Origin of the sequence: Halosolutus amylolyticus (assembly GCF_023566055.1) — an archaeon.
Lineage (GTDB): Archaea > Halobacteriota > Halobacteria > Halobacteriales > Natrialbaceae > Halosolutus > Halosolutus amylolyticus.
Window position 1 is genome coordinate 1,173,178 of record NZ_JALIQP010000002.1, and the last position, 54,328, is coordinate 1,227,505.

At 67.6% G+C, this 54,328-nt stretch carries 60 protein-coding genes, 2 tRNA genes and 1 rRNA gene (1 of these 63 cut by a window edge); 36 read left to right on the plus strand and 27 right to left on the minus strand.

The window, feature by feature from the left end; translation table 11 throughout:
- Together MUN73_RS12235 and MUN73_RS12240 are read right to left on the minus strand one after the other, a co-directional pair.
- Positions 1-153 carry the 5' portion of a DUF7556 family protein gene (locus tag MUN73_RS12235; protein WP_250140751.1) on the minus strand. 15 nt of this gene lie to the left of the window's left edge, so 153 of the gene's 168 nt are visible here — the first part of the coding sequence; it begins with the start codon at positions 151-153; its stop codon lies beyond the left edge, outside the window.
- Between the two features lie 215 nt (positions 154-368).
- Complete coding sequence (locus tag MUN73_RS12240) at positions 369-638, minus strand: thioredoxin family protein (RefSeq protein ID WP_250140752.1); 270 nt, start codon at positions 636-638, stop codon at positions 369-371.
- 208 nt (positions 639-846) lie between these two features.
- Here MUN73_RS12240 and MUN73_RS12245 point away from each other — a divergent pair, with 208 nt between their 5' ends.
- Positions 847-1,491, plus strand: coding sequence for a universal stress protein (locus tag MUN73_RS12245; RefSeq protein WP_250140753.1), 645 nt, complete (start codon positions 847-849; stop codon positions 1,489-1,491).
- A gap of 143 nt (positions 1,492-1,634) precedes the next feature.
- On the opposite strand, the gene MUN73_RS12250 is transcribed toward MUN73_RS12245, so the two are convergent.
- Positions 1,635-2,600: a CARDB domain-containing protein gene (locus tag MUN73_RS12250; RefSeq protein ID WP_250140754.1), complete on the minus strand. Its 966-nt coding sequence runs from the start codon at positions 2,598-2,600 to the stop codon at positions 1,635-1,637.
- Between the two features lie 375 nt (positions 2,601-2,975).
- Positions 2,976-3,845: a formyltransferase family protein gene (locus MUN73_RS12255; protein WP_250140755.1), complete on the minus strand. Its 870-nt coding sequence runs from the start codon at positions 3,843-3,845 to the stop codon at positions 2,976-2,978.
- Between the two features lie 216 nt (positions 3,846-4,061).
- Between MUN73_RS12255 and MUN73_RS12260 the strand changes: the two genes are divergently transcribed.
- Entirely contained in the window at positions 4,062-4,223 is a 162-nt protein-coding gene (locus tag MUN73_RS12260) for a preprotein translocase subunit Sec61beta (RefSeq protein ID WP_250140756.1), read from the plus strand.
- 74 nt (positions 4,224-4,297) lie between these two features.
- Here the strand turns inward: MUN73_RS12260 and MUN73_RS12265 are convergent, their stop codons facing one another.
- Positions 4,298-4,879, minus strand: a complete 582-nt coding sequence (locus MUN73_RS12265; RefSeq protein WP_250140757.1) for an ArsR family transcriptional regulator — start codon at positions 4,877-4,879, stop codon at positions 4,298-4,300.
- Positions 4,867-5,187, minus strand: coding sequence for a hypothetical protein (locus tag MUN73_RS12270; protein WP_250140758.1), 321 nt, complete (start codon positions 5,185-5,187; stop codon positions 4,867-4,869). The genes MUN73_RS12265 and MUN73_RS12270 overlap by 13 nt, the downstream gene beginning before the upstream one ends.
- Positions 5,188-5,481: 294 nt before the next feature.
- Here MUN73_RS12270 and MUN73_RS12275 point away from each other — a divergent pair, with 294 nt between their 5' ends.
- From MUN73_RS12275 to MUN73_RS12295, 5 genes are all read left to right on the plus strand, one after another.
- Positions 5,482-5,835, plus strand: a complete 354-nt coding sequence (locus tag MUN73_RS12275) for a four-helix bundle copper-binding protein (RefSeq protein WP_250140759.1) — start codon at positions 5,482-5,484, stop codon at positions 5,833-5,835.
- Between the two features lie 72 nt (positions 5,836-5,907).
- A complete protein-coding gene (locus MUN73_RS12280) occupies positions 5,908-6,291 on the plus strand; it encodes an SPW repeat domain-containing protein (RefSeq protein ID WP_250140760.1) in 384 nt (127 codons plus the stop codon).
- Positions 6,292-6,367: 76 nt separating this feature from the next.
- Positions 6,368-8,290: a glycoside hydrolase family 15 protein gene (locus MUN73_RS12285; protein WP_250140761.1), complete on the plus strand. Its 1,923-nt coding sequence runs from the start codon at positions 6,368-6,370 to the stop codon at positions 8,288-8,290.
- Positions 8,287-9,798 carry a vitamin K epoxide reductase family protein gene (locus tag MUN73_RS12290; protein ID WP_250140762.1) on the plus strand — a complete coding sequence of 504 codons (1,512 nt, stop codon included), beginning with the start codon at positions 8,287-8,289 and terminating at the stop codon, positions 9,796-9,798. Before MUN73_RS12285 ends, MUN73_RS12290 begins: the two co-directional genes overlap by 4 nt.
- A 2-nt stretch (positions 9,799-9,800) precedes the next feature.
- The gene (locus MUN73_RS12295) at positions 9,801-10,841 is read left to right on the plus strand and encodes an SDR family oxidoreductase (protein WP_250140763.1); all 1,041 of its coding nucleotides are present in this window, start codon (positions 9,801-9,803) and stop codon (positions 10,839-10,841) included.
- 96 nt (positions 10,842-10,937) lie between these two features.
- Here MUN73_RS12295 and MUN73_RS12300 read toward each other — a convergent pair whose 3' ends face one another.
- Positions 10,938-12,200, minus strand: coding sequence for a transposase (locus tag MUN73_RS12300; protein ID WP_250140764.1), 1,263 nt, complete (start codon positions 12,198-12,200; stop codon positions 10,938-10,940).
- Positions 12,201-12,202: 2 nt separating this feature from the next.
- On the minus strand, positions 12,203-12,595 hold the full coding sequence (gene tnpA, locus MUN73_RS12305) for an IS200/IS605 family transposase (protein WP_250140765.1): 393 nt from the start codon (positions 12,593-12,595) through the stop codon (positions 12,203-12,205).
- 172 nt (positions 12,596-12,767) lie between these two features.
- Here tnpA and pdxT point away from each other — a divergent pair, with 172 nt between their 5' ends.
- From pdxT to MUN73_RS12355, 11 genes are all read left to right on the plus strand, one after another.
- Positions 12,768-13,385: a pyridoxal 5'-phosphate synthase glutaminase subunit PdxT gene (gene pdxT, locus MUN73_RS12310; RefSeq protein ID WP_250140766.1), complete on the plus strand. Its 618-nt coding sequence runs from the start codon at positions 12,768-12,770 to the stop codon at positions 13,383-13,385.
- A 167-nt stretch (positions 13,386-13,552) separates the two neighbouring features.
- The gene (locus tag MUN73_RS12315; RefSeq protein WP_250140767.1) at positions 13,553-14,020 is read left to right on the plus strand and encodes a bifunctional nuclease family protein; all 468 of its coding nucleotides are present in this window, start codon (positions 13,553-13,555) and stop codon (positions 14,018-14,020) included.
- Positions 14,021-14,305 carry a phosphoribosyl-ATP diphosphatase gene (gene hisE, locus MUN73_RS12320; RefSeq protein WP_250140768.1) on the plus strand — a complete coding sequence of 95 codons (285 nt, stop codon included), beginning with the start codon at positions 14,021-14,023 and terminating at the stop codon, positions 14,303-14,305.
- Positions 14,302-14,424: a hypothetical protein gene (locus MUN73_RS22595; protein ID WP_265339176.1), complete on the plus strand. Its 123-nt coding sequence runs from the start codon at positions 14,302-14,304 to the stop codon at positions 14,422-14,424. The genes hisE and MUN73_RS22595 overlap by 4 nt, the downstream gene beginning before the upstream one ends.
- A gap of 83 nt (positions 14,425-14,507) precedes the next feature.
- Positions 14,508-16,706, plus strand: coding sequence for a DUF4129 domain-containing protein (locus tag MUN73_RS12325; protein ID WP_250140769.1), 2,199 nt, complete (start codon positions 14,508-14,510; stop codon positions 16,704-16,706).
- The gene (locus tag MUN73_RS12330) at positions 16,703-17,542 is read left to right on the plus strand and encodes a DUF7269 family protein (protein WP_250140770.1); all 840 of its coding nucleotides are present in this window, start codon (positions 16,703-16,705) and stop codon (positions 17,540-17,542) included. The genes MUN73_RS12325 and MUN73_RS12330 overlap by 4 nt, the downstream gene beginning before the upstream one ends.
- On the plus strand, positions 17,535-18,974 hold the full coding sequence (locus tag MUN73_RS12335) for a DUF58 domain-containing protein (protein ID WP_250140771.1): 1,440 nt from the start codon (positions 17,535-17,537) through the stop codon (positions 18,972-18,974). Before MUN73_RS12330 ends, MUN73_RS12335 begins: the two co-directional genes overlap by 8 nt.
- Entirely contained in the window at positions 18,974-20,410 is a 1,437-nt protein-coding gene (locus MUN73_RS12340) for a hypothetical protein (RefSeq protein WP_250140772.1), read from the plus strand. The genes MUN73_RS12335 and MUN73_RS12340 overlap by 1 nt, the downstream gene beginning before the upstream one ends.
- Before the next feature lie 111 nt (positions 20,411-20,521).
- Entirely contained in the window at positions 20,522-21,721 is a 1,200-nt protein-coding gene (locus MUN73_RS12345; RefSeq protein WP_250140773.1) for an AAA family ATPase, read from the plus strand.
- Positions 21,722-21,813: 92 nt separating this feature from the next.
- A complete protein-coding gene (locus tag MUN73_RS12350; protein ID WP_250140774.1) occupies positions 21,814-22,161 on the plus strand; it encodes a four-helix bundle copper-binding protein in 348 nt (115 codons plus the stop codon).
- A gap of 326 nt (positions 22,162-22,487) precedes the next feature.
- The gene (locus MUN73_RS12355) at positions 22,488-23,339 is read left to right on the plus strand and encodes a hypothetical protein (protein ID WP_250140775.1); all 852 of its coding nucleotides are present in this window, start codon (positions 22,488-22,490) and stop codon (positions 23,337-23,339) included.
- 38 nt (positions 23,340-23,377) lie between these two features.
- Here the strand turns inward: MUN73_RS12355 and MUN73_RS12360 are convergent, their stop codons facing one another.
- Positions 23,378-23,779: a DUF5518 domain-containing protein gene (locus tag MUN73_RS12360; RefSeq protein ID WP_250140776.1), complete on the minus strand. Its 402-nt coding sequence runs from the start codon at positions 23,777-23,779 to the stop codon at positions 23,378-23,380.
- 1,044 nt (positions 23,780-24,823) lie between these two features.
- On the opposite strand from MUN73_RS12360, the gene MUN73_RS12365 reads away from it, so the two are divergent.
- Entirely contained in the window at positions 24,824-25,807 is a 984-nt protein-coding gene (locus tag MUN73_RS12365) for an NOG1 family protein (protein ID WP_250140777.1), read from the plus strand.
- 52 nt (positions 25,808-25,859) lie between these two features.
- Positions 25,860-26,168, plus strand: coding sequence for a hypothetical protein (locus MUN73_RS12370; RefSeq protein ID WP_250140778.1), 309 nt, complete (start codon positions 25,860-25,862; stop codon positions 26,166-26,168).
- An 87-nt stretch (positions 26,169-26,255) separates the two neighbouring features.
- Here MUN73_RS12370 and arlG read toward each other — a convergent pair whose 3' ends face one another.
- On the minus strand, positions 26,256-27,023 hold the full coding sequence (arlG, locus tag MUN73_RS12375; protein WP_250140779.1) for an archaellum stator protein ArlG: 768 nt from the start codon (positions 27,021-27,023) through the stop codon (positions 26,256-26,258).
- 129 nt (positions 27,024-27,152) lie between these two features.
- Positions 27,153-28,445, minus strand: a complete 1,293-nt coding sequence (locus MUN73_RS12380; RefSeq protein ID WP_250140780.1) for a TIGR00341 family protein — start codon at positions 28,443-28,445, stop codon at positions 27,153-27,155.
- 137 nt (positions 28,446-28,582) lie between these two features.
- Here MUN73_RS12380 and MUN73_RS12385 point away from each other — a divergent pair, with 137 nt between their 5' ends.
- Both MUN73_RS12385 and engB read left to right on the plus strand, forming a co-directional pair.
- A complete protein-coding gene (locus MUN73_RS12385) occupies positions 28,583-29,053 on the plus strand; it encodes a DUF7994 family protein (RefSeq protein WP_250140781.1) in 471 nt (156 codons plus the stop codon).
- A gap of 102 nt (positions 29,054-29,155) precedes the next feature.
- Positions 29,156-29,773 (plus strand): GTP-binding protein EngB, encoded by a 618-nt coding sequence (engB, locus tag MUN73_RS12390; protein WP_250140782.1) that lies wholly within the window; start codon positions 29,156-29,158, stop codon positions 29,771-29,773.
- A gap of 268 nt (positions 29,774-30,041) precedes the next feature.
- On the opposite strand, the gene ddh is transcribed toward engB, so the two are convergent.
- Complete coding sequence (ddh, locus tag MUN73_RS12395) at positions 30,042-30,971, minus strand: D-2-hydroxyacid dehydrogenase (RefSeq protein ID WP_250140783.1); 930 nt, start codon at positions 30,969-30,971, stop codon at positions 30,042-30,044.
- A gap of 132 nt (positions 30,972-31,103) precedes the next feature.
- Complete coding sequence (locus MUN73_RS12400; RefSeq protein WP_250140784.1) at positions 31,104-32,486, minus strand: eIF2B alpha/beta/delta subunit family protein; 1,383 nt, start codon at positions 32,484-32,486, stop codon at positions 31,104-31,106.
- Positions 32,487-32,547: 61 nt separating this feature from the next.
- On the opposite strand from MUN73_RS12400, the gene MUN73_RS12405 reads away from it, so the two are divergent.
- The 3 genes from MUN73_RS12405 to MUN73_RS12415 all read left to right on the plus strand — a co-directional run bounded on the left by MUN73_RS12405 (position 32,548) and on the right by MUN73_RS12415 (position 36,888).
- Positions 32,548-33,105: a metallophosphoesterase family protein gene (locus tag MUN73_RS12405; protein ID WP_250140785.1), complete on the plus strand. Its 558-nt coding sequence runs from the start codon at positions 32,548-32,550 to the stop codon at positions 33,103-33,105.
- 61 nt (positions 33,106-33,166) lie between these two features.
- Positions 33,167-35,200 (plus strand): hydantoinase/oxoprolinase family protein, encoded by a 2,034-nt coding sequence (locus MUN73_RS12410; protein WP_250140786.1) that lies wholly within the window; start codon positions 33,167-33,169, stop codon positions 35,198-35,200.
- Positions 35,197-36,888: a hydantoinase B/oxoprolinase family protein gene (locus tag MUN73_RS12415; protein ID WP_250140787.1), complete on the plus strand. Its 1,692-nt coding sequence runs from the start codon at positions 35,197-35,199 to the stop codon at positions 36,886-36,888. Before MUN73_RS12410 ends, MUN73_RS12415 begins: the two co-directional genes overlap by 4 nt.
- A 107-nt stretch (positions 36,889-36,995) precedes the next feature.
- Here MUN73_RS12415 and MUN73_RS12420 read toward each other — a convergent pair whose 3' ends face one another.
- Both MUN73_RS12420 and MUN73_RS12425 read right to left on the minus strand, forming a co-directional pair.
- Positions 36,996-37,328: a type II toxin-antitoxin system PemK/MazF family toxin gene (locus tag MUN73_RS12420; RefSeq protein ID WP_250140788.1), complete on the minus strand. Its 333-nt coding sequence runs from the start codon at positions 37,326-37,328 to the stop codon at positions 36,996-36,998.
- Positions 37,325-37,696, minus strand: coding sequence for a MarR family transcriptional regulator (locus tag MUN73_RS12425; RefSeq protein ID WP_250140789.1), 372 nt, complete (start codon positions 37,694-37,696; stop codon positions 37,325-37,327). The genes MUN73_RS12420 and MUN73_RS12425 overlap by 4 nt, the downstream gene beginning before the upstream one ends.
- A 120-nt stretch (positions 37,697-37,816) precedes the next feature.
- Between MUN73_RS12425 and MUN73_RS12430 the strand changes: the two genes are divergently transcribed.
- Together MUN73_RS12430 and MUN73_RS12435 are read left to right on the plus strand one after the other, a co-directional pair.
- Positions 37,817-38,587, plus strand: a complete 771-nt coding sequence (locus tag MUN73_RS12430; protein ID WP_250140790.1) for a coenzyme F420-0:L-glutamate ligase — start codon at positions 37,817-37,819, stop codon at positions 38,585-38,587.
- Positions 38,584-39,630, plus strand: coding sequence for a 5,10-methylenetetrahydromethanopterin reductase (locus MUN73_RS12435; protein ID WP_250140791.1), 1,047 nt, complete (start codon positions 38,584-38,586; stop codon positions 39,628-39,630). The genes MUN73_RS12430 and MUN73_RS12435 overlap by 4 nt, the downstream gene beginning before the upstream one ends.
- Positions 39,631-39,656: 26 nt before the next feature.
- On the opposite strand, the gene MUN73_RS12440 is transcribed toward MUN73_RS12435, so the two are convergent.
- The gene (locus tag MUN73_RS12440) at positions 39,657-39,851 is read right to left on the minus strand and encodes a DUF8024 family protein (protein WP_250140792.1); all 195 of its coding nucleotides are present in this window, start codon (positions 39,849-39,851) and stop codon (positions 39,657-39,659) included.
- 194 nt (positions 39,852-40,045) lie between these two features.
- Between MUN73_RS12440 and MUN73_RS12445 the strand changes: the two genes are divergently transcribed.
- From MUN73_RS12445 to yciH, 6 genes are all read left to right on the plus strand, one after another.
- Positions 40,046-40,333 carry a DUF7573 domain-containing protein gene (locus MUN73_RS12445; RefSeq protein ID WP_250140793.1) on the plus strand — a complete coding sequence of 96 codons (288 nt, stop codon included), beginning with the start codon at positions 40,046-40,048 and terminating at the stop codon, positions 40,331-40,333.
- Between the two features lie 125 nt (positions 40,334-40,458).
- Positions 40,459-40,653 carry a cold-shock protein gene (locus tag MUN73_RS12450; protein ID WP_250140794.1) on the plus strand — a complete coding sequence of 65 codons (195 nt, stop codon included), beginning with the start codon at positions 40,459-40,461 and terminating at the stop codon, positions 40,651-40,653.
- A 221-nt stretch (positions 40,654-40,874) separates the two neighbouring features.
- Complete coding sequence (locus MUN73_RS12455) at positions 40,875-41,855, plus strand: AAA family ATPase (RefSeq protein ID WP_250140795.1); 981 nt, start codon at positions 40,875-40,877, stop codon at positions 41,853-41,855.
- On the plus strand, positions 41,852-42,922 hold the full coding sequence (locus tag MUN73_RS12460; protein ID WP_250140796.1) for a DUF58 domain-containing protein: 1,071 nt from the start codon (positions 41,852-41,854) through the stop codon (positions 42,920-42,922). Before MUN73_RS12455 ends, MUN73_RS12460 begins: the two co-directional genes overlap by 4 nt.
- Positions 42,919-45,171, plus strand: coding sequence for a transglutaminaseTgpA domain-containing protein (locus MUN73_RS12465; protein WP_250140797.1), 2,253 nt, complete (start codon positions 42,919-42,921; stop codon positions 45,169-45,171). Before MUN73_RS12460 ends, MUN73_RS12465 begins: the two co-directional genes overlap by 4 nt.
- A 95-nt stretch (positions 45,172-45,266) precedes the next feature.
- Entirely contained in the window at positions 45,267-45,560 is a 294-nt protein-coding gene (gene yciH / locus MUN73_RS12470; protein ID WP_098725285.1) for a stress response translation initiation inhibitor YciH, read from the plus strand.
- Between the two features lie 129 nt (positions 45,561-45,689).
- Here the strand turns inward: yciH and MUN73_RS12475 are convergent, their stop codons facing one another.
- The 9 genes from MUN73_RS12475 to MUN73_RS12515 form a co-directional block, all read right to left on the minus strand.
- On the minus strand, positions 45,690-46,058 hold the full coding sequence (locus MUN73_RS12475) for a rhodanese-like domain-containing protein (RefSeq protein WP_250140798.1): 369 nt from the start codon (positions 46,056-46,058) through the stop codon (positions 45,690-45,692).
- An 87-nt stretch (positions 46,059-46,145) separates the two neighbouring features.
- The gene (locus tag MUN73_RS12480; RefSeq protein WP_250140799.1) at positions 46,146-46,766 is read right to left on the minus strand and encodes an NUDIX hydrolase; all 621 of its coding nucleotides are present in this window, start codon (positions 46,764-46,766) and stop codon (positions 46,146-46,148) included.
- A gap of 104 nt (positions 46,767-46,870) precedes the next feature.
- Complete coding sequence (locus tag MUN73_RS12485) at positions 46,871-48,127, minus strand: cation:proton antiporter (protein ID WP_250140800.1); 1,257 nt, start codon at positions 48,125-48,127, stop codon at positions 46,871-46,873.
- 63 nt (positions 48,128-48,190) lie between these two features.
- Positions 48,191-48,610, minus strand: coding sequence for a DUF5809 family protein (locus MUN73_RS12490; protein ID WP_250140801.1), 420 nt, complete (start codon positions 48,608-48,610; stop codon positions 48,191-48,193).
- Between the two features lie 25 nt (positions 48,611-48,635).
- Positions 48,636-49,055, minus strand: coding sequence for a DUF5810 domain-containing protein (locus MUN73_RS12495; RefSeq protein WP_250140802.1), 420 nt, complete (start codon positions 49,053-49,055; stop codon positions 48,636-48,638).
- A gap of 195 nt (positions 49,056-49,250) precedes the next feature.
- Positions 49,251-49,730: a ribosomal protein S18-alanine N-acetyltransferase gene (gene rimI / locus MUN73_RS12500; RefSeq protein ID WP_250140803.1), complete on the minus strand. Its 480-nt coding sequence runs from the start codon at positions 49,728-49,730 to the stop codon at positions 49,251-49,253.
- Positions 49,731-49,775: 45 nt separating this feature from the next.
- On the minus strand, positions 49,776-50,096 hold the full coding sequence (locus tag MUN73_RS12505; protein ID WP_250140804.1) for a DUF8026 family protein: 321 nt from the start codon (positions 50,094-50,096) through the stop codon (positions 49,776-49,778).
- On the minus strand, positions 50,096-51,556 hold the full coding sequence (locus tag MUN73_RS12510) for a sodium-dependent transporter (protein WP_265339177.1): 1,461 nt from the start codon (positions 51,554-51,556) through the stop codon (positions 50,096-50,098). The genes MUN73_RS12505 and MUN73_RS12510 overlap by 1 nt, the downstream gene beginning before the upstream one ends.
- 176 nt (positions 51,557-51,732) lie before the next feature.
- Positions 51,733-52,227 (minus strand): DUF892 family protein, encoded by a 495-nt coding sequence (locus MUN73_RS12515; RefSeq protein WP_250140805.1) that lies wholly within the window; start codon positions 52,225-52,227, stop codon positions 51,733-51,735.
- A 418-nt stretch (positions 52,228-52,645) separates the two neighbouring features.
- On the opposite strand from MUN73_RS12515, the gene MUN73_RS12520 reads away from it, so the two are divergent.
- From MUN73_RS12520 to MUN73_RS12530, 3 genes are all read left to right on the plus strand, one after another.
- On the plus strand, positions 52,646-52,786 hold the full coding sequence (locus MUN73_RS12520) for a hypothetical protein (RefSeq protein ID WP_250140806.1): 141 nt from the start codon (positions 52,646-52,648) through the stop codon (positions 52,784-52,786).
- A 58-nt stretch (positions 52,787-52,844) separates the two neighbouring features.
- The gene (locus MUN73_RS12525) at positions 52,845-53,540 is read left to right on the plus strand and encodes a DUF7119 family protein (RefSeq protein ID WP_250140807.1); all 696 of its coding nucleotides are present in this window, start codon (positions 52,845-52,847) and stop codon (positions 53,538-53,540) included.
- A 106-nt stretch (positions 53,541-53,646) separates the two neighbouring features.
- Positions 53,647-53,720, plus strand: a tRNA-Lys gene (locus tag MUN73_RS12530).
- A 126-nt stretch (positions 53,721-53,846) separates the two neighbouring features.
- On the opposite strand, the gene MUN73_RS12535 is transcribed toward MUN73_RS12530, so the two are convergent.
- Positions 53,847-53,922, minus strand: a tRNA-Cys gene (locus MUN73_RS12535).
- A 287-nt stretch (positions 53,923-54,209) separates the two neighbouring features.
- A 5S ribosomal RNA gene (gene rrf / locus MUN73_RS12540) occupies positions 54,210-54,328 on the minus strand; the annotation flags it as partial.

Below are 54,328 nucleotides of genomic sequence, written 5' to 3' on the forward strand. Positions count from 1 at the left end.
GGCCGAGAGCGCCTCGGCTTCCGGTACCGTCATCCAGACGTCGTCTCGCGTGATGTCTGCGATGACGAGGTGCTGGCGACCGTCGATCTCGTCGATCGCCGCGACGACGTCCGGATCGTCCTCCTCCCCGAACGACTCCAGGTCGGGCTTCATACGCGAGTGAACGGAGAGCCGCACTATGAATGTTCTGGAATGTCCGCAATTACTGGTTGAAGGTGCAAGGAAATACCCGCCAGTACTATAGATATCGGTAGATATCGGTAGTCAGTTGGACACGCCGTAGCCGGGCGCGTGGCGACCGCCGCGCGATCGCGACAGGAGCGGCTACGACGCGAGTTCGATCGCAAAACGAGCGAGACGGGTCGTCCTTACGCGCCGGCCGATTCGAGCGCGTCCTCGATGTCCTCGCGCTGGGTGACGCCGACGAAGCGCTCGACGATCCCGTCGTCGTTCTCGATGATGAGCGTCGGGAGCGAGCGTACCTGGTACTCGTTGGCCACGTCCTGCTGTTCGTCGACGTTGATCTTCTCGACCTCGAATCGCCCCTCCCAGTCGTCCTCGAGTTCCTCGAGGATCGGATCCTGGGTTTTGCAGGGGCCACACCAGTCCGCGTAGAAATCCTTGAGTGTGACAGTCATCGGTTCACCGCTAGTTCCGAGGCAGCGCGCATAAGGGTTTCCCAGTCGGCCGAAGGTGACACACACCCGATCGTCCGAGCGCACCACGACAGCGGTCCTCGACCCTGGTACCCGCGAATCGGCTCCGGAACTGGCGGTCCGGACCGTTCGTTCTCGGGATCCGGTCATTAGCCCCACGAATTTATGGGAGTCAGTCGAAGTCTAGACCATGTATCGAAACGTACTGGTTCCTACCGACGGGAGCGAACCCGCATCGCGAGCGGTCGAACAGGCCATCGAGATCGCCGACCAGTTCGACGCGACGCTGCACGTCCTGTTCGCCGTCGACGTCGACGAGAAGACGCCGTGGAGCCTCTCGGACAGCCAGGTCTCCGAATCGATGCGCGAACACGGCCGCGAACTGACCGACGCCGTCGCCGAACGCGCCCCCGACGACCTCGAGGTCGTCACGACCATCGAGGAGGGCGATCCCCGCGAACGGATCCTCACGTACGCCGACGTCAACGCGATCGACGTCGTCGTGATGGGAACCCACGGCCGCAAGGGAATCGATCGGCTCCTGCTGGGGAGCGTCACCGAACACGTGGTGCGCAACGCGGAGTGTTCCGTCCTGGTCACGCGCGCCGAGGAGGACGAAGAACCCGTCGGGAGCGCCGACGCGGCGATCGACGCCGCCCGGACGGCACTCGAGTCGGACGAGGGAATCGACGCCGCCGGGCTCGAGATCGGCGACGACCCCCACGAGATGGGCGGCTACTGGATCGTCCACGCCGAAACCGACGACCGGGCGTTCAACGTCCACATCTCGCGACCGACCGGGCGGACGCGGATCGCCGACGTCACCGAGTCCTGACGGGGCCCAATCGAGCCTCGTCGACGGCGAGTACCGGGTCGATCACGGCTCGTCGATGATCGTTCGACGGACTCGATACGGAAGGAGACGACGGCTCTCGTCTCGCCGATCGATCCCGGTCGCGGTCGAGCGCTGGAGACCGTTCAGCGCCGGCTGAGCGCGATGACAGCCACGAGCAGGCCGGCCACGACTACAGCGACGGTGCCGAAACCGGCCGCCGGTTCGCCGCCCTCGACGGTCACGTCGGTCTCCGCGTCGGCGATGCCGACGGTATGCGTTCCCGTCTCGTCGAATTCGACGGCCGTCTCTACGGTGGTGGACTCGCCGGGTGCCAGCGACACGTCGATCTGGTCGATCGGCTCACCGTCGACAGTCACCGGCACGGTCGACGTCGTTTCCTGGACGCCCTCGTTCGTGACCGTCGCCTCGATAGTCGTCGACTCGCCGGGTGACACCGTCCCGGAGGTGTCGAGTTCCATCACCGTCAGCGAGCCACAGCCGCCGGCGTGGATCGTGATCGGTCGGTCCAGATCCAGCGACGTCGCTTCGCTGTCGTGATCGGGGCCGGAGAGGACCTGCCAGTCGGTGATCTCTCCGTCGTAGACCTGTAGCTCCGCCTCGTCGTTGAAGGCGGGATCGATTTCGATCTCGAAAGCGTCGTCGAGGCCGCCGGTGAAAGCGGCACCGTCGGTTCGGCCTTCGGACCAGGCCCAGGAGAGGCGACTCGTCGATCCGCGACGATCGAACGTATCCTCCGTCCCGTCGTAGCTATCGTCCTCGACGACCCACTCGCCGTCTTCCGGCAGGCCCTCGACGTGCATCGTCGCCGAACCGCCGGACGTGTTTCCGTCGAGCCGGTCGTGAACTAGTACGAGGCTGAGCCCGTCGCGTCCCTCGTACAGGAAGAGGATACTCGTGTCGTCCTCCTGAAGGTCCCCCGTTCCGTAGGAGCTGTACGTGGGTGCGCTCGGAGACGTGTTCGGCGTCCGGTAGTCGTACAACTCTGCTGCCGACTGGTGGCCCTGTCCGAATGGTTCGATGGGAATGCACTCGTCCCCCTGTACGACAGCGTACTCGTCCGACCGATCGTTCTGTTGGGCGGCGGCCACGCCGACTATCCCGACCCCGGCTGTTGCGCCGATTAGGAGTACAGCGATTATTCCAACGGCGACAGCCGTCAACGGGACGGCTGGAGGAGTAAGAAGGGAATCCGTCATTGTTCGTCGTGACCGGTAGATTCAGCGCCCGTACATTGTTATATCCCGGTTTCAGCCAGCAGAGTTCCCCTACACGCCAACTCACGTTGTGATCGATTGCGGCGTCGTGGTCGTGCAGATCGCAGGTGCGGTGAGACGCGACTTCGGTGCTGGACGGTCGATCGAGAGCGGACACACGGCCGATCGTATGGCTCCTCGGTCGCTCCGGTGAGAACCGGCCGAAAACGTAGCGTCACTCTATCAGCGTTCCGTCCGGGACCGCCTGTTTCACCTTCTGAATCGGCGGCGAGCCCGGCCGGAGAGGTTCTTCAGCAGAATTTTTCCCGAGAAATCCAGATCGCGTCGTCGACTCAACGGATGATACTCGCCTAACTCCTCGTCGGGGACGGTTTTGGGTTCCTTCGTCGAATCGCGGAGCGTTTCGATTCCGTCGGTCAAGAGGCGAATCTGGAGCCGCACGATCCGATCGAAGACGTCCCACAACGTGTAACAATCACCGATATGCACCTCGTCGTACGCGACGATCCGTCCGCCGTCGATCGTCTCGTTCAACCGCTGTAACGTCGACCCGATCGTGGTTTGATCGTCGTAAAACGCGGGCGGCGGACCCATCCCGCGGTACGTTCGGATGTCGCTGGGGTGGAAGCTCAGAACGCCGTACTCCGGTGCGGTCAAGATACTGCCTCGGATGAGGCCGAAGCCGAAGCGGACGGCGACGTCGCAACTCTTCGCGACGTGCGTCACGATGTCGTCGGAGAATTCAGTCCAACCGTTCTCAGTTCGCGGGTCGCAGCGGACGTGCTCGGCGTCGTCGAAGCAGTCTACGTCCTCGACGCGGACCCGACGCCAGAGCCGCCGTTCGTCGCCGAGCATCTTGGCGATGGTTCGCTCTGCCATAACGAGCGCCCACGCGCTCTCGCGGCTCAAGGTGTCGTACCCCTTTTTCACCGCGTCCAGTCCGACGAGGTCCGTCGGATTCGTGAATTCGTTGACGGGACCGGTGTTACAGGAATCGCTCACGACGATCGAGATGTCGATATCGAGTTCGCGCCGTAATCGCTCGACAGCGCGCGCTTGCCAGTAGTAGAGGTGAGAATCAGTGAGAAATCCGACTCTCGTCGGTCCGGTATTCCGCATGAATGCTTCGTCTCGTACGTCCTTTCTTAGTTACTGCCACAATGTGACTCGTCTCGCTTCTTGTAGCACGGCGCTAAAAATGCACACCCCCTTCGATTTCGTGATAATGACGGGCGAATAACGGCGGTACACGCCCCGGTACTATTCGCTCGGCGCCGCGGACGAATGCCAGGGACACGACGAAAGACTTAGTTTCGGGGGGGCATACGAATGCGTATGGACAGAGGACAGAACACCGGTGGGCTGATGTCCAGTGCCGGACTCGTCCGGTACTTCGACTCCGAGGACTCGAACGCCATCCGTATCGATCCGAAGACGGTCATCGCGTTCGGCGTGATGCTGGGCGTACTGATCCAGCTGTTGACTTTCGTCTCGTAACGTCGACAGCCCCCCTTCTCACCGATCGATCGCGACGCACGACAGCGGAGCGTCCGCCGCGTTCCGTAACTCGACTACCCGCGAACGCCAGAGGCGTCCGCCGTCCCCGGACCGGCCCGGAGGTGACCGCGAAGGTACCGCTCGCCGCGCCTCGTCAACCGATACTTCCCCCGCTCGACTTTCTCGAGGAGGTCGTGCGTCTCCAGTTCGATCAGGCGGCGATTCACCTCTTTTCGGCTGAATCCGGTATTGAAGGCCACGATCGACGGCGTCAGTGCGAGATCGGTGCCGTAAAACGCGCCGAGGATTTCGTCGTCCATCGGCGTCATCCAGTCGGCCGGCCGACGGATACTGGACGGTTCGGTCAGTAACGCTCGGTCCCACTCCGTCGTCCGCACCTCGTTCGCGACGGGATCGTAGAGGCCGAAGACGACCAGCAACGCGGCGGTCCCGTGGACCCAGTGGACCAGCGACGGCGCTACCAGTTCGGCGACCGGCCCGCCGATCACGGCCAGCACCAGCCCAGCGGCGGTGACGAGCACGAACCGGCGATACGCCGTCGTCGACGCCTCCAGCGAGAGGAAGTACAGGAGTTCGAGCGCGACGACGATCCCGATCGCCAGGTTGTAGCCGGCGAAGGGGGTCAGTCCGTCCACGTCGGTTCACCTCTCGATTGAGCCCGGTGGAGTTGACGATGTCGGAGGATCAGCAGGCCGAGGAAGACGGCGATAACCGTATTCACCGCACTCCGGATCACGTGGAGAGCCAGCGACTCCGGGCCCGCGACGAGCAACATGGTGTGATAGAGCGTCAGGGCGACCATCCCGATCGAGAGGAGCGCGATCGCAGTCCCGAACGGCGAGTTCCGGAAGATTCCCCAGGAGAGGAGCGCGAACACTCCGGCCCCGGTACTGGCGACGATCGCGAAGGACACGCCAATGAGGTGACCGACGGAGTTGGTCATAACGCGGGCTACAGGTCCGGGAGCCGTTAACCTGGGGCCTGTGATTGCACCGGTGCGTTGGCGAAGGGCGACTCTGTTGCGGGATTCTGGGGATCGACCGCGTCGAGTCGGTCGCGGCCCAGCCGATCGCTCGCCGGCGAACCGGACGCGTCGACCGGCGGTAATCCGTCGTAACTCCGTCCTCACCGATCGGCCGCGCCGCCGCGCCCGCCACGAGTATCGCCCCTCACCGATCGGTCGGCGCGTCGTGGGGAGCGGCTAACAAAACGGATCGGGGCCCACCGTTCGACCGCAATGGCACTGACCCAGATCGACCACGTCAGCGGAGACGAGGAGATGCAGGAGTGCATCGACAGCTGTTTCGAGTGTGTACAGGCCTGCGAGTGGTGTGCCGACGAGTGCGCCGACGAGGGCGAGGAGATGGCCGAGTGTCTGCGCCTCTGTCGCGACGTCGCCGACCTGGCCGAGATGCACGCGCGATTCATGGCCCGCAATTCCGGCTACAGTTCCGACCTGGCCGGGATCACCGCCGACGCCTGCGAGGAGTGCGCCGACGAGTGCGAGCAACACGATCACGAGCACTGTCAGGTCTGTGCGGACGTCCTCCGGGACTGTGCGGCGACCTGTCGCAACATGGCGTCGGCCTGAAACCATCAGGATCGCGATTCGTGATTCCGAGCGTCACCCGCTCGCGATCGGTGCGCGTGAAACCTCGATACCATGGATGCGATCACGAGAGCGGCCGCCGCCGGCAACGTCGCGATCGGTTGCTGGCTGGTCGTCGCACCGATCGTCGTCGACGCACCGGCGATCGGCTGGTGGAACGACGCGGTCGTCGGTACTGTAGTCGTCCTCGCGGCCGGCACCAACTACGCCAGAGCGGTCAGGCGGCGGCCCGCAAGCGCGATCGGGTCGGGGCTCGCCGCGATCCTGGGGCTCTGGCTCGTCGTCGCACCGTTCGCGCTCGGCATCAAGGGGGTGGCGCTGTGGAACGACGTCGTCGCGGGGACCCTCGTCGCGAGCTTCGCCGGCTACAACGCTTACGTGGCGACGCTCGCCGCCACCGATCCAGCCCTTCGTACGACTGCCGAAGAGAGACCGTGATGGAGCATGTTGGGGGGACTCGTCCGACGATGGGAAAGCGAGCGGCGGCCGAACCGATCCGGGACCAACCGTGACCATGGACTACACCAGACTCGAGGAGTACGGCGCAATCGGCGACGGAAACACGGTCGCGCTCGTCAGCCGGGACGGGTCGATCGACTGGTGTCCGCTCCCGCACGTCGAATCGCCGAGCGTCTTCGCCTCCGTGCTGGACGCCGATCGCGGCGGCCGGTTCGCCGTTCGGCCGACTCAGTCGTTCGAGGGCGTCCAGCGGTACCGCGACCGCACCAACGTCCTCGAGACGACATTCCAGACCGCGAGCGGCAGTGCGACGCTGACCGACTTCGTGCCCGTCGCCGAGGCAATCGGGGCGGACGATCCGCCCGCAATTTACCGGAAAGTGGACTGCAGGGCGGGGCCGATCGATCTCGACGTCCAGTTCGAGCCGCGATTCGACTATGCGCGGGACGTCCCCACCGTCGAACCGGCGGGCGACGACATCGTCGCGATCGGCGACGACGATCGGGTCGTCCTCTCGAGCGACATTCCGATCGAGCCCTCGGCCGACGGGACCGGGGCGAGCGCGACGGTGACGCTCGAAGCCGACGAAACGCGATGGCTCGTGCTGGGATACGACGAGGCGATTCCCCTCGAACCGTCGCGCCACCGGGAGACGCTCCGGGACACCGTCGACTACTGGCGCGAGTGGACCCACGACTGCGACGGAGAGCACTGCCCCGTCGGCGGTCCCTGGCACGACCTCGCGACGCGCTCGTCGCTCGTGCTCAAACTCCTCATCCACCGCGAGACCGGCGCGGTGTGTGCGGCCCCGACGACCTCGCTACCCGAAGACCTCGGCGGCGTCCGCAACTGGGACTACCGGTTCAACTGGATCCGCGACGCGGCCTTCACCGTTCGAGCGCTGGCCGAACTGGGCCACCTCGAAGAGGCCCGATCGTACTTCGAACTCTGCCTCGATCACTGTCGCAGCCACGAACCCGAGGCGGTGCCACCGGTCTACGGCCTCCACAGCGAGGAAGTCCCCGACGAACGGGTCCTCGATCATCTCAGCGGGTACGGCGGGTCTGCGCCCGTTCGGGTCGGGAACGCGGCGAAGAACCAGCACCAGCTCGACGTCTACGGCGAATTGATCCTCGCGATCTACGAGAGCATCCGCTACGGCGAACCGGTGACGGTCGACGACTGGGCGGTGATGCGGGATCTCATCGACTACGTCTGCGAGGGGTGGGACGAGCCCGACGCCGGCATCTGGGAGGTCCGCTCCGACTACGAGCAGTTCGTCTACTCGAAGGTACTGTGCTGGACGGCGCTGGATCGGGGAATCGAGATCGCCGAGGCCGCCGGCGACGACGCGTCGGCACCGCTCGATCGCTGGCGGACGTGCCGACGCGAGGTCCGGGACGCGATCCTCGGGCGGGGCTACAGCGAGCGCGCGGACAGCTTCGTGCGGGCGTTCGGCGACGAGGAGACGCTCGACGCGGCGAACCTGCTCGTTCCGGTCGTCGGCTTCCTTCCGCCCGAGGACGATCGCGTGCAGGGCACGATCGACGCGACGATCGATCGGCTGGAAGCCGACGACGGCCTCGTCCGACGGTACGAGGGCGACGACGGGCTCCCCGGCGAGGCGAGCCCGTTCGTCGTCTGCTCGTTCTGGCTCGTCTCCGCGCTCGCGCTCTCGGGGCGGACCGCCGAAGCGACCGAGCGGTTCGAACGCCTCCTCGAGGAGACCAGTTCGCTCGGACTGCTGGCCGAAGCGATCGATCCCGAGAGCGGCGACCAGCGGGGCAATTTCCCCCAGGCGTACAGTCACATCGGGCTCCTCAACAGCGCGCTCTACCTCGGCCACGCGGACGGCTCGAGCGCAGTATCGCCGGCCCCGCTCGGCCGCGACGAGTCGCTCGAAGAAGCGATCTCGAGCGGGACGATCGTCCGCCAGTCGAACGACAGCGACACTGACGGAGAGACACCGAGACAATGAGCGACGAACGACGCGACGACTCGACCGACGAACCCACCGCCGTCGCGACCGACGGGCGAATCCGAGATGCGAACGCGGAGTCCGGCGAGGAGAGCGACGATCGAGTCGAGACGTCGACCGACGGTGGAGACGGCGACGACGGAAATGGCGGCGACGGGTCGATGCGGCCGGGCGACATGATGCTCGCCCATCCGACGGAGGAGATCTGGCCCCAGTACGCGATCATCTCGCTGGGCCTCTGGCTGATTGCGAGTACGCCGACGCTGGGCTACGAGAGTGCGTTGATGCGGTGGAACGGCGTGATCAGCGGCGTCGTCCTGATCGCGCTGGCCGGCCTCACGATCTACCGGGAGAGCGGCTACGCCAACTACGCGAACGGCGTCGTCGGCCTGTGGCTGGTGTTCTCGCCGATCGCGTTCTGGGCGCCGACGGCGGCGGCCTACGCCAACAACACCCTCGTCGGTATCATGGTGATGACGTTCTCGATCATCATCGTGATGCGCTCGGAGATGGACGGCCCGGCCGTGCCCCCGGGCTGGTCGTACAACCCCTCGACGGGCGCACAGCGCGCCCCGCTGATCGCGCTCGGGATCTTGGGCTTCTTCGCCTCGTGGTACATGGCCGCGTTCCAACTCGAGTACATCAGTAGCGCGTGGGACCCGCTGTACGGCACGGGGACCGAGCAGATCCTCACCTCGAAGGTGTCGGAAGCCTTCCCCGTTTCTGACGCCGGCCTCGGCGCGGTCGCCTACTCCGTCGAGGCGCTGATGGGATTCATGGGCGATCGGCGGCGCTGGCGCACGATGCCGTGGATGGTCGCCTTCTTCGGCGTCGTCGTGATCCCGCTGGGGTTCGTCCAGGTCCTGCTGGTCATCATGCAGCCGATCATGGTCGGGACGTGGTGTACGCTCTGTCTCCTCTCGGCGTTCGGCATGCTGTGGATGATCTCGCTGACGGTCGACGAGGTCGTCGCGATGGGGCAGTACCTCGTCCGGCTGATGCGACAGGGCGACAGCCTCTGGACCGCCTTCTGGATGGGCGGGACGATCCCCGAAGACGAGGCCGGCGTCGACGGGAGCGCGACGCGGCCGATCGACGACTCGCCGGTCCGCGAACCGTTCTGGGGCGTCTCGATCCCGTGGACGCTACTGGCCGCGATGGCGCTCGGCGTCTGGCTCATGCTCTCCCCGACCGTCTTCGGGACGTCGGGGCTCATGGCCGACAGCAGCCACCTCGTCGGCTCGCTGATCGTCTCGTTTACCGTGATCGCGACCGCCGAACCCGCCCGCTCGATTCGGTTCCTGAACGTCCCGCTCGCGGCGTGGATCGTCGTCGCCCCGTGGCTGTTCGCCGGGGTTCCGATGATCGCCGCGATCAACGCCGTCGTCGCCGGGGTGCTCGTCCTGGTCCTCAGCGTTCCGCGCGGCCCGATCGCGGACCGCTACGGGGGCTGGGAGCGCTACGCCACCCTCGAGACGGTCGATCGACTGAACCCTCTCAGTAGCTAACGATGACCGAACCTACCGCTTCCGAAGCCGAATCCACCGACGCCGAAGTCGTCGTCGTCACAGGCGCATCGGCCGGCGTCGGTCGAGCCACCGCTCGCGCGTTCGCCGATCGCGGCGCGAAGATCGGCCTCCTCGCGCGGGGCGAGGAGGGTCTCGAGGCCGGCAAAGCGGACGTCGAGGCGGCCGGCGGCGAGGCGGTCACCGTCCCGACGGACGTCGCCGACCCCGAGCAAGTCGAGGCCGCGGCCGAGACCGTCGCGGACGCGTTCGGCCCGATCGACGTCTGGGTGAACAACGCGATGGTGTCGGTGTTCTCGCCGGCCGCGGAGATGACGGACGAGGAGTACCGTCGCGTCACCGAGGTCACGTACCTGGGCTACGTCTACGGCACGCAGGCCGCGCTCGATCGGATGCGCCCGCGCGACGAGGGGACGATCATCCAGGTCGGCTCGGCACTGGCGTACCGCGGCATTCCGCTCCAGTCCGCCTACTGCGGGGCGAAACACGCGATCCAGGGGTACACCGAGTCCGTGCGGACGGAACTCATCCACGACGACTGCGACGTGCAACTTTCGATGGTGCAGATGCCCGCAATGAACACCCCGCAGTTCGAGTGGACGAAGAGCCGCCTGCCGCGCGAGCCACAGCCGGTGCCGCCGATCTACCAGCCCGAGGTCGCCGCCCGGGCGATCGTCTGGACCGTCGATCACGGCCGGGACGAACTGTGGGTCGGCTGGCCGACGCTGAAGGCGATCCTCGGCAACCGACTCGTTCCGCGGCGACTCGACGACTATCTCGCCCGTGGCGGGTACGACGCGCAGCAAACCGACGAGCCGGTCGATCCCGATCGGGAGCACAACCTGTACGAGCCGGTGGCCGGCGACTTTGGCGCTCGCGGCCCGTTCGACGAGCGAGCGCGCGATCGGAGTTACCAGCTCTGGGTGACTACCAACCGGCGGACGCTGGGGCTACTCGCCGGCTTCGCGGCCGCGATCGTCGGCGCGATTCTCGGCAGCCGGGCTACGTCCGCCGATCCCGGGTGAGGCCGACGGGACCGGCCGAGTCCTGCGCGACACCTCGTAACGTGACATCCTCCTCGCCGTAAACGGCGAGGCTTCCCCACGCATAGGGAATACCAGTCAGTCGTCGCTGGCAGAGGGTTCCGACTCTTGGAACGCCGTGAGCGTCATCTGCGAGGGAGTCTCGCTCGTCTCACGGTGAGTCGTGGCGGTGTCACTACCGCTCCCATCCCGAAGCGAGTCATCGCGTTCCGCCTTGTCAAGCGGGACGCTCTCTCCCCACGGGTCAACTCGCCGTGCGATATTCGCGGAAGCGTTGATGTCGGCCTGAAACGTCGAAACGTGGCAGTCGTCATGCGGACACCGGAACTTGCCCTGCAAGTCCCGCCGACCGATACGGTGGCACGAGTGGCACGTCTGCGAGGTGTACGCCGGATTCACGTACTCAACTGGGATGCCCGCCTCCGTCGCCTTGTCCTCGATGCGCCCTTGCAGTCGGGCGAACGCCCACGAGTGAAGGCGACGATTCATGTACTTCCCGTAGTCGAGTCGTTCGCGGATGTATGTCAGATTCTCCATCACCAACACCGGGTTCTCAAACTGCTTGGCGTACTCGACGGCTTCCCGAGACGCCTTCTCCACGATGTCGGTAAGCGCGTTCTGGTAGTGGTCGAACCTCTCGTCGGTACGCCACTCCGAGGCGTCACGCTCTTGGAGTCGTTTCAGGGTCGTGTGCATCTCTTTGCGGAGATGCTTCGCTCTGCTTCCGCTACGCACGAACGGGTCAGTCGGAGAACCGTCCTTGAGGGCACAGCCCGTGATGAGGGCGGTTTCTCCGATGTCTAAGCCGATGTGCGTGGCGTCACCGTCTGTCGCTGGTTCTTCGACCGGGTACTCGACGGTGACGTGCAGTACCCAGTTCTGCCGGTGCTGTTGAAGTCGTATCTCGCCTGCCTTCGTGTCCTCTGATACGAGGTCGTGCCAGAGGTCTTTCTGTTCGGGGTTGATGCGGAGCGGTATCCAGAAGTTCGTCCCCCGACCGGGGCGAGGAACCCACCACGTAAACTCATGCTCGCGCTCGTCGGAGTGGTCGAACTTCGCGGCTTGGTTGGTGAGCCGTATCGGGTGGCCGTCGTCCAACTCCTGAGCGTTGTACGTCTTGCGGAGTTTCGGAACGTAGTTGCAGAGGGCGGCTTTGGCCTGATACGGGAGGTCGTAGGGCGTCACGATGTCGCTCACCGACGACATGGTACTCGCCCCGGAGTCGAACGCCTCTTGTAGACCGTCACGGTAGGTTTCGAGCAGGTCGTTCAGTTTCTCCTGTTTGTGTGCGGTGGGGGGCGCGAACGTCGCCTGCAACGTTTTCGTGACGGTCGTGGACATCGCTACTGTTCCTCTACGTACTCCATCAGCACGTCGATGCTCACCTGTCCGGTGGTGGCGAGGAAGTACCCCGGTTGCCAGAACGCGCTGTCGAGCACCTGCCGAGTCTGGGGGTACTCGTCCCGAATCTTGCGCGACGAAACGCCTTTGAGCGAGTTGATGAACTTGGTGAGGTTCGTGGTGGGCTTCGCCGTGAACAGAATGTGAACGTGGTCGGAACCGCCGTTAACGTTCTGGATGCTCACGCCAAAGTCCTCGGAGATGTCGCTGGCAATCTCACCGATGCGTTCTGCGATTTCGTCGGTGAGGATGTCCGTGCGGTACTTTGTGACGGTCACAAAGTGATATTGGAGCGCGTAGACGGTGTGCGACCCTTTTTCGAGGTTGTACTTCATTTGGCCGTACTGATTTCTATACACCCAATTCTAATAAATATTTGCCGTCGTGGGGTATTCGGCCTGCAACCGACGCGGAACGTGAGGCAGTTGTCGGCTTCACGTCCGCCGTAAACGGCGGGATTCTCGCCTTGAAGAAAGATAGTTGAACGGCCCGTCCATAGCAGAGCGCATGACACTGGTTGCGGGCGTCGTCGCCGTCCAGGGCGACGTGACGGAACACGCGGACGCCATCGAACGGGCGGGGCGGGCACACGGCCGCGAGGTCACAGTTCACGAAATCCGCGAATCGGGTATCGTCCCCGACTGCGACCTGCTCGCGATGCCCGGCGGCGAATCGACGACCATCTCGCGGCTGGTTCACAGCGAGGGAATCGCCGCCGAGATCCGGGACCACGTCGCCGCCGGGAAGCCGCTTCTCGCGACGTGTGCCGGCCTGATCGTCGCCTCGAGCGACGCGAACGACGACCGGGTCGACGAACTCGGCTTGCTCGACGCGAGCGTCGAGCGCAACGCCTTCGGTCGCCAGAAGGACAGCTTCGAGGCTCCCCTTTCCGTCACGGGTCTCGACGAACCGTATCCGGCGGTGTTCATCCGCGCTCCGGCGATCGACGCGGTCGGCGAGTGCGAGGTCCTCGCGACGTGGGACGATCGGCCGGTCGCCGTCCGGGACGGGCCGATCATCGGGACCGCCTTCCATCCCGAACTCACGCCCGACAGCCGGATCCACGGCCTCGCCTTCTTCGAGAACGACGACGCGGCGGTGCCGGCGGACGCGGAGTCGCGCTGACCGCCCGACGGACGGTCTGTGATCGATCGCGGCGGCGCGTCCGTCCAGAATCGATCGCGGCGGCGGTCCGTTCGGCGATCGAAGCGGGCGATCGATCGACCGCGGACCGCCGGTGCATGCACTCGCTGTCGGGCAGGTTTTTCATCCTCGCCAACATCCGTGGGGGTATGAAGGCATCCATCGACGCGGTCCGCGTCGCGGGGACGCCCCAGGGACCGGTGCCAGTGGTCGTCCTCGCCGTCGAGGGCGAGGAAGACGTCGTGCCGATCTTCATCGGGTTCGACGAGGCGACCAGCATCGCGCGGGGCCTCGAGGCCGACGACATCGGTCGCCCGCTGACCCACGACCTCCTGCTCGACGTGATGGAGGAACTCGGGAGCCGCATCGATCGGGTCGTCGTCAGCGAGATCGAGCGACGCGACGACGGCCAGGGCGGCACCTACATCGCCGACCTCCACGTCGAGACGCCGCGGGGCGAGACCGTCATCGACGCCCGGCCCAGCGACTCGCTGGCGCTCGCCGCCCGGACGAACGCGTCGATCGAGGTGACCGAAGACGTCTTCGAGGACGGCCGAGACGATAGCGAAAAGTTCGAGCAACTCGAAGACATCCGCAACGTATCCGGTGACATGTAGATGGAGGACATATTCGAGGAGTTGTTTGCCGTCATCGAGGATCGCAAGGAGACGCTGCCCGAGGACTCCTACACCGCGTCGCTGTTCACCCACGAGAAAGGGGAGAACGCGGTGCTCGAGAAACTCGGCGAGGAGACGACCGAACTCGTCCTTGCCGCGAAAGACGACGACCGCGAGGAGGTTGCCTACGAGGCCGCCGACATCGTCTATCACCTGCTCGTCGTGCTCTCGATGAAGGACATGGATCTCGACGACCTCGAGGCGGAACTCAGGGCCCGCCGGTGAGCGGATCGGGACAAACCGTCGAGGGTGCGTGGCGGGTCCCCGTCGCCGCCCCCTCGACGGGGGAGAGCGAGGGACCGACGCGTGCCGTCCTCGTCCCGGCGGCCGGATCGACGGGGTAGTTTCTTGGTCGGGGAGCGGTGATACATACCCGTTGAACGAACGACAGGTCGTGGGGCCGATTCGAACGACGAGGTGAACGCACGTGTCAGCCGATTCCACGGACGAGTCGAGCGGCGATCGATTCGACTACCGCCAGGTCTCGTTCGTCGTGCTCGCGGCGCTCGCACTCGTCTTCGCGTCGTTTTTCGCGCCGGGCTTCGGCGCCGACGGCGCGTCCCCGCCGGAGCCGGAGGGAGAGGCCGATCCCGACGCCAAACTCGATCCCGACACGGATTCCGGGTCGGGTGACGGCGACGGCCCGGACATCTCCTTCGACTGGACCGAACTGCTCGAGTGGCTCGACCTCGAACCCGACGACGGCGATACGACGGTCGAGCCGGAGGGCGATCGACCCGTCGACGCGTGTACGGTCGCGCTCGACCGGGACCCGGTGCCGGGCCGGGAGGTGACGGCGACGATCAGCTACCGGGGCGAACCGCTCACCGACGTCCCGGTCCGGTTCAACGACCGATCGATCGGCGAGACGGACGATCGAGGCCGGGTGAGTGGGGAAGTTCCCTACGTCGAGCAACTGGTCGTCCACGTCGGCGCGGAGGGCGATCCGAACTGCCGGGCCGTCGGCCCGGCGCTTTCGTCTGCGAGTGCGACGGCCGGCGCAGGTACCACGTCGGAGTCGACCCTGCTGGGAGCGACGGGAACCGCCCAGAGCGACGAGTCGAACAGCACCGTCGAGTACGAGATCGACGGCGACGTCGCGATCGCCGTCGCCGACGATCCCTACCCCGGCGACCCGATCGAGATCCGGGCCGCGATCGAGGGCGAACCGATGCGAGAGGCGAGCGTCGCCGTCGACGGCGAGCAGGTGACCGAGACGGCCGCGGACGGGACCGCCACGATCACCGTCCCCGACGACGGCACCGAGCAGGTCGACGTCCGGGTCGAACGCGGGGACTTCGCGGGAACGACGACGATCGACGTCCTGCTGCTGGAGGCGACACTGGTGCCCGGCGGCCTCGCACCGGTCCCGGGAAGCGACGGCTACGTCGCGGCCGAGATCGCCGGGGAGCCAGTGCCGAACGCCACCGTCTCGATCGACGGCGAGCGGCGCGGGACGACCGACGAGGACGGACTGCTGGCCGTCGAGTTGCCGCGAGATCCGACGGCGACGGTCGCGGTCAGCACGACGGACCAGACCGCGACCGCGACGCTGCTCGGGGCGTACGGCGGCGTCGCCCTCCTGCTGTCGCTCGCCGTCGCCGGCCTCGCCGCCGTCGCGTACAGATCCCGCGGCGTCCGCGGCCCGCTCGCCGTCGTCGGCCTCGCCGCCGGACTGACCGGCGTCCTCGTCGTCGAGGCGTTCTACGGTCCGATCGCGGGGCTCGTCGCGCTCGCGGTCGTCGCCGCGATCGGAGTCGGTGCCGTCGTGGCTCGGGACGGACGCCCCGACGTGGAATCCCCGGCGGTCCGCGACGGCGCGCGCGGCGTCAGCGCGTGGCTCGTCGATCGAGCGCTCGCGCTGGTCGCGCTCCTCGAGACGGCGGTCGATTGCCTCTGGAGCGCGGTCGATGCGGTGCGAACGTGGATCGGATCGCTGCCGCGATCGGCCGCCGCACTCGGTGCGAGGCTGGCCGACTGGCTCCGGTCGCTCCCGGCGCGCGGGGTCGCCGCGATCGGCCGCGTCACGGAGTGGATCCGGGAACACCCGACCGGCGCCCTCGTCGCCGTCGGAGCCGTACCGCTGCTGGTCGGCGGCTACGTCGTCGGCGACGAACCGGGCGCCCTCGTCGCGGCCGCGATACTCGCCGTGGCCGTCGTCGCCGTCGTCCGGCGGCGATCGAGTCGCGAGGACGAGCCGTCGCCGACCGGACCCGGGGACGCCGGCGGGGTGACGACGCCGACCGTCGAGTCGACCGGCGACGGGACCCAGCCCTCGTTCCGGGAGCTGTGGCGGACCTTCGCCCGACAGGTCGCTCCCGGGCAGTGGCAGACGCGGACCCCCGGCGAAATCGAACGCACGGCCGTCGAGGCCGGCTACCCGCGCGAGCCGGTTCGCGAACTGACGACGCTCTTCCGCGAGGTCGAGTACGGCGAGCGGCCGCTGTCGGAGCGGGTTCGCGAGCGCGCCGCCGAGGCCGCCGCGGTGCTGACGCAGAACACGGCGACCACGGATGGGGGCCGGGGTCGGCCCGACGAGCGATCGAAACCGGCGGAGGAGCCGAAACGCGAATCGAAACCGGACCGCGATCGCTCGTCCCCCGGAACGGACGGTGATCGCCCGTGAGCCGGCTTCGGGCGGTACTCGTCGCGATCGTCGGAGTGGCGTTCGTGGCCGTCGGCATCACAATCGGTCTCGCGACCCGGCCGACGGGATCGAACGGTGCCACGGGCGGCGTGATCCTGCTCGCGCTCGTCGCGCTCGTCGTCGGCCTCTGGAAGATCCGCGGGACGCCGGACGCGAGCGGGGCCGGCCCCGCCGTTCCGTGGGCCGACGACGATCGGTTCGCGACGCCGGCCCCCGAGCGGACCGACCGGGAGCCGCCGCTCTCGAGCGACGGCCTCGCGAGGGTCGTCGAGCGAGCGGGCAGGACCGCTCGCGAGGCAGAGACCGTCGACGACGGGCTCGCGGTCGTACGGCCCGTCCTCCGGGAGACGCTGTGTGACGCGCTCGTCCAGGGTGGCCGAACCCGGGCAGACGTTCGGGCGGCGATCGACGGGGGGAACTGGACCGACGATCGAGTCGCCGCGAGCGTGCTGTCGTCCGACGTGGAACCGCCGCCGCGACCGTTCCGCGATCGGCTCCGCGCGTGGCTGTTCCCGGAGCGCGTCGTCCGCCGCCGAACCAGGCGTGCGATGGGTGCCGTCGCCGAAGCCGCCGACGAGGCCCTGCCGTCGGTGCCGGGCCAGACCGCGCCGCGATCAGTCCCGGTCCTGCAGCCCCGTCTCGAGGAGTTACGACGCGGGGCCGGCGGCGAGTTACAGCGTGCCGTCGATCCGGACGCGATCGCGCGCGGACCGGGGCCATCCCGTCGGCATCGAGGGGATGGGACGACTGGCTCCCCCGGACGGGGAGACGGGACGGCCGATCGTCGAGACGACCAGGAGGTGAGCGATGCGTAGACAGCGACGGTGGCGAGGGGCCATCGCGGCCACGATCGTGCTCGTGATCGCCGGGCTGGCCGACGGGAACGGCGTCCTGCTGCTGGGCGGTGTCGTCCCGCTGGCCTACGTGGCCGCCGGTGCACTCTCGCGCGTTCGCCCGCCCGACGAGGACGACCTCGCACTCAGCCGATCAGTGACGCCGACGCCCGCCCCGCCCGGCCGACCGGTCACCGTGACGCTCACGGTGACGAACGAGAGCGATCGGACGCTCCCGGATCTCCGGATCGTCGACGGCGTCCCGCGGGACCTCGCAGTCCTCCAGGGGTCGCCGCGTGCGGGGACGACCCTCGAGCCGGGCGAGACGATCGAGATCGAGTACGTCGTGGTCGCCCGGCGCGGCGAGTACGCGTTCGAGCCCCCGCACGTCCGGGTTCGCGGGCTCGGCGCGAGCGCGGTCACGACGACGGCCCCCGAACCCGCTGGCGACAACTCGCTCGTCTGTCGACTCGACGCCGACGCGCCGCCGATCGAGGAGACGGGTCGAACGCGCATCGGCCAGTTGACGACCGATCGGCCCGGCGAGGGCATCGCGTTCCACTCCTCGCGGGAGCACCAGCCGGACGACCCCGCGAGCCGGATCAACTGGCGCCAGTACGCGAAACGGGGCGAACTCGCGACGGTCAACTACGAACAGCAGGTCGCCGCGACGGTGATCCTCGTCGTCGACGCCCGGAGTCCGAACCACGTCGTCGCCGGGCGCGGGCGGCCGACCGGCGTCGAACTCGCGGTGTACGCGGCGACGCGGGCGCTCTCCGACCTGCTCGCACACGGCCACGACGTCGGGGTCGCGATCGTCGGGCTCGAGGGAGACGGCCCCGCCGGACTCGTCTGGCTCGAGCCGCGGAGTGGACCCGAACAGCGATCGCGCGCGCTCGAGTCGTTTCGGCTGGCGACCGACGCGACGACGCCGAGCGAGATTCGCGACCGAAATCCGGGCGAGTCGATGACGGGGTCGGAGCGCTACGAGGCGGACCGGGCCGCCGAGCAACACCGCAAACTGATCGACCTCGCGCCGGCGAACGCACAGGTCGCGCTGTTCTCGCCGTTGCTGGACGACGTCCCGATCGGCGGCGTCGAGACCTGGCGGGGAGCGGGCCTGCCCACCGTCGTGCTCTCGCCCGACATCGTCCCCGAGAACACCGCCAGCGGCCAGCACGCCCAGATACGCCGACGAACGCGACTGGCCCGGTGTCAGGCGGCTGGCGCTCGCACGTTCGACTGGCGACGCGGGACCCCGTTGCCGCTGATCATCGAGCAGGCCTTCGCCGCCGATGCGAAACTCGCCGGTCGACTGGGCGCAGGGGCCGGCGGCAGTGGCGGTGGAAGTGGACGTGACAGCGGCCCCACGACCGGCCCGGTCGGCGACCCGAGCGCTGGAGGTGACGACTGATGTCGCTGGCCGGGCCCCGACTCGATCGGCCGTCGGCGATCGGCGACGAGGGCCGGGCGCGTGCGGCGAGCCTGTGGCTCGCGACCCTCGTGATCGTGGCGCTCGTCGGCGTCGCCGGCGTGGTACTCGACCAGCCATCGCTGGTGACCACGCTCGCGCTCGTCGTCGGGATGGCAGTCGCCGGGTTCGGCCTCCTCGAACGTGACGGGACGGGATTCGTCCAGCTATTCGTCGGCCACGCCCTGCTCGTGACGTTCGGCTCGGCGACGATACTGCTGCTCGTCGTCGCGCCGTTCGTGACCCGGGAGGGGCTCGCAGTGAGCGGATTCGCGCTCGCACTGCTCGGGATCGGGGCCGCCTGGGCGGACGTCGGCAGCGACGGGGTGAAACGAAGCGTCGAGGGGACGGCGCTTGCCTACGCGGCGATGCTGCTCGCGGCGATCGTCCTGATCGCGGTCGTCGCCGTCGGCGTCCTCGGCCGCTGGGCCCTGGAACTGCTGGTCGGCGAGACCGCACCCCTGCTGTCGATCGGCGGGTTCCTGCTCGTCCTCGGGGGGACGGCGGGTACCGTCCTGCTCGGGCTCCGGTGGCTCCCGATCCTGCAGTTGACCCGCCGCGATCGCCGGGACGCGATGGAACGCCGTCTCGCAGCGTTGCGGCGGACCCTGCTCGTCGTAGCCCTCGGAACGCCGGTCGTCCTCGTCGTCCTGATCGGCCTCGGCCTCGGCGGCACGCTCGCTGCGACCCCGTTGAGCGGGCCGCTCGTCGGCCCGGCGCTCGCTGCGCTCTCGTCGTGGTACGTGCTCGGTCCCGCCGTCGCGGTCGCCGTCGGGAGCCTGCTCGCGGGCCTGGGAGCCGTGTTGCTTCGGGGACTCACCCGCCGGTTCAGCGCCGACGCCACCCGACGAAGCGCCGCGATCACCGTCGGCGTCGCCATCGCGTTGCTGGCACCGATCGCGATCCTCCCGCTGATCTTCAGGCCGGTCGCGGCGGCGCTCGTCGCCCTGACCATCGGCGTCGGCCCGATCGTGTTCGTCGTCGTCGTGGGCGGTGGCGTGGTCGCCGTCTGGCTCGGCCTCCTCCCGGACCGCGCCGGCGGCCCGGCGATCGCGGCCGCTGGCCTGGTGATCGCCGCGATCGGGCTCGGCCGGGGCCACCCCGCGCTCGTGTTCGCTTGTATCGCCGGCGCGGCGATCGTCTGGGACGTCTCGACGTTCGGCCTCGGCGTGACCGCGGAACTCGGTCACGTCCCCGAGACGCGCCGGCTCGAACTGTTCCACGGGGTGCTCGCGATCGGCGTCGGGGTCGTCGCCGGACTCGTCGCGATCGGCCTCGAGACACTTCGCAGTGGCGCGTTCGCCGGGGTCGGGAGCACCGGTGCCGCCGCCGTGGTCGTCTTCGGCGCGATCGTCCTGTTGCTTCCAGTACGGGGATGAATCGGGAGAACGCCCTATCGGGATTCGCGATCGATCCGATTCCACGGCCCGACACCCAACCTGCATCGCAGCAGACAGGACCTTCTTAAACGTATAGCGTGACTGTCGAGTATGGACGAGACGCCGTCGAACGTCACGGCCGACGAGGCCGCCGATGCGGTCCGGGCCGTCGTCGAACGGATCGAGGAGGCGGCCGTCGTCGATCGGTCCGTGCTCCACGCACTGCTGTCCGCCGTCCTGGCCCGCGGTCACGTCCTGCTGGAGGACGTTCCAGGTACGGGCAAGACGGTGACGGCCAGGGTCGTCGCCGAGTCGATGGGGCTCGAGTTTACGCGCATCCAGTTCACGCCGGACCTGCTCCCGGCGGACGTGACCGGGTCGACGATCTACGACGAACACGCCGGCGAGTTCGAGTTCGCCAGGGGACCGGTGTTCGCGAACGTCGTCCTGGCCGACGAGATCAACCGCGCACCGCCCAAGACGCAGGCCGCGTTGCTCGAGGCGATGGAGGAGCGCCAGGTCAGCGTCGACGGGACGACCTACGACCTGCCGACGCCGTTCGTCGTCATCGCGACACAGAACCCGATCGAGCAGGAGGGGACGTTCCGACTGCCGGAGGCCCAGCGCGATCGCTTCAGCGTCAAGACCTCGCTTGGCTATCCCGACGTCGAGGGCGAGATGGGGCTGCTGGAGCGCCGCGCCAACCGCCGATCGCTCGCACCCAGCGTCGATCCGATCGTGACGCCGGGGACGGTCCGCGTCCTGCAGGACCTGACCGAGGACGTCACCGTCGATCGGAAACTGCGCCGGTACATCATCGACCTCGCGCGGGCAACCCGGGAGGATCAGCGCACGGAAACCGGCGTCTCGCCGCGGGGCGTCCAGCGCGTCTTCGAGGCCGCCCGGGCGGCGGCCGTGATCGACGGCCGGACGTACGTCGTCCCGGACGACGTCAAGCGACTCGCGCTCCCGACGATGGCCCACCGGGTCGTGCTCTCGACCGAGGCTACCGTCGAGGGCGTCGAGGGTCGCGACGTCGTTCGCCGCGCGCTGAACGTCGTCGACGTCCCGGCGGTCTCGCCGGGAGCGAGCGACGACGGCGGGGCAACCGGGAGCGACGACGCTGGTGAGTCAACCACGCTCCACGACGACGGAGAGTCGGTCGCACCGACCCGATCGCCCGACGGGACCCCGGCGAATACGGGTGACGCGACCGCGAGCGGGTCGATCGACGGCGATCGATCGGATCGGCGTCCGGCCGATCGATCGAACCAGCAGCCGTCGAGCGGGGCCGACGAGCCGCCGCGGTGATCGATCGCGAACCCGATCGGGGCGGTCGGCACCGCGAGGGCTTGCAGTTTCTCGGCACAGGTTGATTCCGCTTTCGACTGTCAGTACACCCGATGGCACTACAACAGATCGAACACGCGGACGCGCAGATGCAGGAGTGTATCGACAACTGTCTCGAGGCCGCGCAGGTGTGTGAGTGGTGTGCGGACGCCTGCGTCGACGAGGGCGAGGAGATGGCGCGCTGTATTCGCCTCTGTCGGGACGTCGCAGACGTCGCCTCGATGCACGCGCGGTTCATGGCTCGCAACTCCGGCTACCACGACGAACTGGGCGAACTCTGTGCGGACCTCTGCGAGGAGTGCGCCGAGGAGTGCGAGCAACACGACCACGAGCACTGCCAGGCCTGCGCGGAGGTCCTCCCGGAGTGTGCCGAGAGCTGTCGGGAGATGGCCTCGGCCTGAGTCGAACGCGAACGTCGGCGTGATCGCGAGACGGACCGACCGATCGCAGGGGCCGCCAGTTCGCGGTCCGAAACGGAGGGCGTGACCCGCGGAAACCGGAGGACGTGAATCGACCCGACCCCGTCAGTGGCGTTCACGCCCACCGCACGGGGCTCACGTCACGCGGACTGCATCCTCCCGTACTGTCGCACCGGTCCCCGGCCACGAGCGTCGGCCCGCGGGCCGGTATCGTCCGCAGTGGCGATACTGTTCGCATACCGATCGAGCACGGGCAGCCGATCGATTACCGAAACAGGTAACTGTAAATTACGCAGACATTCGTCTGAATGAACAGACGGGCGTTCGTAGCCGGAACCACGGCGGTACTGGGCGGGTTCACCGCGGGGTGCCTCGACGATCCGGAGACCAGCGACTCCGACGGCGGTACTGGGACCGAGGACGAAAACGCAGACGAGAGCGAAAGCGAAAGCGAGGCCGATCGGGGGACGACTGAACCGGCGTCCGTCTGCGAGACGTTCGAGGCGATTCTCGATGCGATCGTCGCCGAAGAGTACGACGAAGCAGCTTCGTTCGCACCGACGGAATACGTCTCGGAACTCAGCGACGAAAACGTTCGACAGCAGTACGAGACGCTGGTCGTCCCGGCGGAGCGTCCCGAGTACTCGTGTGACGAGATCGGGACCGACGAGGAATTCACCCAGTCGATCGCGTCGGCGATCGACGAGGACGTTACGATCGGTGCGGGGAGCGAGTTCGCGGTCGACGTCGAGGGGCCCGAGGGCGAGACGACGATCGGGGGCTTCGCGATCGAACTCGACGGCACCTGGTACGGACTCCTCCGCGGCGACACGCGTTCGACCGAAGCACGGGCAGGGGTAGTGCTGGAATTCGACGAGGACGACGAGGAGTTTACGATCGAAGTCACGTCGATCGGAAACGCCGATTACGTGACCCTCGGCGGGGCGGCCGAGGAGTTCGACGCCGCCGACAACTACGGTCCCACCGACGCGGACGACCTGTCGCGGGTCGAACTCGGCGTCGGCGATCGGATCACCGTCGACGGGACCGACCTCACCGGCGGCGACCTAGAGGGGACGGTGACCGTGATCGCGGTCATCGAAGCCGACGATATCCGGACGCAGGTCGGACGGATCGACGTCGACATCACGAATCGCTAGCGGCTCGCCACGCCAGCTGGCGTCCCCGCGAACCGACGCTAGTACTGCCGCGGCGGGCGGTCCGGCGTTCCGGTGTTGAGTACGCCGCCGAGCGCACCCGCGAGGGCGCTCTCGAGGGCCATGACCAGCGAGATTACCACGGCCATCGCGAAGATGCCGAACCCGGCGAACCCGCCCATAATTCCGCCGGCGGGTCCGAATCCCCATCCCGCGAGCGCGACGACGAGGGCGACGAGGAGGCCGCCGAGGATGCCGCCGAGCGCTCCCGCGAGCAGGCCGTGCCAGAAGCCGCTCCCGAGGCCGCCGCCCGCCAGGTAGCCGGCGACGAACCCGCCGATCAGGCCCGCGCCGAGCTGGCCGATTCCCGGCGCTGCGAGGCCGACGATTCCGAGCACCGTCGCGACGAGGAAGCCGATGATGACGGCACGCCAGTTGGTCATACCCGTCTGTACGCGGGGAACGCAGATAAACTGCCGGCGGACAGGTGCCGGACGAGGTGGTGTCGGTCGTCTCGGGATAATAGTAGCCACTGAAACAGCGTGTCATAGAATGCTTCTCGTCCCCGTTGAAGTGATAGATACAGGTCAAGTAGTTACCGGAGCAGCAGTGAATTAGCTGGTTCGTCTCCCGTAGCTCCTTCGGAGCTTTGGATACATCAAAAACCAGAGGACTATCAGTAGCACACAGTTGAATAGCCAGATAGGGTCAGTGAATAAATCACGAAGAAACACGGAGGGAGTGCGTTCGAGCAAAACTGCTCCAAGAGCGCCGACAGCTATAATACCTGTTACATATGTAATGATAAAAATGAGCGAGTCGCGTCTAAATGACGGCTCCATATCGTCTAATTGACTTTGGTCGAAATAAATCCAGTCGGTACATCCGCAAGATCTATCCAACAGCTTGTTCGGCGAACTTTGTGTGAAAATAACCTCCTTGAAGACAGTTCTATGACATGCTCACTGAAAGTCAATACACACCCGATCGCAGGACAGCTATGCGAGCAGTGCGTAACTCGTTTCAGGTGCTACTATAGCGGCCGATCGCACCTGCGCGCCGAAGACGGCCGGGCGATCGGGTTGAGATCGACGCCGATCGCGATTACGGACATCACGAAAGCCCCTGACGCGCTCGACCCTCCGGGGCTTGCTGTGGTCCTCAGTCGTTCGCGATGCTCACTCCTTGCGGTCCTTACTGCGCCCGGGAGGGATCGACCGCGTCAGCCCCTTTCAGTCCCACCCACGGTAGCATCCCGGCCAGCAGATGTGGGTGGGACTGAACGGGGCTGGCGGTATCCGGGAAGGCGGGCGTAGCAAGCACGCGACGACGAGGAGCGCGCGCAACAAGCCCCTCGACCGGATACCGCCAGGGGCTTTCGTGGTGGTCTCCATACGATCGAGAGCGATCGCCGGTCCCCGGACACAATCGACACTGCTCGCCGCGTAACGAACGACCTTTTAAGAACGCACCGTCTAGGTCCGGGCATGATTTTCGAAGACCTTCCGACGACGCCCACGTCGGAAGAGTTGATCGACAAGGCGTTTTCGCGGGCGGCGCGGGCCGGCAGGGCCAAGGGCGGCCTCGAGGCCCAGCAGTCGATGCTCCAGACGGCGGCGAACATCATCTCGGACAACCTGGAGAACGTGGTCACCGCGTGGCCGGACTTCGAGTACGGCGACGACGTCCACCCGTTCTACTACGAACTCGCCGACGCGATCGTCGACGTCGACAAACTCCGCCAGAGCCTCTCGGAGGTGATGTGGGCCAGCCGGAAGGCCCGCGAGATTCACGAGGAGTACCAGCCCCGCCTGCGCAAAACCGACACCGAAACCGCACGAAAGCACCGCAAGCAGGCGTTCGCCCGCCTCGCGGACATCGTCGAGCAGATCGACGACGAACTGCTGTACATCAACGAATCGCGCAACGACCTGCGGGATCTGCCGGATATCAACCCGGACGAGCCCACGATCGTCGTCGCTGGCTACCCGAACGTCGGCAAGTCCTCGTTCGTCAACGACGTGACGAGCGCCCGCGGCGAGACCGCCTCCTACCCGTTCACGACGAAGGGGATCGGCGTCGGCCACTTCGAGCGCGATCACATCCGCTACCAGATCGTCGACACCCCCGGCCTGCTCGATCGTCCCCCGAAGGAACGCAACGAGATCGAAACCCAGGCGGTCAGCGCCATCGAGCACCTCGGCGACTGCATGCTCGTGATGCTCGATCCCAGCGGCGAGTGTGGCTACCCGCTCGAGTCGCAACTCGAATTGCGAGACTCGATCGCCGCCCAGTTCGCGGACGTCCCCGTGCTGACGGTGGCGAACAAGGTCGATCGACGCGACCGCTGGACCGACGATCCCGACGCCGACCACGCGATGAGCGTCGAGACCGGCGAGAACGTCACGGCCGTCCTCGACGCGGCCGTCGAGGCGGTCGACTACGAACCCGAGTTACCGTTCGAGGAGTGACGATGGAACCGCGACGAATCGCATCGCGATCGACCCCGGGGGTGCGATCGGGATGAGAGGGCCCGGCATCTTCTGGATGCTCCAGACGGCGGCGGGCTTTGCGATCTCCGGCCCGATCTTCGTCGTCGGCATCGGATTCCTTCGATCGGGGGACTACGTCGCCGGGATCGGCTTCCTCGCACTCGGCGTCGCCACGCTCTACTTCCCGACCTACCTCGTCAACCGGATCGGCGGCCCGCGAACGTGGATTCGCCGGCGACTCGGCGGCGACGATGAAGCGAGCGAGAACGCACCACCGGACGGCGAGTCCGACCACGAATCGGAACGCGTTCCGGTGCTCGATCGGCTCCGAGACCGGTGAGCGATTCTGGCCGGCTCCGGAGTCGGCGGGCGGCCGAAATCGAATTTCCCCGACCGCTCGCCGACGGAGCGAACCGACGGCTCACGATCAGTTCCGGGTCTCTTCGACCCCGATGTCGATCGCGTCGTCGTCCCAGCCGGCGTCCAGCGTGACCGTCGTCTCGCCGGTTTCGTCGAGAGAAAGCGTTATTTCGTCAGTTCCGTCCTGGGCCGTGACCCCGGTCTCGGGATCGACCGTCGCGACCGACTCGTTACTGCTGGCGTACGTGACTTCTTCGCCAGGCTGGGGCCCCTCGGTTTCCATCTCCAGCACCAGTTCGGTCGTCTCGTCCAGGTAGACCGTACACTGGTCTGCGGTACAGTCGTCGCTCGTTCCGTCCTGACCGGCGGGACTCAGCCACCGGGCGATCCGGTGTTCGAACGTGAGGTGGTCGCGAGCGCCGTCGATCGACACCAGCCCACGGTGCTCGCCGGGACCGAGAGTCGCTCCGGCCGTGACTTCGAGCAGGGAACCCACGCGCCAGCGATCGTGCTCGGCGTCGAGGACTCGCGTCGACGGGGCAGCGACGTACTCGCCGTCGACGAGTACCTCGGCGTCGCCTGGTTCCAGCGCGTCGCCGCCGACGTTCCTGACGTACAGCGTCACCGTCCCGTTCGCCTCGTCGTACGTGGCCCCCGCCGCCGGATCGGAGACGATCGCGATCTCGGCGTCGATCTCGGCGACGGTCCTGTCGGCCTCGCCGTCGACGGACTGGGCGTACTCCGAGGTTTCCGTGACGATCACTCCGGCCCCCAGCGTCGCCACGCTGACGGCCGCGATGAACAACAGGAGGTGCACGACGGCGGTTCGGACCATCGGATCGTGACGTCTCGGGGAAACAACGGCAGGGGAAGGCTATAGTCCTACCGGCCAGCGGGCCGTCGGTCACGATCGGGACGCCACCGGGACCGATCGACCGGCGAGAAACGAGCGATCGCCGTCTGATCAGCGCTCGACGACCTGGACGTACCGGACCTGAACGTCGACCGGGTCGTCGGCGTGGCGGTTGACCCGCTCGTGGATCGTGTCGGCGAGGTCCGGTGCCGACGCACCCGGCGGGCCGCCGATGGTGACGACGACTCGCTCCGGTCCGCGGAACGGATAGTTGTCGTCCATGACGACCTCGAGGTCGAGCAACTGGAACTGGTCGTACTCCTCGTCTTCGAGGGTTAGTTCGACCTCCTCGCGGGCGTCCTGCTCGAAGTTCCCGGCCTCCCAGGAGGTGTAGGTGATCGCCCCGAGAAACACCGCGAAGACCAGCACGATCACTGCGAGTCCGATCACCCGTCTGCGAACGCGCGATTCGGTCTCGTCGAGCGCGAACAGGTTGTCCGGCCGGTAGCCGACGTACCACAGCGTCAGGAGGCCGGCGAGGTTCACGGAGAGAACGTTGACCAGCACGAGCACCGTCGACCCGATCGCGGCCGAGGGCTGGCCCCAGGCGATGGCGACCCCCGCCGCGGCGGCGGGCGGAATCAGCGCCGCCGCGATCATGACGCCGACGAGCGCGACGGAAATTCCCGTCGCGATGCTCACGATCCCCGCGACGCCGGCCCCGAGCGCGATCGCGAGCGACAGCAGGTCCGGCGCGAGCCGTTCGGAGATCTCGTCGACGGCGGTGATGTCGAGTCCGGGCGGGACGACGTTCGTCGTCTTGACGATCCACGCGAAGATCGCCGCCGCCGCGATCGCGAGCACGACCCCGACGATCTGGTAGGTGACGCTCTCGAAGAACAGTTCCTCGTCGTCGATCACCGAGCCGACGCTCGCACCCAGTGCCGGCCCGATCAGCGGCGCGATCACCATCGAGCCGACGACGACCGCGGGCGAGTCGAGGAGGAGGCCCGCCGTCGCCACGACCGCACTGATGATCGTCATCGTCGCGAAGATCTCGAACGTCGGCGTCAACGAGTCCGCCTCCGCCTGTAGTTCCTGTCTCGAGATCCGTTCGGACTCGACGTCGCCGTCCTCGTACTCCGCTTTCAGTTCCGCGAACCGGCGGGAGACAACCGTCTCCGCGTCGACGACGACCGTGTACGCGTCCTCGTCGATCCCGGCCTCGTGAATCTCGTCGAGAATGGGTTCGACGGCCGCCGACGGTAAGGGAAAGTAGGCCACTGCCGTGTAATCCCGGCTGCTCTCCTCGTCAGTGACGACGTAGTCGATCCCCCGATCGTCGAGCGTCTCGAGGATCGTCTGGCGCTTCCCCGTCGGAATCGTCAACTGTACGAGCCGCACGTGGGACACTGACGCATCCCGGGGCTTTAACTTGGGGTACTTTCCCACGCAACGAGCCGATTCGAGGAGCCGTCCGTGATCACGTCCGGCGAATCGACGGTAGCTTCTTTGATCAAGTCGTGATACCACGTGCCACGATGAACCGTACCGGCCCGTGGTTCGGTGCGTTCCTGCTCGCCCTCGTCACCGCGTTCCTCGCCGCCTTCGGGCTCACCGCCCTCGCCGATCCGATCGTCCTCGTCCTCTGTTCGGGACTGTTCGTCGGCGCCGTCCTGTCGATCGCCAGCGGCCTCGCGAGCGAGGTGCCGATCGGGCCCGTGGCCGTCCCCTGGCACGTCCTGCTCGGGGCCGCCCACGTGACGGTCGCGAGCGCCGTCGCCGTGCTCGGGCTCTGGACCGCCGCCACCGCCGGCGCGACGAGTTCTCAGTTCCTCGCCGTCGCCATGACCGTCGGCGGCGCGTCGCTGGCCTGGCTCGGTCTCCAGACCGCCCGCGACGATCGGCACCTGGAACCGGATCGGACCCCCTCGCTGCAACGCCTCGTCGGCGTCGTCCTGCTCACTGTCGCGTCGATCGGGATCGGCGTCGTCGTCGCCGCCCTCGTCTGACCCTCTCGGCACCGATCGATCGCGATCGCAACCAGGGCCGACGACCGGCCCTGCCTCGTCGCGTCACGGAGCTTATAACCCGCCTCGAACCTATCCAGACGTATGTTCGACACCCGCCCCGATCGCGACGCCGAGGTGGTCCTCGTCGGCCGCTCGAACGTCGGCAAGTCCACGCTCATGCGCGAACTCACGGGCCACAGCTTCGACACCGGCGGGAAGCCGGGCGTCACCCGCCAGCCGAACCACTACGACTGGGCCCCCGAGGACTTCGTCATCACCGATCTCCCCGGCTTCGGGTTCATGAGCGGCGTCGACGAGGACCACCGCGAGGAGATCAAGACGAACATCGTCCGCTACCTCGAGGAGTACGCCGACGACGTTCTCGTCGGAATCCTCGTCGTCGACGGCAAGAGCGTGATCGACATCATCGATCGCCACTCCGGCCCCGACTCCATCCCCTACGACGTCGAGATGTTTCACTTCCTGCGGGAGCTCGAGATCCCGGTCGTCGTCGCGGTCAACAAGATGGACAAGGTCGACGACAGGGACGAGCGGCTGAACGAACTTTGCGATCGGCTCGGCCTCTACCCGCCGTGGAAACAGTGGCAGGAGACGATCGCGCCGATCACCGCCAAGAACGGCCGGATCGAACCGCTGAACGAGGCCGTCCGGAGCCACCTCCACGAGGAGAACCGGGACGACCTGTTCAAATTCTTCTGAACCAACCTTTTGCTCTGCGCTCTGAGGCGACTGCGCCGGCTAGCCGGCGCAGTCGCCTCGACGCTCGGCAAAAGGTTGATCAAAAGCGCTCCTCCCTCCGTTCCGGGCCGCAACGCGGCCCTTCACGTCGGTCGTCGGCCCGCTCGCGCCGCGGGACGGCGCTCACGGGAGGATCTCCCGTGTTCGGCCTGCCCTTCCCCGAATCGAGCGCCCCTCACGATCGTTCGGGCCGCGCTCCCGGCCGATCGATCGCGGGCTGCAAACGTCCTCACACGACCCGATTCCGGAGTTCGTCGCCGCTGTCGAATCGATCGACGTTCTCGCGCACGATATCGCCGACGTCGCGGAAGTAATCCCGCGTGTAGGCCGCACAGTGGGGCGTGACGATCACCTCGTCCATCCCCCACAGCGGGGAGTCCTCGGGGAGCGGTTCGGTCTCGAAAACGTCCAGTGCGGCCCCAGCGAGGGCGTCGTCTTCGAGCGCGTCGATCAGCGCCGGTTCGTCGACGACCGATCCGCGGGCGACGTTCACAAAGTAGGCGTCCTCGCGCATCGTCGCGAACTCCTCGGCCCCGAAGAGGTGGTAGGTATCCTCGGTCAGCGGGACGGTGACGATCACGAAGTCGGCGTCGGCGATCGCCTCGTGCAGGTCGTCGGTCGCGTAGATCTCCTCGAATCCCGGCACTGGTTCGGCCGAGCGGCGAACCCCCGTGATCCGGACGCCGAGCGCGCCGAGCACGTCCGCGACGCCCCCGCCGAGAGTGCCCGTCCCGACGACGCAGGCGGTCGTTCCGGGAAGGGTGAACGCTTCGTTCCACGCAGGTCGCTCCCAGCGGCGGTCCCCCTGGTCGGCGACGTGATCGTGGAGTCGGCGGGCGAACGCCAGCAGGTAGCCCGCGACCGTCTCGCCGATCGTCCGATCGTGGATCCCGGTGCTGTTGGTGAGCACCACGCCGCGCTCGTCGAACTCGTCGAACGGGAACCGGTCGACGCCCGCCTGGATCGAGTGAACCCAGTCCAGGTCGAGGAACGCGTCCCGGTGTTCGAGCGTGACGATCGCGTCGCAGGATTCGATGTCGTCGTCGCCGACGACGCCGACGTCGAACGGGAGATCGGCGAGGAAGTCGGCCAGTTCGGCGGGTGGGAACACTGCGTCGACGGAGTCGTGGATGCCCAGTCGATCGAGGTCGATCTGCATACCGGCCGGTACGGACGAGGTCAGGTTCAAAGTTTGCACGAACGGGCGCCAAGCGAAGGTGGCGGCTCGGGAAAAACCCTCGTCACACGGGGCTCGGTGGGGGTAACTCCTCGTCACTGCCGCCGCCAGACGTTAGCGCGTGGAGGGGTTTGCGTCTGTCGCTTCACCGTCCGATTGCCACGTCTCGAGTTCGCGCAACTCCTCGGCGATCGTCCCGATCTCGCCGGGATCGAGGATCCCGCGTTCGGTCACGAACTCGGTCACGCAGTCGGCCGGCGTCACGTCGAACGTCGGGTTCAGGACGTCGATCGCGGCTGGGCCGTCGTACACCGCCTGTCGATCGCCGGACTCCAGGTTCACCTCCTCGCGGGTCGAGACCTTGTCCGTGGCGGCGACGACGGAGACCGGGATTCCCGCCCGATCGGCCGCGATCGCGAGCGTCCGGGTCCCGGTCTTGTTCACCACGGAGCCGTCGGGGAGGATCGTGTCCGCACCGACGACGACCCGATCGGGCTCCTCGCGGTCGATGACGTGAGCGACGGCCGCGTCAGTGTGAAGAGTAACGGGACAGTCGTCGGCGAGCGCCTCGGCAACGTCGACGCCCTCCCCCGCGGGACGGGATTCGGCGACGAACACCCGTGACGGGGCGCCGTTCCGGAGCGCGTCGAGGACCGTCCCGGATCGCGAGAGGGTCGCGACGGATCCCTCGATGCGATCGGCCGCCGTCGCCGCGGCGTCGTCGTCGGCCGCGAGGGCGCGATCGATCCCCGCGAGCGTCGCGTCGAGCACGGCGGGCGCGCCTGCCGACTCTGCATCGTCCCCCGCCTCGGCCATCGCCCGGTTCACCCGGTTCCTGAGGACGGCCATCGACGGCCGGGCTTCGAGCAGTCGCCGGGCGAGTTCGGCGAGTTCGGCCCACTCGCCCTCGGGGTCCGCCCCGAACTCGGATCGCTCGCCGACGAGCAGTCCTGCCCGATCGCGAAGCACCTCGAGCGCCCGGATCGAGAGGAACGCGGCGCCGTGTTCGTCGTCGGCGGCGATCGACCGGACCGTCGGTGCCACCCGCTCGTAGGCCGTCCACAGTTTCGGTACCGTCTCCTGGTCGGCGTCGGGATCGACCATCGCGGTCGGCGAGACCCACTCGTACGCATCGTGTTCCTCGCTCAACTCGATCTCTCGTCGCTCGGAATCGAACAGGTACGGGTGGACGACCCAGGTTCGCCCGAGGTCCGAATCCTCGAACTCGACGGGCCGGCCCGATCGGACGATCGAGACCGCATCCGGGCCGAGACCCGTCTCTTCGCGGATCTCGAAGCGAACCTGTTCGTCGGGGTCGCCCTCCGCGAAGCCGGAGACGCCGCCCCACTGGCCCCGGTAGGTGCCGACGGCGTCGCTGCGGCGCAGGAGGAGCATCGCTCCGCGGTGCCGGAGGAACGCGGTGACGACGTGGGCCGCGTCGTCGGTCCCGTTCACGTCCGCTCCGTCGCCGGCGTCCGTTCCCGCTGGATCGCTCATACGCGTGGCCACGGGTGCGGGGAGGGAATCGCTTTCGGGACTGGGCGTCAAACGCCCGCATATGACTCGCATCGCTATCGTCGCCGACACCCACGTGCCGACGCGGGAACCGGCGATCCCGGACTGGGTCGCCGACGAGATTCGCCGCGCCGATCACACGATCCACGCGGGGGATTTCGACTCGACGGAGAGCTACGATCGAGTCGTCGACCTCGCGGACGGCAACCTGACGGCCGTCCGCGGGAACGTGGACCCCACGACCCTCGACCTCCCGAACACGGTGACGGTCGACGGCGTGACGTTCGTCGTCACCCACGGCACTGGCTCGCCGGCCGGGTGGCACGATCGGGTGGTCGACACGGCCCGCGCGGAGACGGGGCCGTCTACCGCGCCGGTCGCCGTCGCCGGACACACTCACGAGGTAGTCGACACGACGGTCGACGGCGACGAGCAGCGCTCGTCGGACAGCCGGACTGCGTCCGGCGACGCCGTTCGCGTGCTCAGCCCGGGCAGTGCGACCGGTGCGAGCCCGGCCGATCGGGCGACGATGCTCGTCGTGACCGTCGACGGGGGACGGCTCGACGTCGACCGGCGGACCGAGCGAGACGGGGCGACGTGAATGCCGACGAAGAGACGACACGAGTCCGCGACGAAGATCCGAAACGAACGGGAGGACATCGATGACCAGTGACCAACGCGACGCGGCCGGCGATCCGGTCCGGATCGGCGTCGACGTCGGGGGGACGTTCACCGACGTGGCCCTCTCGGTCGACGATCGGCTTCACACCGCGAAGGTGCCGACCACCGGCGACCAGCACGTCGGGGTGCTCGACGGGATCGAGAAGGCCTGTGACCGCGCCGGCATCGACCCGGCCGCGATCGACGACTTCGCCCACGCGATGACCGTCTCGGTCAACGCCCTGCTCGAGCGCGACGGCGCGCGAACGGCGCTCGTCACCACCGCAGGGTTCCGGGACGTCCTCGCGATCGGCCGCCAGGACCGGCCGTCCCTCTACGACCTGGACGTCGAAAAGCCCGACCCGCTGGTCCCTCGCGAACGGCGGTTCGAGATCGACGAACGGACGACGACCGACGGCGTCGAGCGACCGGTCGACCCGGAGGCGGTACGGGACCTCGCGGCGACCCTGCGCGAGCACGACGTCGAGGCCGTCGCCGTCTGCCTGCTCCACGCCTACGCCGACCCCGAGAACGAGGCGATCGTCGCCGAGACGCTCCGCGACGAACTCGACGGTCCCGTCTCGGTCTCGCACGAGGTGCTCGCGGAGTTTCGCGAGTTCGAGCGCACGTCGACGACGGCCGTCGACGCCTACGTCCGACCGACGATCGATCGCTACGTCGGGCGACTGGTCGACGAGGCCGCGGACGCGGGGATTCCGGCACCACGGATCATGCAGGCGAACGGCGGCATCGCCGACGCCGAGACGGTCCGCGAGCACGCCGTCACGACGGTGCTGTCCGGTCCCGCGGCGGGCGTCGTCGGCGCCGCGGCGACCGTCGACGTCGGCGTCGTCGACGGGCTGGTCACCTTCGACATGGGCGGCACCTCGAGCGACGTGAGCCTCGTCCGGGACGGGCGGGCCGAACGGACGACCGACGCCGAGATCGACGGCCTGCCGATCCGGACGCCGATGGTCGACGTCAACACCGTCGGCGCGGGCGGCGGCTCGATCGCGTGGGTCGACGCCGGCGGCGCACTCCGGGTCGGTCCACGATCGGCGGGTGCCGACCCCGGGCCGGCCTGTTACGGCCGCGGCGGGACCGAGCCCACCGTCACGGACGCCACCGTCGTGCTGGGATTCATCGGCCCCGAGACCGCGCTGGGCGGCGAACTGACCCTCGACGTCTCGGCGGCCCGCGACGCGCTCGATCGACTGGCCGACGAGGCCGGCCTCGGCGGCGCGCTCGAGGCGGCCCGCGGCGTCTACCGGGTGGCCAACGCGACGATGACCCGGACGATCCGATCGGTCACCGTCGAACGGGGCCACGACCCGCGGGAGTTCACGCTCGTGGCCTTCGGCGGCGCGGGACCGATGCACGCCGCCGCGCTCGCGGACGCACTCGAGGTCGATCGGGTCGTCGTCCCGCGGCCCGGCGGCGTCCTCTCCGCGTTCGGGTTGCTCGCGGCCGACGAGAGCCACGACGCCGCCCGAACCGTCGGCGAGGACCTCGAAACCGCGGACGTGGACTGGCTTGAGTCGGTCTCCGACGACCTCGTCGCCGACGTGCTCGCGGACGCCTCCGATCCCGATCGGGCGCGGGTCGAGCGCGCGGCCGACTGCCGGTACGCCGGACAGAGCTTCGAACTCACCGTTTCGGTCGCGGACGGGATCGATCGGGCGGCGATCGCGGATCGGTTCCACGACGCCCACGAGCGGGTCTACGGCTACGCGATGGACGAGGCGATCGAAGTCGTCACCCTGCGCGCGACGGCGACCGTCCCCGGTACCGAGCCGATCGTCCGCCACGACGGCGCGGGCGACGCGCGCCTCGGGAGCCGCGACGCGCACTTTTCCGGCACCGGACCGCAGGAGACGGCGGTCTACGATCGCGATCGGCTCGAAGCGGGCACGATGCTGTCCGGGCCGGCGATTCTCGAACAGGCGGAGAGCACGACCGTCGTCCCGCCGACCTGGGACGGCGAGATTCTCGCGGACGGAACGCTCGCGATGTCGCGAACGGAGGGCCGGCAATGAGCGGGCCGTCGACCGACGGGTCCGATTCCCGCATCGATCCGGTGACGCTGGAAGTGCTCCGCAACCAGCTAGAGAGCGTCGCCGAGGAGATGGGCCAGACCCTGATCCGCGGCGCGTACTCGCCGAACATCAAGGAGCGCCGGGACTGCTCGACGGCGCTATTCGATTCGACGGGACGGCTGATCGCCCAGGCCGAACACATCCCGGTCCACCTCGGCGCGATGCCCGCGGCCGTCGACGCCGTGCGGGAGTGCGATCCGAAACCGGGGGACGTCTTCGTGCTCAACGACCCCTTCACGGGCGGGACCCACCTGCCGGACGTGACGATGGTCTCGCCGATCGCGCCCGGACGCGACCACGGCGGCGGAACCGACGACCGGAACCGTGGCAACGGGAGCGGCGACGTCGCCGACCGTGAGATCGTCGGCTACGCCGTCTCCCGCGCCCACCACGCCGACGTCGGGGGAATGGCCCCCGGGAGCATGCCGGCCGGCGCACGGGAGATCTACCAGGAGGGACTGCGACTGCCGCCGATCCGACTCGTCGAGGACGGTGCGGTCCGGGACGACGTCCGATCGCTCGTGCTGGCGAACGTCCGGAACCCGCACGAGCGGCGAGCCGACCTCCGAGCACAGCAGGCGGCGAACGAGCGCGCCGAGGCCCGACTCGCCGCGCTGTTCGACGAACACGGCCGCGGGACCGTGCTCGCGGGCTTCGACGCCGTGATCGACTACTCCCGCGAGCGGATCGAGGACGAGATCGGTGCGCTCCCGGACGGCACCTACGAGGCGATCGACGTCCTCGAGGGCGACGGCGTCACGGACGAGGACGTCGAGGTTTCGGTCGCGGTGACGATCGACGGCGAGCGGATCGCGGTCGACTTTTCCGGGACCGACGACCAGCTTGCGGGCAACCTCAACGCCCCGCTCGCCGTAGCGAAGAGCGCGGTCTACTTCGTCGTGCGCTGTCTCACGGACCCCGAGATCCCGCCGAACCAGGGCTGTTACGACCCCGTGAGCGTCTACGCGCCCGCGGGATCGCTCCTGAATCCCGACCCGCCCGCGGCCGTCGTCGGCGGCAACGTCGAGACCAGCCAGCGCGTCACGGACGTGGTCTTCACCGCCCTCGCCGGGGCCGCGCCGGATCGCGTCCCCGCACAGGGCCAGGGGACGATGAACAACCTGACCATCGGCGCGCGGGACGGGTCGTTCACCTACTACGAGACGATCGGCGGCGGATTCGGCGCCCGGGCCGATCGGGACGGGATGGACGGCGTCCAGGTCGGCATGACGAACACGCTCAACACCCCCGTCGAGTCGATCGAGACCGAGTACCCGCTTCGCGTCGAGCGCTACGCGCTCCGGTCGGGCAGCGGCGGAGCGGGCGAGTACCGGGGCGGCCTGGGGCTGGAGCGATCGGTCACCGTCGAGACCGACGCGACCGTCTCGCTGCTCACGGAGCGCCGTCGCCACGCCCCGAAGGGCGTCGCCGGCGGCGAGGACGGCGCGACCGGCGAGAACCTGCTCGACGGCGAGCGGGTCCCCGCGAAGACGACCGTCGACGTCGCGGCGGGGACGACGGTGACGATCCGGACGCCCGGCGGCGGCGGACACGGTGATCCCGACGATCGCGATCCGGCGGCGATCGAGGCCGATCGGGTGGCGGGGAAAACCACGCAGACCGAGTGATACGGTTTACTGTACGTCATTTCCGGCGCAACCGCGATCCGGGCGGCGGTTGCGCCAGTACATCGTTACAGCAATCCGTATGAGAGAATTGATCGTCGGCGTCCGGACTAGTCGAGCAAATACGCGGTGAGTTGTTCGACCGTCTCGTCGAGCGGAGGGTGCTGTATTCGACCGGACCAGTCGAGAATATCGTCGTGAGCCAGGGAAACGACTCCCCAGGGAACGAGAAAACTCCGTTTCGGCAATCCGCCGTCGAGGAAATCGTCGTCCGTGAGGGGAATCGTTTCGTCGTACCACGTGCGCGTCGTGACCGTCACTGCGACGTACTGGTCCCCGTCGAACGGGTGTGCTTCGGTGTTGACGATGGCGAACGGACGACTCGACGTCTCCTCGTTAAACGGGTCACCGGCTTCGACAACGTCGCCCCGCTCGTATTTCATTGTGCTTCCCCGTCACGCTCGTTCGGGTGTGGCGTTTCGGCACTTGCGTCACGCCAGGCGTCCATATCTTCCACTCCGAGTTGGTCGTTCAGCGCCTCGAGACTCCGACCGAGATCGACTGCCGATCGGATTCGGTCTCGATCACCGACCGCCCAGTAGGGCGGCTTGTGGCGGACGAGGCCTCGCTCCTTCAATCGACTCAGTACCGCACTCACGGCGTTCGGTTCGATGTCCGTCGCATCGGCGATTTCCTGGCGTCTGAATGCTTTGTCGTCGTTCGACAGGAGAAACGAGAGGATCCGCTCTGCGTGGGTTCGTCCGGTATCGAACTCCGATTCCCGTTCGAACGTCTCGATATCGATCGGCATAGATCAAGCTACGTGTTTGGAGAGTATGGGTGTTTTCTTCTTTGTTGTTTGGCTGTTTTCAACCGGGGTGCCAGTCTCCGGTGACGGTGCGTTTTTCACGCCGCTTTCCCTCCCTCCGGTATGGAACTGGAGCCAGTGACGGACCTGCCCGAGATCCGTCCCGGCGACGACATCGCCGACCTCGTCGCCGATCGGGTCACCCTCGAGTCCGGCGACGTGCTCACCGTCGCGAGCACGATCGTCTCGAAGGCCGAGGGGCGGACGGCGGACCTGGAGGACTACCCCGTCAGCGGCCGCGCGAAGGAGATCGCTCGCCGGATCGAGGACGTGGCCGGCGAGGAGAAGGACCCGCGGTTCGCCCAGGCGGTCTTGGAAGAGAGCACCGAGGTGCTGATCGACTGTCCCTTCCTGCTCACCGAGACCCGGTTCGGTCACATCTGCGTCAACGCGGGGATCGATCGCTCGAACGTGCCCGACCACGACGTCCTCCTCCTGCCGAAGAAGCCGGCCGAGAGCGCCGAGCGCATTCGGGCCGGACTCGAAGCGCGCGGCCACGAGGACGTCGCGGTGATCGTCACGGACACCTGCGGGCGACCGTTCCGCCACGGTCAGCGCGGCGTCGCGCTCGGCTGGGCGGGGATGCCCGCGAGCCGCGACTGGCGCGGCGAACTCGATCGCGACGGCCACGAACTCGGCGTCACCGTCCAGTCCGTCGTCGACGAACTCGCGGCGGCGGCGAACCTCGTCACCGGCGAGGCCGCGGGCGGAACGCCCGCCGTCGCCGTCCGGGGCTGGGACTTCGGCGACCTCGACGGGAGCGACGAACTCTTCCGGGACGTCGAAGACGACCTCGTGCGACAGGCGCTTCGCGAGTGGAGGTTCGAGCCATGACGGGGACGCATCCGGGCGACGAGGGTCCGATCTGGGGCGTCGAACTCACTCCCGAACACCCGCCCGATCGGATCGCCTCGCTCGCGGCGCTGGCCGAGGACGAGGGGTTCGACGTCGCCTTTACGAGCAGTCACTACTTCAACCGCGATCCGTTCGTCACCCTCTCGCGGATGGCCGACGCGACGGCGGACATCCGGCTGGGACCGGGCGTCGTCAACCCCTACGAGACCCACCCGGTCAAACTCGCCGCGCAGACGGCGACGATCGACGAGGTGAGCGACGGCCGCGCGGTGTTCGGCGTCGGCGCGGGCGATCGGTCCTCGCTCGCGACCCTCGGGGTCGAGCGCGACAGTCCGCTCCGGCGGGTCCTCGAGACGTTCGACCTCGCGCGCGACCTCTGGGCGGGCGAGACCGTCACCCACGAGGGGACGTTCACGGCGCGGGACGCCTCGCTCAACCTCGACCCAACCGAGATCCCGGTCTACGTCGGGGCACAGGGACCGCACATGCTCCGCATGAGCGCGAAACACGCCGACGGCGTGCTGGTCAACGCCGCCCACCCGCGGGACCTGGAGTGGGCCGCGGGGCAGATCGAGCAGGGGCTGGCGGAGCGACCCGCCTCGGAACGGTCGAGCGGAGACCGAAGCGACCCGCGAGACGACGCTTTCGAGTCGCTCGCCTTCGCGAGCACGAGCGTCGCCGGCGACGAGGCCGCCGCCCGCGAAGCCGCCCGTCCGCCGGTCGCGTTCATCGTCGGCGGCGCGGCCGAGCCGGTGCTCGATCGCCACGACGTCGATCGCGAGGCCGCGAGCGCGGTCAGCGAGGCGCTCGAGGCGGGCGAACTGAACGAGGCGTTCGACCGGGTGACGCCGTCGATGATCGACGCCTTCTGCATCGCGGGGACGACCGACCAGGTCGCCGATCGGTTCGCGGCCGCGCTCGAATACGTCGACGGCATCGTCGTCGGCTCGCCGCTCGGACCGGATCTCGAGGACGCGATCGAACGGGCGAGCGAAGCGCTGGCGAGCGCAACGCAGGAGTGACAATCGGCGCGTTCGATCGGCCCGGACTAGCTCGAGGTGAAGAGACTGCCGACGGCCCCCAGCGTGAGCGCACCGAAGACGGCGACCGAGAAGACGATCAGCAGCGTTCCCATCAGGACGAGAAGCGGTGCGAGGCCGTCGCCCATCGCGACGTCGCTGAAGAGTTCGACCATCTCGCCGATGTTGTCCACGATGACGTTCAGCGGTGTGACGGTGTCCATGTCCGGGGGTTGTCACCGATGCTACTTGGCCGTGCCGGTCCGTGCCAGCCCCCGACTGCGGCGGTGGGCGATCGCCGATCGGGGCGATCGGTGGGGCCGTTACCGCGGCGATCGAGACCCGATCGTGGCGGCTGACGTACCGGACCGTGACGGTGGTCGGTGCCTCTAAGCCGCCGCCCTCCGTACCGGAGGGTATGACCGACGACGCGACGCTCTCGGAGTTTGCTCCGTCGAGGGCCAAAGAGGAGACCGACGATCCGGAATCCGACGTCGACGAGACGGATTCGGCGTCGAACGGCGACGAAACCGGCGATCGGGTCCGCGACACGGACGCGAGCGGCGACGCGACTGCCGATCGCGCCGGTACGCCGCTGTCGACCTACGCCTGGGGCGAGTACACCTGCGCGCGCTGTGACCGCGCAGCCGATCGGGTCTGGCGCGAAGACGGGGCGTTCGTCTGCCCCGAGTGCAAGGACTGGTGACCGGCTCGCGTTCCCGCTCGGTTCCGGTAACCGCCGGCTGCTGGCGGTAACAGCGTGCTTCTCGGGGCCGATCGCCGGTATTCTCCCGAACATTTATATCTTCGAGGTGGTTCTATAGGCCTGCAATGGCGAAAGGTACGGTCGCATTCTTCAACGACACTGGCGGTTACGGATTCATCGAGACCGAGGACGCGGACGAGGACGTGTTCTTCCACATGGAAGACGTCGGCGGCCCTGACCTGGAAGAAGGTCAGGAACTGGAGTTCGACATCGTCGAGGCCGAGAAGGGGCCGCGCGCTGAGAACGTCGAACGGCTCTAGGCCGATCCGGAGGAGGTATCGTTTTCCGAGCGTCGATCCGGCCAGCGACGGCACCGGCGTGCACGGCATCCGTCACTGTCACGCGAGCACACGCTGGCCGTCGACGCGCACGTACAGGTTGGATGTGCGAACAGTCGCGTAAAACGACACAAAGCATATGGGTCGGCGTCGCCCACTCCGTACCAACAGCGGCGCCGCCGACGTTCCCGCCCGACTCATCTATGACCGATTCCACGCCACCTCCGAACACGAGCGGTATGGCAACTCCCGAACACGACGCCCTCCCGGTATCGACCGTCGCCGATCTCTGTACAGAAATCGAGGCCAACGTCTCCCGCGTGATCGTCGGCCACGACGAGGCGATCGAACACGTCGTCACCGCCATCCTCGGCCGCGGCCACGTCCTGCTCGACGACGTCCCCGGCGTCGGGAAGACGATGCTCGCCAGATCGATCGCGACGTCGATCGACTGTACGTTCCAGCGGGTCCAGTTTACCCCCGACCTGCTCCCGACTGACGTCACCGGCGTCAACGTATTCAACCAGAAGACCCGCGAGTTCGAGTTCAACGAGGGGCCGGTCTTCGCCAACATCGTCCTCGGCGACGAAATCAACCGGGCCCCGCCCAAGACCCAGGCCGCCCTGCTGGAAGCGATGGAGGAGATGCAGGTGACGGTCGACGGCGACACCCGACCGCTACCCAACCCCTTCGTCGTCATCGCGACCCAGAACGCCGTCGAACCGAACCGGACCTACGACCTGCCGTTCGCCGAACTCGATCGGTTCATGAAGAAACTCACGCTCGGCTACCCGGACCCCGACGAGGAGGCCGAGATGCTCGATCGGACGGTCGGTCACCACCCGATCGAGTCGCTCGAACCGGTCGCCGACCTCGAGACGATCGTCCGCGCACGCGAGACGGTCGCGGGGATCCGGGTGAACGATCCGGTCCGGGAGTACGCGACGGACCTGGTCGGGTACACCCGCGAGAACGCCCACATCGGCGTCAGTCCCCGCGGGACGATCTCGCTGTTGCGCGCCGCCCAGGCCCGCGCCGTCACCGACGGGCGAGACTACGTCATCCCGGACGACGTCGCGACCGAGGCACCGCTCGTGCTCGCCCACCGGATCAAGACGAACAGTCGCGACCGGGACGGACCAAACGTCGTCGCGGACGCGCTCGAGCACGTCCCCGTCCCATGAGGCTCACGCACCGTGGCTGGGCGGCCGTCCTCGTCGTCACGGGGTCGATCGCCATGGGGTGGCAGTACGGGCCGCGTGCGCTGAACGCCGTCGTCACGCCGCTGGTCGTGGTGCTGGCCGCAGGGGTGCTCACCATCGCCCTGGCGGATCGGCCACGCGTCAGGCGAAGCGGCGTCGCCGAGGGGTTCGTCGGCGAAACCAGGACGGTCGAGACGACGATCGAGACGGAGCGAGCCGTCTCGGCGACCGTCCGCGACGCCGTCGGCGACGGACTGACGGCGACCGATCCGGTCGCAGTGACGACCCTCGATGGAGAGAGCGAGTTCAGCTACGAGATCCGACTCGAGGAACGCGGCGATCACCCGGTCGGCCCCCTGACGATCGGTATCGTGGATCTCTTCGGTCTCGTCGAACGCCGGTTCGAGTACGAGGGGACGGCGTCGGTCCTGGTCTATCCGCCCATCCACGACCTCCGGGGCGGGGCCGGTCGGGACCTGCACCTGCTCGCCGACGTGGCGACGCGGCCCGATCGCGAGGAGTTCGACCACCTGCGGGAGTACGAGCGCGGCGACTCCCTGCGGGACGTCCACTGGAAGTCGGCCGCCAAGCGCCCCGACGAGGAACTGGTCGTGACGGAGTACGTCGAGAACGACGCCGCCGGGTCGGCGATCGTCGCGGCCGAGTGTACTCCGACGCGGATCGACGACCTGGCGACCGCGGTCGCGAGCGTGGCGACCTATCTGCTCCAGACGGGGGTCGACGTCGGCGTCACCCTCCCGACGGGAGCGCGCCCGCCGGGATCGGGCCAGCAGCACCACTACGACCTCCTCGGCCTGCTCGCCGTCGTCGAGGCGGGCGAACTCGACGAGGGGACGCGTGCGACCGCCGACGTGCTCGTCCAGGCCGACGCGAACGGGACGCGGGTCATCCTCGACGACCACACGATCCCGTTCGATCGGCTCCGCGGTCGTGACGGCGGGGACGAGAGCCGCGAGGAACGGGTGCGATCCGAACCGGCGGACCGGAGCGGTGCGGAGGAGGGTCCCTCGTCGGGGGTGACCGCATGAGTACCGACGCCCGCGATCGGACGATCGGACTGGACGCCGAGGGGACGATCGACGCCGGGACGTTCCGGGTGCTTGCGCTCGGCTGTATCCTGGTGCTGACGGCGTCGTACGTGAGCGTGTTGCGCGACGTGACCCGCGTCGTGGGCGGCACCGGGACGCTCCTCCTGCTCGTCGTGGCAATGCTGGTCGCCGCGACGGTCCTCGCCGAAACGATCCGGCCCCGGACCGCGATCGGGGCCACGGCGATCGTCGTCCTCTTTGGCTTCTGGTACTACTTCTCGACGGCCGGGGTCGAGATCGGCATCGTACTGGCGGAACTGGACGAACTGCTCACAGACGTCGCCGCGCTGGCGACCGGTCTCCCCCTGCTCCGGATGGTCGCGGCCGACGTCTGGGCGCTCGGGTTCGCGCCCGGTCCCGTCTTCCTCTCGTGGTATCTCGCGCTCCGGGGCCGATACGACCTGAGCGTCGTCCCCGGCGGCCTCGCCCTGCTCTTTCTGGTGCTGACCGGGGACGCCGAGACGCCCGTCGTCCTGCTCGGTACCCTCGGCGCCGTCGGCGCGATCGGCTTCGGCGAACTCGAACGCCGGGGTGGCTCGATCGCCCAGGCGGACCTGTTCGCGGTGCTGGTCGCGGTGATCGTAGTCCTCTCGCTGTCGGTCACGTTCGTGCCGGGAGAGTCTAGTGGTCCGGCGTTTAGCGGCCAGGCGGACGCCGGCACGCTCGAGGGAACGATCGACTTCGCCAGCCAGCAGTCCGCGATCGGCGGCGACGTGGAACTCTCGCCGGAGGTCCGCTTTACGGTCGAGTCCGAACGGCCGTCCTACTGGCGAACGGGGGTCTACGACCGGTTCACCGGCGAGGAGTGGGTCCGGTCCGGCCACGACAGGGGGTACAACGGGAACCTTGGGACGCCGCCCGGCGAGTACGAGGCCGTCACGCAACGCGTCACCGCCGAAACGGCGCTGGGCGTCATGCCCACCGCCCCGAAACCGGTCGCGATCGAGGGCGAAATCGCCCAGTCGACGACGGTCTCCGTCCACGGCCAGCCCCGCCCCGAAGAACAGTTGCGCGAGGGCGACAGCTACGTCGTCCAGAGCGCCGTGGTCGAGCGCGACCCGGCGACGCTACGAACCGCCGGGACGGACTACCCGGACCACGCGTCCGACTACCTGCAACTCCCGGAGAGCACGTCGAGCCAGTTCGAACAGCAGGCCGCCGAGGTGACCGGCGACGCGGAGACCCCCTACGACAAGGCCGTCGCGATCGAGTCACACCTGCGATCCTCGAAGGACTACTCGCTCGAGGTCGATCGGCCCGAGGGCAACGTCGCCGACGAGTTCCTGTTCGAGATGGAGGAGGGCTACTGCGTCTACTTCGCGACCACGATGGTCCAGATGCTCCGGACCGAGGGCATTCCGGCCCGGTACGTCACCGGGTACACGACCGGCCAGCAGGTCGACGACGACACCTACGTCGTTCGCGGACTGGACGCTCACGCGTGGGTCGAGGTCTACTTCCCCGACCACGGCTGGGTCGCGTTCGATCCGACCCCGGGCGACGCACGGGAGGAGGTCCACACCGATCGCCTCCAGCAGGCCCGCGAGGACGGCCAGGAGAACGTCGACACCGACGCCAGCGAGGACGTCCCGATCGACGACGGCGAGGACGACCCGGAAACCAGCGACCCGTCGGACGAGAACCGCAACGGGACGGACCCCGAGATGTCCGATCCCGACACCACCAACGGGACGACCCCCAACGACACCAACGGAACCGATCCACCGGACGGCCCCAGCACCAATGGAACCGACGGAACAGGTGACGACGACCCGACCGTTTCGGTCCCGATCACGCGCGAGACGGCCGCGCTCGGGATGATCGTGCTCATCGGAGTGGCAGCCGGCGCTCACCGGACCAGCGCGACGGCCCGGGCACGGCGAGGGCTCCAGTTCATCTGGCAGCGGCGACGGGACGACCCGAACGAGGACGCCCGGATCGCGTACCGCCGACTCGACCGCCTCCTCGCACACCGGTACCGGCCGCGTCGCCGATCGGAGTCGCGCCGGCAGTACCTGACGGCGCTCCGGGACGAGTACGACGACCTCGACCCCCGCACGGAACGGGTCGTCCGGGCCTACGAGCGGGCGACCTACGGCGAGGGCGTCGACCGCGAGACGGCGGACGCGGCGATCGCGATCGTCGACGACCTCGTTCGCGATCGACTCCCGGTGCTTGGCGATCGGTGAGGTCCGGTTCATTCACCGCACACTGAAAAAGAACCGCGCGACGGCGCCTGGGTCCCGATAGTGTTTAATATGCTCATTTCGTACGGGCGAACGTAATGTCGGAAGTCTGCTCGACGTGCGGGCTGCCCGAGGAACTCTGCGTCTGCGAGGACGTGGCCAAGGGCCAACAACAGCTCAACATCCGCATTGACGAGCGCAGATACGGGAAAGAGGTAACGATCGTCGAAGGATTCGATCCGAAGGACGTCGATCTCGACAGTCTCTCGTCGGATCTCAAGTCCAAGTTCGCCTGTGGTGGCACCGTCGAGGACGACCACATCGAACTGCAGGGCAACCACACGGGCCGCATCGAAGAGTTCCTTCGGGACCGCGGCTTCAACGTCGCCTGATGCCCGCGATGATCTGAGACGACTTCCGAACCACGGCCGCTCACGCATCACGACGCGACCGACACCCGTTTTTCCGCCGATCGACGCCCTCGAAGCCGGTCGCTCGCCGATCGGTGAGCCCAGATCCGTCTAAAACGGCGATTCCGCGTCCGCGGTCGACTCGGCATCGGCGGCCTCGTCGCCGACGAGGCCGAACTGCATGCCGTACTTTTCGAGGCCGCCCTCCATGCTCTCGACGCGAGCGTCGGCGGTGCCCTCGTAGGACCCGATCAGCCTGGCCGCCTGGACGCTCGCCTTGCCGTGGGGACAGACGGTGACGATGTGGTCGGCGCCCTCGAGGTCCTCGATCCGCCGCGAGAGTTCGTCGAACGGGACGTTCTCGCTGTCGGGAATGCGGCTGTATCGGAAGCTCCGTTCGTCGCGGATGTCGACGATCCGTACGTCCGCGTCGTCCTCGAGGAGTTGCTTGACCTCCGACGGGGAGATTTCGCCATCCATCAGGTCTCCGTTCGAACCCCGACAGAATAAGCCCACGGGTGGATTTCGGCAGTCGATCGCCGCCGACCCGATCGAACCCGGCGCGATCTAGAGCAGGCCCTCCTCTCTGGCCAGCAACAGCGCCGTCAGCGTCGAGTCGTTGGCCGGTTGCTCGCGGGCCCGATCGAGCGCGTCGGCGACCGGCACCGTCGTCACCGAGAGGAACTCGTTGGTGTCGAGTTCGCGCGCGCCGGGTTCGAGTCCCTCCGCGTAGACGACGCCGCGATCGTGCCGGAGGACGCCGGTCGCGACGGCGAACTCCTGGAGGAGGGCGGTACTGGAGGGGCGAAAGCCGGTCTCCTCCTCGAGTTCGCGCGCGGCCGCCGTCGTGTAGGACTCGCCGTCCTCGACGATTCCGGCGGGCAGTTCGAGGTGGGTCTCGCGGATCGTCGGTCGGAACTGTTCGACGAAGAGGAGGCGATCGCCGTCCGCGCCGTCGACGGTCCCAGCCTCGTCGCCGGCGGCGTCTCCCGCTTCGTCGTCGATCGTCCCGGCGAGGACGCCGGCGTCGATCCGGGCAACCACGACCACCGCGGGTGGGAGGTCGGCCCAGTAGTAGCGTTTCTCGGTGCCGTCCGGCTGTTCGAGCAGGTCGTACCCCCCGTCGTACCAGGGCGTCTCGTACTCGAGAACTTCCTCGCGGAGGTCCCAGTCGTCGGGTACGGTCATCGGATGAAGTCTCGCGGCCGCGCCTGTAATAGGTGCCGTTTCGAGCGATCCCGGGGGCCGAAGGCGTCGGGCGTCGAGCGATCGTGGGGGCGGCCGATCGACGATCAGGAGTTGCCGGGATCCGAGTCGGCATCGAGGAGGACCCCGTCCGTCGAGATCAGTTCGTCCGTCCGCCGGAGCCAGTCGACGCCCCACTTGACGGACGGCGGGACGAGCGTCGTCGTGAAGATGGCCATGAAGACGAGCACCGAGAACAGTTCCTGGCCGATGACGCCGGCCGACAGCGCGACCGTGACGATGACGATCTCGACGGTCCCGCGGCCGTTCATCCCGAAGCCGATCACGAGTCCCTCCCTCGAGGAGAGTTTCGTCGGGAGGGCGAACAGCCAGCTACCGACGATCTTGCCGGCGAAGGCGGCCACGAGGACGAGGACGAGCAAGTCCAGCCGCTGCGTGAACACGTCGAGCGTCAGTTCGAAGGCGACGGAGACGAAGAAGATCGGGGCGAAAAAGCCCATCGCCAGGTCGTAGATGACGTTGTACATGTGCTCGTAGATGTCCCGCTCGAGTTCCGCCTGTCGCAGGAACAGTCCGGCGACGAACCCGCCGATGATCATGTGCAGGTCCGCGAGCGCCGCGAAGAAGGCGAAGACGAGCGCGACGACGAGCGCGATCGTGAACGCCGAGGTCTTGTCGACGAACTCGTGGTGCGCCATCCACACCTGGAGTCGTCCCCAGAGGTACGGCAGGAAGCGATCGCCGATCACCAGCGCGACCGCGAAGAACAGCAACGCTTTCCCCGCCACCAGTCCGAGGCCCACGATCGTCACGTCACCCGTTTCGATGAAGCCCATGATGCCGGCGAACACGACCATCACGCCCACGTCCGACAGGAGTGCGCCACCGAGGAGGACGCCCGCGATTCGGGTATCGAGGATGTCCAGGTCGACCAGGATCCGCGATTTCGTCGCCAGCGACGTGGCCGCCATCGCGATGCCGACGAACAGCGACTGCTCGATCGTCGCGCCGATGACGCCACCGATCAGGTAGCCGAGTCCGAAGGGAACGACGAAGCCGCCGACCGCGATCATCAGCGACTGCGGACCGAGTTCGAACAGGTCGTGGAGGTCGACCTCCATGCCGACGTAGAGCATCAGCAAGAAGACCCCCAGTTCCGCGAGGACGTCGATCGCCTCGCCCCCGTGTAACACTCCCAGCACCGCCGGTCCGAAGACGACCCCCGCGAGGAGTTCCCCCATCAGCGCCGGATAGCCGACCCGCTCGACCGCGAGCCCGAAGATCCACGCCAGCGTCAGCACGAGGAGGAGGTTGAGGAGATCGATGCCGGTGGCTTCGACCATGGCCGGCCCTACAGGAGCCAGCAGTAAATAGCGTCGAGCGGCACCCGCCGAGTGCTCCCGCCCTCAGGAGTCTTCGAGAAGGTCGCGATAGAGCCTGCCGAACGCCTGCCGGCGCAGCGTCGCGATCGCCGCGTCCGTCTTGTTCTGGAACGTCGCCGCGACGGCAGCCCCGTCGGGGCCGGCGTGCCAGACGACGCGCTCGACGTTCTCGTTACCGACCTCGGTCACCTCGCCGTCGTACGTCTCGCGCCAGTCGTCGTACTCCTCGCGGGAGCCGACCCGGACCTCGAGCAGACTCGCGAAGAGCGCGTCCCGGGCCGTCTCGACGACCGCGCCGGTGACCCGCTCGTCGTACTCCTCGCGATCGAACTCCATGGCCTTCGCGACCTCGCGGACGACCGTCTGCGCCGCGGGGCCGATCGACTCGTAGCGATCGCGTGCCTCGGCGGCCGACTCGAAACTGAGCGTTCCCACCGTATCCATACGCGACCAGTCGGCCGGCGGGGAGTTACGCGTTTTCGTTTTCGCCGGATTCCGGCTCCGGTTCGCCGTCCGTTCCGTCCCGGTCGTCGGACTCGGCGTCCCCCGCCTGCATCTGCCGGGTCAGTTCTCGGGCCTCCTCGAGGACGCCCTCGGCCTCGCTCGTCAGCGCGCCGCGTCCGGGACCACGGCTCTGCCGGGCGAGTTCGTCCTCGAACGTCGGCTCGTGACCGTGGCCCGACTCGAACTCGGGCGTCTCGATCTCGGGAGCGTACTCGCTGACGATCGTGCCGAGGTCCTCGGGGCCGCGGTCGGCCCAGTCGGGGGCGTGTTCCTCGAGCCAGTCGCGGTGGTCCGCCCGGCCGAGCGCGGCGGTGACCGCGAGGTGGTTCGCGAGGTGTTCCGCGTCGGCCTGTTCGGCGTCGCAGACCGGGCAGGCGTATCCCATGCTCGCGGGTACGTGCGCGCGCTGTAAAACGTCCTCGTCCTGGATCGCGGGGACCCGATCGCCGCCGACCTGAATCGGCGGACCCGATCGACGCGAGACGGCCGATCGGGCGTCATACGGTTTACTGTACGTTATTTCCGGCGCAACCGCCGCCCGGATCGCGGTTGCGCCGGTACATCGGTACAGCAATCCGTATCAGTCCAGTTTCCGGAGCATCACGATCGCGTCCTCCTCGTTGTCGTAGTAGCCCGGCACCCGCCGAAGCGGTTCGAAGCCGAACTCCCGGTAGAGGCGTTTCGCACCCTCGTTGGACTCCCGGACCTCGAGTTTGACCGTGTCGGCGCCCTGGGCCGCGAGGACGCCGATCGATCGCGAGAGGAGCGCCGAGCCGATGCCCGAGCCGCGATGGGCGGGATGGACGGCGATGTCCTTGACGTGGCCCAGGTCGCGGCCGAAGTTCTCGGTCACGTCGGCGACGACGTAGCCGGCGACGCGGCCGTCGCGGATCGCCACGAGAAAGCCGGGTTCGCCGAGAAACCGTTCGAACGCGTCGTACGGCCACGGCTGGGAGAACGAGGCGTTCTCGATGCGCACGACTGCGAGGAGGTCTGCACGTTCTGCGGGCCGGATCGACGGTCCCTCGGTCCCGTTCGAACCCGACGCGGGGAGTGTCACGGGCGTGGGTACACGCCGAGCGATAAAAGAACTACGCGTCGCGGCTCAGACCGAATCCAGTCGCTCGATTTCGGCGTCCGACCAGTCGTAGAAGTGTCGATCGGTCTGCCTGAGCACCTCGACGCACTCGTTGTACTGACTGCGTGCGTCGTCGACCAGCGGATCGTTGGGGTTCTCCTCGATCCACTCGCGGAGTTCGGCGAGCGCCTCCGGCGAGTAGGTGTCCATCCGGTCCTGGTGTTCGAGGATCTCGACCTTCTCTCCTTCCTGACGCAGGGTCCGAGCGAGCGCCCACCCCGCGACGCCGTAGAACGCCAGCAGGGTGAACGCGAGCATCCCGATCACCTCGGCCGAGAGCGCGGCCATCAGTCGTCACCTCCGGGGACCTCCGCGGTCTCCGGCTGGCCGCGTCTGCCCTCGACGACGGACATGACCGCGTAGCCGATGATCGGGAACAGCACGATCACTGCGATGCCGCCGTACAGTTCGGCGGTGCCGCGGTTCTCCCACGCAAAGTAGGCCATGATGAAGATCATCACAGTGGGGATGACGTACTTGATGACGGGGTTCCACCAGCGGCCGACGTGGACGCCTGCGTTCCGGTTGACCGTGAGCAGGCGGAGCCGTTCCGGACCCATCACCCAGCCGATGACGCCGAGAATCATGAGCGTCGCCAGCGGCAGCCCCCAGTTGCCGAAGACGAAGTCGAGGTAGTCCAGCACCTCCACGGAGTACGCGCTCGGAAGGCCGAGCAGCCAGATCCCGCCGCAGACGCCGAGCACCGTCTGCGTGCGACTGAACCGCGTCTCCTCGGAAATCGTCGTGACGCTCACCTCGGTGATCAGCAGTCCCGAGGTGAACGTCGCGAGGAAGAAGCCGACGAAAAACAGGATGGCGACGAAGCCGCCGAACGGAATCTCCGGGAAGACCTGGACCAGCGAGACGAACGCCAGTCCGGCACCGGCATCGGGTTCGACGCCGACCGCGAAGACGATCGGGAAGATGGCGAGCGCCGCGAGGATACCGATGCTCGACTCGCCGATCGCGGTGAAGATGCCGCCGCCGAGCGGGACGTCGTCGTACTCGCGCAGGTAGCTGCCGATCGTCAGCGCGATCCCCCAGCCGAGGCCGGTCGAGAACAGCGCCTGCCCGAGCGCGGCGATCCAGGTGTCGCTGTAGGTCAGGTACGCCCAGTCGATCGTGAACGCGAAGGCGAGTCCATCGGCCGCGCCGTCGAGCGTCAGGCCGCGGACCACCATGACGAGGAGCGCAAACACGAGCGCCGGCACCGCGTAGACGACGAGCCGCTCGACGCCCCGCCGAATGCCCAGCCCGAGGACCGCGGCGATCGAGCCCATCACGATCGTGTGCAGGCCGATCATCAGCGCCGCGTTGCCGAAGAGGCTGTTCATGAACGGTTCGGCCTCGAAGCCGGCCCCCGTGAAGGTGAACAGCAGCGAGTGGACCGCGTAGTACAGCGTCCACGCGATCACCGGCGAGTAGTACGACATCAGTGCGATGTTCACCAGCAAGACGACGACGCCGAGGCCGACCATGCCGCCGCGACCGACGACGTCGCGAAACGCCCCGATGACGCCCTTGTTCGTGTACCGACCGAGCGCGACTTCGGCCATCAGTCCGGGAACTGCGAGGACGAACAGCAACGTGAGGAACGCGAGGACGAACGCGCCGCCCCCGTTGTTCCCCATCACGTACGGGAACCGCCAGATGTTCCCGGCACCGACCATCGCACCGATCATGGCCATCAGGAACCCGAACCGGGTGCCCCACTCCGCCCGTGCCGTTTTCGTTGGTACGTCAGCCATATCGACTCACATCGGCCACACCACCTGCAGGGACCTATATATGTGTTACCTGCCATCATGAAACACAGCAGTAATGACCGATTTCCGGCCACAAAATCGACGACGGCGTTCGAACCGCCAAACGGGAGCGATCGTCCGGGACCGATCGGCGTCTCACTCCTCGTCGGCCACCGGAATCACTCCGCAGGGATCGCGTCCATCTCGAACTGCTCGGTGAGTTCCTTCAGTTCGTCGAGGGCGTCCTGCTCCTCCCGGAGGTTTTCTTCGAGGACGTCGGCCGCCTCGTCCATCCCGAGCTGGTCCGCGAGCGGGATCAGGTTGCCGTAGGCCGCGATCTCGTAGTGCTCGGTCTTCTCGGCCGCCGCCATGTTGTGATAGTCGAGCACCTCCTGGGACGGCGCTTCCTCGGTGAACTCCTCGTACTCCTCGACGAGCCCCTCGATTCCCTCGCACTCCTCTTTCTCGGGTGGCTCGCCGAACATCTCGAACACCTCCTCGAGACGATCGATGTGCCCCTGGGTCTCCTCGCGGTGTTCGGCGAAGGCGCTGGCGATCTCGTCTCGTTCGGTGTTCGACTCGAGGTCCTCGAGCGCGTCGAGAAGCTGGTGCTCGGCGTGATAGAGGTCCTCGAGGCCGTGCTCGAACAGGTCCTGGATCGTATCCATGCTCATGCTGTGACCACGAGCCCCGTTCACGCGCCGCCAGAAAAAGTCGCGAGCCTGCGACGGCAGGTCACGACGCGTGCACCCGACGCACTCGCGATCCGATCCGAACGCGCCGGAGCCACAACGTGGCACGATAGTAGCCCAAAGGGGCCAATTTCGACTCGTTCTCTCCGAACGCCGACACGACGGCGACCGGGAGCGGGCGTTCGTCCGCCCCACTTACCGGCTGTTTTTGCCGGACCGATCGTCCGGTCCCCGCGGTCCTCCGGTCCCGATACTCGTCTGTCCCGTGCGCGGCCGTTCCGCCGGAAGCCCGGATCTTCCGGGCGTCCGAGATACCGGCATCACTCACCCCTACGACCGAGCAGGGGTATCGCTTGCGGGCGAAGCGTCACTTATGCGCTCGCCCACCGAACAGCGACCGATGACTGACGCAGCCGACTGCGAGCCGAGGCCCGCCGGACAGGACGAGACCGAGCGCGACGACGCCCACCTCGACGACGTCGAAGAAGGGGCCGGCTGCACGGAGATCTGGGAGCATCTCGCCGAACAGCGCGACGAGTGAGCCGAGATATTCGCCACGAGAGCGACTCTTTTGCCTCCGAGACACGTACTGAACGACCATGACCGACAACCGCTCCGGTGATCGATCCACCGACCGCGACGAACCCGATCGATCGATCCCGACGGACCGCGAATCGCCGGTCGGCGCACCCGTCATTCGGGGCGACGAATCGGTCACCGGTCCGCACGCCCGGGAGGCCGTCCAGTTCGATCCCACCGATCCCGACAGCGTCGCGGACGCCGCCGAGACCGTCCGCCGGTTCGCCTCCGACGACACCGCCGACGATCACCTCTACATGCTCCGCGGGGCCGCCGCCTCGGCCGCACTCGTCCGTGGCGAAGGCTCCTACAAGGCCGCCGCCGAACGCGCCGGCGGAGACGCCTCCGTCTCGTTCATCCGCAAGTGGGCCCGGGTCCACGACCTGCCGCGATCGGTCCGGAAACAGGTCGCACTCGGCCAGATCGCGCCGACCGCCGCCAAACACATCGCCCGCGTCGGCGGCGAAGCGCGCCTCCTGCTCGCCTGGGCGGCCCTCGACGGCGACCTCACGGTCCGGGACGTCCGGAGCGTCGCCAGCGCCATCAACAACGGGGCGCCGATCGAGCGAGCGCTCGCCGACCACGGCGTGCAACTCGGGCAACTCGAGGTCACGCTCTCGCCGGAGCGCTATCGCGATCTCCGTCGACGTGCCTCGATCGACGGCGTCGATCCCGGCGAGATCGTCACGGAAGCACTCGACGAGTACTTCGAGTGAGCCTCCTAGGGGCACAGTACGTACCGACATCCGTCGCTGTCGCTGACATTCGCGGGCAACGAAGAAAGAAACGTTTAACCCCTACTCACCGATAGTACGAAGCGCAGGGCCGGTAGCTCAGTCTGGCAGAGCGTCTGGCTTTTAACCAGACGGTCGCGTGTTCAAATCGCGCCCGGCCCGCTTTTGCCGCGAGCGAACTCGTGAGTGTCAAAACGGCCACGAGCGATTTGAAGTAGAGCAAAAAGGCGCAGCGTAGCGAGCATTTCTGGGCGTAGCATCGACTCACGACGAATTGCCACTCGGAAAAGCCAAGGGCCGGATTTGAACCGGCGGTAGGCGGCTCTGCAGGCCGCTGCGTTCGGCCGGACTCTGCCACCTTGGCGCAGTACAACGTTGTCACTGCGTTCGTTTAAGCATAGCGGTACGGCGCGAGGGTAGCTGTGGGATCCGATCGTCAGCGGCGAACCACTCCGATCCACGATAGCGAGACGGACTGGAGAGAACGGCGACGTTCGATCGGAAGCGATCGAATCCGAAAGATCTCCGCTGCTATGGCCGCCTGGTACCGACTAGCGGAGGCGAACCGTCGGCACACCGGCCTCGGTACGTTCGATATGCAAAAAGCCCCACACAGCTGTCGCTGTGCGAGGCTCGAAATGAGAGTATGAGTGGTGGCGGCGAATCGAGTTTCCCAGAGGGTCTCCCACTCCAGTACTCACCGAAACGCAGGCGGGCTTATCTTCCGTGTTCGGGATGGGTACGGGAGGAACCCCGCCGCTGTGGCCGCC

Excerpts from the sequence above, each read along its gene's own strand:
- arlG (WP_250140779.1), bottom strand. The coding sequence starts at position 27,023 with ATGGTCCGAACCGCCGTCGTGCACCTCCTGTTGTTCATCGCGGCCGTC.
- yciH (WP_098725285.1), top strand. The coding sequence starts at position 45,267 with ATGTCGGAAGTCTGCTCGACGTGCGGGCTGCCCGAGGAACTCTGCGTC.
- MUN73_RS12295 (WP_250140763.1), top strand. The coding sequence starts at position 9,801 with ATGACCGAACCTACCGCTTCCGAAGCCGAATCCACCGACGCCGAAGTC.
- ddh (WP_250140783.1), bottom strand. The coding sequence starts at position 30,971 with ATGCAGATCGACCTCGATCGACTGGGCATCCACGACTCCGTCGACGCA.
- MUN73_RS12365 (WP_250140777.1), top strand. The coding sequence starts at position 24,824 with ATGATTTTCGAAGACCTTCCGACGACGCCCACGTCGGAAGAGTTGATC.
- MUN73_RS12490 (WP_250140801.1), bottom strand. The coding sequence starts at position 48,610 with ATGGATACGGTGGGAACGCTCAGTTTCGAGTCGGCCGCCGAGGCACGC.
- MUN73_RS12400 (WP_250140784.1), bottom strand. The coding sequence starts at position 32,486 with ATGAGCGATCCAGCGGGAACGGACGCCGGCGACGGAGCGGACGTGAAC.
- hisE (WP_250140768.1), top strand. The coding sequence starts at position 14,021 with ATGGAGGACATATTCGAGGAGTTGTTTGCCGTCATCGAGGATCGCAAG.
- MUN73_RS12455 (WP_250140795.1), top strand. The coding sequence starts at position 40,875 with ATGACCGATTCCACGCCACCTCCGAACACGAGCGGTATGGCAACTCCC.
- MUN73_RS12360 (WP_250140776.1), bottom strand. The coding sequence starts at position 23,779 with ATGACCAACTGGCGTGCCGTCATCATCGGCTTCCTCGTCGCGACGGTG.
- MUN73_RS12275 (WP_250140759.1), top strand. The coding sequence starts at position 5,482 with ATGGCACTGACCCAGATCGACCACGTCAGCGGAGACGAGGAGATGCAG.
- MUN73_RS12505 (WP_250140804.1), bottom strand. The coding sequence starts at position 50,096 with ATGGCCGCGCTCTCGGCCGAGGTGATCGGGATGCTCGCGTTCACCCTG.
- pdxT (WP_250140766.1), top strand. The coding sequence starts at position 12,768 with ATGACACTGGTTGCGGGCGTCGTCGCCGTCCAGGGCGACGTGACGGAA.
- MUN73_RS12285 (WP_250140761.1), top strand. The coding sequence starts at position 6,368 with ATGGACTACACCAGACTCGAGGAGTACGGCGCAATCGGCGACGGAAAC.
- MUN73_RS12300 (WP_250140764.1), bottom strand. The coding sequence starts at position 12,200 with ATGTCCACGACCGTCACGAAAACGTTGCAGGCGACGTTCGCGCCCCCC.
- MUN73_RS12520 (WP_250140806.1), top strand. The coding sequence starts at position 52,646 with ATGACTGACGCAGCCGACTGCGAGCCGAGGCCCGCCGGACAGGACGAG.
- MUN73_RS12495 (WP_250140802.1), bottom strand. The coding sequence starts at position 49,055 with ATGGGATACGCCTGCCCGGTCTGCGACGCCGAACAGGCCGACGCGGAA.
- MUN73_RS12515 (WP_250140805.1), bottom strand. The coding sequence starts at position 52,227 with ATGAGCATGGATACGATCCAGGACCTGTTCGAGCACGGCCTCGAGGAC.
- MUN73_RS12385 (WP_250140781.1), top strand. The coding sequence starts at position 28,583 with ATGAACCGTACCGGCCCGTGGTTCGGTGCGTTCCTGCTCGCCCTCGTC.
- MUN73_RS12485 (WP_250140800.1), bottom strand. The coding sequence starts at position 48,127 with ATGGTCGAAGCCACCGGCATCGATCTCCTCAACCTCCTCCTCGTGCTG.
- MUN73_RS12260 (WP_250140756.1), top strand. The coding sequence starts at position 4,062 with ATGGACAGAGGACAGAACACCGGTGGGCTGATGTCCAGTGCCGGACTC.
- MUN73_RS12340 (WP_250140772.1), top strand. The coding sequence starts at position 18,974 with ATGTCGCTGGCCGGGCCCCGACTCGATCGGCCGTCGGCGATCGGCGAC.
- MUN73_RS12415 (WP_250140787.1), top strand. The coding sequence starts at position 35,197 with ATGAGCGGGCCGTCGACCGACGGGTCCGATTCCCGCATCGATCCGGTG.
- MUN73_RS12280 (WP_250140760.1), top strand. The coding sequence starts at position 5,908 with ATGGATGCGATCACGAGAGCGGCCGCCGCCGGCAACGTCGCGATCGGT.
- MUN73_RS12425 (WP_250140789.1), bottom strand. The coding sequence starts at position 37,696 with ATGCCGATCGATATCGAGACGTTCGAACGGGAATCGGAGTTCGATACC.
- MUN73_RS12245 (WP_250140753.1), top strand. The coding sequence starts at position 847 with ATGTATCGAAACGTACTGGTTCCTACCGACGGGAGCGAACCCGCATCG.
- MUN73_RS12440 (WP_250140792.1), bottom strand. The coding sequence starts at position 39,851 with ATGGACACCGTCACACCGCTGAACGTCATCGTGGACAACATCGGCGAG.
- MUN73_RS12370 (WP_250140778.1), top strand. The coding sequence starts at position 25,860 with ATGAGAGGGCCCGGCATCTTCTGGATGCTCCAGACGGCGGCGGGCTTT.
- MUN73_RS12240 (WP_250140752.1), bottom strand. The coding sequence starts at position 638 with ATGACTGTCACACTCAAGGATTTCTACGCGGACTGGTGTGGCCCCTGC.
- MUN73_RS12335 (WP_250140771.1), top strand. The coding sequence starts at position 17,535 with ATGCGTAGACAGCGACGGTGGCGAGGGGCCATCGCGGCCACGATCGTG.
- MUN73_RS12435 (WP_250140791.1), top strand. The coding sequence starts at position 38,584 with ATGACGGGGACGCATCCGGGCGACGAGGGTCCGATCTGGGGCGTCGAA.
- MUN73_RS12460 (WP_250140796.1), top strand. The coding sequence starts at position 41,852 with ATGAGGCTCACGCACCGTGGCTGGGCGGCCGTCCTCGTCGTCACGGGG.
- MUN73_RS12430 (WP_250140790.1), top strand. The coding sequence starts at position 37,817 with ATGGAACTGGAGCCAGTGACGGACCTGCCCGAGATCCGTCCCGGCGAC.
- MUN73_RS12475 (WP_250140798.1), bottom strand. The coding sequence starts at position 46,058 with ATGGATGGCGAAATCTCCCCGTCGGAGGTCAAGCAACTCCTCGAGGAC.
- MUN73_RS12405 (WP_250140785.1), top strand. The coding sequence starts at position 32,548 with ATGACTCGCATCGCTATCGTCGCCGACACCCACGTGCCGACGCGGGAA.
- MUN73_RS12465 (WP_250140797.1), top strand. The coding sequence starts at position 42,919 with ATGAGTACCGACGCCCGCGATCGGACGATCGGACTGGACGCCGAGGGG.
- MUN73_RS12525 (WP_250140807.1), top strand. The coding sequence starts at position 52,845 with ATGACCGACAACCGCTCCGGTGATCGATCCACCGACCGCGACGAACCC.
- MUN73_RS12410 (WP_250140786.1), top strand. The coding sequence starts at position 33,167 with ATGACCAGTGACCAACGCGACGCGGCCGGCGATCCGGTCCGGATCGGC.
- tnpA (WP_250140765.1), bottom strand. The coding sequence starts at position 12,595 with ATGAAGTACAACCTCGAAAAAGGGTCGCACACCGTCTACGCGCTCCAA.
- MUN73_RS12255 (WP_250140755.1), bottom strand. The coding sequence starts at position 3,845 with ATGCGGAATACCGGACCGACGAGAGTCGGATTTCTCACTGATTCTCAC.
- engB (WP_250140782.1), top strand. The coding sequence starts at position 29,156 with ATGTTCGACACCCGCCCCGATCGCGACGCCGAGGTGGTCCTCGTCGGC.
- MUN73_RS12290 (WP_250140762.1), top strand. The coding sequence starts at position 8,287 with ATGAGCGACGAACGACGCGACGACTCGACCGACGAACCCACCGCCGTC.
- MUN73_RS12480 (WP_250140799.1), bottom strand. The coding sequence starts at position 46,766 with ATGACCGTACCCGACGACTGGGACCTCCGCGAGGAAGTTCTCGAGTAC.
- MUN73_RS12355 (WP_250140775.1), top strand. The coding sequence starts at position 22,488 with ATGAACAGACGGGCGTTCGTAGCCGGAACCACGGCGGTACTGGGCGGG.
- MUN73_RS12315 (WP_250140767.1), top strand. The coding sequence starts at position 13,553 with ATGAAGGCATCCATCGACGCGGTCCGCGTCGCGGGGACGCCCCAGGGA.
- MUN73_RS12445 (WP_250140793.1), top strand. The coding sequence starts at position 40,046 with ATGACCGACGACGCGACGCTCTCGGAGTTTGCTCCGTCGAGGGCCAAA.
- MUN73_RS12350 (WP_250140774.1), top strand. The coding sequence starts at position 21,814 with ATGGCACTACAACAGATCGAACACGCGGACGCGCAGATGCAGGAGTGT.
- MUN73_RS12450 (WP_250140794.1), top strand. The coding sequence starts at position 40,459 with ATGGCGAAAGGTACGGTCGCATTCTTCAACGACACTGGCGGTTACGGA.
- MUN73_RS12510 (WP_265339177.1), bottom strand. The coding sequence starts at position 51,556 with ATGGCTGACGTACCAACGAAAACGGCACGGGCGGAGTGGGGCACCCGG.
- MUN73_RS12270 (WP_250140758.1), bottom strand. The coding sequence starts at position 5,187 with ATGACCAACTCCGTCGGTCACCTCATTGGCGTGTCCTTCGCGATCGTC.
- MUN73_RS12420 (WP_250140788.1), bottom strand. The coding sequence starts at position 37,328 with ATGAAATACGAGCGGGGCGACGTTGTCGAAGCCGGTGACCCGTTTAAC.
- MUN73_RS12345 (WP_250140773.1), top strand. The coding sequence starts at position 20,522 with ATGGACGAGACGCCGTCGAACGTCACGGCCGACGAGGCCGCCGATGCG.